A 49,797-nucleotide genomic window follows, 5' to 3' on the forward strand; every position below is an offset into this window, starting at 1 on the left:
TCGAAGGTCCTCGACAAGCTCCTCGGTGGCTGGCTGTTCCGTCCGTTCAACCGCTTTTTCGAAAAGTCCAGCCATGGCTACGTGAGTACCGTACGCCGGGTGATTCGCGGCACGGGCATTGCCCTGTTCGTGTACGCCGGCCTGATGGTGCTGACCTTCTTCGGGTTTGCCCACACCCCGACGGGCTTCGTACCGGCCCAGGACAAGCAATACCTGGTGGCCTTCGCCCAACTGCCCGACGCTGCGAGCCTGGACCGCACCGAAAACGTGATGAAGCGCATGTCGGAGATCGCCCTGAAACAGCCCGGCGTGGAAAGCGCGATCGCGTTCCCCGGCCTGTCGATCAACGGGTTCACCAACAGCCCGAACAGCGGCATCGTGTTCGTGACCTTGAAGCCGTTTGATGAGCGTAAAGACGCGAGCATGTCCGCCGGTGCGATTGCCGGTGCGCTGAACGGCCAGTACGCCAACATCGAAGAAGCCTACATGGCGATCTTCCCGCCGCCGCCGGTACAAGGCCTGGGCACCATCGGCGGGTTCCGCCTGCAGATCGAAGACCGTGGCAACCTGGGGTATGACGAGCTGTACAAAGAAGTGCAGAACGTCATCACCAAGAGCCGTGGCGTGCCCGAGTTGTTCGGCCTGTTCACCAGCTACACGGTCAACGTGCCCCAGGTCGATGCCGCCATCGACCGCGAAAAGGCCAAGACCCACGGCGTGGCGATCAGCGACATCTTCGACACCCTGCAGGTCTACCTGGGCTCGCTGTATGCCAACGACTTCAACCGCTTCGGGCGGACCTATCAGGTCAACGTGCAGGCTGAGCAACAGTTCCGCCAGGACTCCGACCAGATCGGCCAGCTGAAAGTGCGCAATAACAAGGGCGAGATGATCCCGCTGGCGACCTTTATCAAGGTCAGCGACACCTCGGGCCCGGACCGCGTGATGCACTACAACGGCTTTATCACCGCCGAAATCAACGGCAACGCGGCACCGGGCTACAGCTCCGGCCAGGCCCAGGCAGCGATTGAAAAACTGTTGAAGGATGAACTGCCCAACGGCATGACCTACGAGTGGACCGATTTGACCTATCAGCAAATCCTCTCGGGCAACACTGCGCTGTTCGTGTTCCCACTCTGCGTACTGCTGGCGTTCCTGGTACTGGCCGCCCAATACGAAAGCTGGAGCCTGCCACTGGCGGTGATCCTGATCGTACCGATGACGCTGCTGTCGGCCATCACCGGGGTGATCATCTCGGGCGGCGACAACAACATCTTCACCCAGATCGGCCTGATCGTACTGGTGGGCCTGGCATGTAAGAACGCGATTCTGATCGTCGAATTCGCCAAGGACAAACAGCAGGAAGGCCTCGACCCGCTCGCCGCGGTACTGGAAGCCTGCCGCCTGCGTCTGCGGCCGATCCTGATGACCTCGTTCGCTTTCATCATGGGTGTGGTGCCACTGGTGTTGTCCAGCGGTGCCGGTGCCGAGATGCGGCATGCCATGGGCGTGGCGGTGTTCTCCGGGATGATCGGGGTGACCTTCTTCGGTCTGTTGCTGACGCCAGTGTTCTACGTACTGATCCGTCGCTATGTGGAGCGCAGCGAAGCGCGCAAAGCGGCCAAGGCCTTGAAGCTGGAGACACAGCAATGAGTGTGAAAGTATTCCTGCCGAGCTTGCTGGTACTGGCGCTGAGCGCCTGTGCCGTGGGCCCGGACTACCAGACCCAGACCCCGGAGGCGGCGAATATCACCGCCGCCGCGGATGCCAAGCAGTATGACCACGCCAAGTTCGAAGGCATCTGGTGGCAGCAGTTCGACGACCCGACCCTCAACCAGTTGGTCACACAATCGCTGCAAGGCAACCGTGATTTGCGCGTGGCGTTTGCCCGTCTGCGCGCTGCTCGTGCAATCCGCGATGACGCCAGCAACGATGCCATGCCGACGATTACCAGCCGCGTCAGCAGCGACCAGGGCAAGGGCCAGATCCCGGGCCAGACCACCCGCCGCGTGAAGACCGAGCGTTACGACCTGGGCCTGGACATGGCCTGGGAACTGGACCTGTTCGGGCGCATCCAGCGCAACCTGGAAGCCACCGACGCCGACCAGCAGGCCGCCGAGGCCGACCTGTACCAACTGCAAGTCACCCTGATTGCCGAACTGGTGGACGCCTACGGTCAACTGCGCGGCGCGCAACTGCGTGAACGTATTGCCCTCGACAACCTGAAGAACCAGCAGGACTCGCGCACCATCACCGTCAGCCTGCGCGACGCCGGTGTGGGTGACCAACTCGATGTGGAGCGCGCCGACGCACGCCTCGCGGCCGTGGAAGCCAGCGTGCCGCAACTGCAAGCCGAACAGGTGCGTGAGCGTAACCGCATCGCCACCCTCCTCGGCCAGCGTCCCGACAAGCTGAGCGTGGACCTGGGCCCGAAAGACCTGCCGGCGATTGCCAAGGCGTTGCCGATCGGTGACCCAGGGCAACTGCTGCAACGGCGCCCGGACATCCTCAGCGCCGAACGCAAACTGGCCGCCGCCACCGCGCGTATCGGCGTGGCCAAGGCCGACCTGTTCCCACGGGTCAGCCTCAGCGGCTTCCTCGGCTTTACCGCCGGGCGCGGTTCGCAGATCGGTTCGTCTGCCGCAAATGCCTGGGCCCTTGGCCCTAGCATCACCTGGGCGGCATTCGACCTGGGCAGCGTACGTGCTCGCCTGCGTGGCGCAGACGCCGAAGCCGATGGCGCCCTGGCGAGCTACGAGCAACAAGTGCTGCTGGCGCTGGAAGAGTCCGAGAATGCCTTCAGTGATTACGGCAAGCGTCAGCAACGCCTGGTCTCGCTGATCCGTCAAAGCGAATCCAGCCGCGCCGCCGCCAACCTCGCCGCGATCCGCTACCGCGAAGGCACCGTGGACTTCCTCGTCCTGCTCGACGCCCAACGCGAACGCCTGGCCGCCGAAGACTCACAGGCCCAGGCCGAAGTGGACCTGTATCGCGGGATTGTGGCGATCTACAAGGCGCTGGGGGGTGGCTGGAAGCCAGACACCGTCGTGGCGACTGCCAAGTAACGTAAAGAGCTCCTTTGGTTGGTCGCATCCAGCCAATTTTTAGCCCCGTGATCCATTCGGTCATGGGGCTTTTTTTTGGTTTTTAATTACGCGCTTAGCCATTTGTACAAGGTGTCGGCTATGGCAACCGATATAAAAATTATTCCCCCAATAGTCATTCCCTGAAGTACACGCTTTAGACCGCGGGGGAAATCCTGCACTTGCTGCCGGTCCACGATACCGCGCTTTATATTCCACCACGGCATTGCAACCGTCGACATCACGACACACAGACGAACCATTCTTCCTCGAATCGAGTTGCCCCAGAACCCTTTACTAAAGGTGACAAGCTTGCATTTATTTAAACGTTCCTCCATTTCATCCAGTCGTCGATACATCAGAAAAATGCCTACGACATCGATAACAAGGACAACAAACATGATGCCCGCACTAAACCAGAACTTCAGAGGTAGATTAAGTAAGTAGTCAGTATTCATAAATTTTCTCCCCTAAGTACTCACCGAGCTCACTCCCATAACTGCCCCCCACCGCGCCTACGGCTCCACCGGTGATCAACAAACAACTCAATGCCACCGGCCCGGTTGTGGGCCCTAGTACGGCGAAACACAGTGCCGTCGCCAAAGCCCCGCCTGACATCCCACCCAAAACACTTCCGCCTAGCTTGCCCACCTCCACATACTTCGCCTTCGTACACTGCTCCTCCCTCCCCGTAGAACACGCCTCCTTGATCTCCAGCGCAGTGGACGCCGTGCTCAACGCAATCCCCAACGGCGTCCCTGCCTTAAGCACCTTCGCCGTCCTGGCAAAGCGCGAAATCCGCTCGGCATAGCGACTGATCTCCCCGGTATGCAGGTAGCTCCTAGTGGAAATCCCCAGCATCTTCTTGATCGATCCGTCATTACGCAAGCCGGTGCCATAACGGGCGAAGCCGCGCATCTGCGCTTCCAGCCTGGTAAACAAAACCTGACGACGTGCCAAAAAATCCTCCCGTGCAGCACCGCCGCCTCGGAGCAGGGACTGTTTGTGCAAGGCGTCAATTTCTTCCAGGGTCTTGGCGATGTCCTTCAAGTGCCGACTCCACGCATCGCCTGCCGTTCCGACGCCGAGCGAGGTGTAGCCCAGCAAGCTCTGCAACAGGTCATAGTTCTGCAAAGCGAAACCGGCTCCGCCTTCGGCCATCACGCTATGGCGAATGTCCCAGGCGGACTGCATCAACCGTGACTCTTGCGGCGTACACATGGCCGTCGATTCGTCTCCGATGATCACCAGTTGGCCCGGGAGAACCACTACGTTGCGGATATGGCTGTTGAGTAAGTCGAACTTCTTAGCGGCGGGTCCGCTCAGGTCAAGACGAGCCTTGAGCTCGGTCGACGTTTGTTGGCGTTCGTTGATGAACGCATAGGGCTGAGGCATCTGCAGCTCCATCGAATAGAAAGAACTGCAAAATCTAAGTAACGCTCAGCGGAGATGTCGTGGTTTTACCGGGCGAATTTTCCGGCTATTTTTCACTTTAGGAAATCGGCTACGCGGTGAATTCCAACATATGTCAGGTATTGCGCATTTTTTTGGACATTTATGGGAATGGTTTTGGCGGCCGACTTACGGATGCACTATCGGAATATTGTTAGCTCGGAGACGCGAAAACACATTCAGGAAGTGCCCGTCTCGTAAAGTCGAATTTTCCGACATTAATCGCAGATAACAAATCTTTACTCTTCGGGCTTTCGCGGCCAGGAGTGAAAGGGATGACTTCCAGCGTATTACCGAGCGTTTTTTTCGATCACAGCCGACACACACTATGGGGGCGCAACGTTGCTGCCTTGCTGGACGTCCCAGCCTTCGAAGGCCAGGAACGCCTCAGCGAACCCTTCGCCTATCACATCGAATTCACCAGCACCGAACGCGACCTCGCAGCCGAAACCCTGCTCGGTAAAGACGCCCATTTCAGCCTGCACGCCCCGCCAAAAAAGCGGCCCCTGTGAGGTTTGCCGCCGCCCCCCATCAACCCCCTGCGCACCCTGCACGGCGTGATCACCCGCTTCAAGCGCCAGTCCGGCTCCAACGACCAGGCCAGTTATGCAATCACCTTGCAACCACGCCTAGCCCTGCTCGCACGCGGTCGCCAGTTCCGCATCTACCAGCACCAATCGGTGCCGCAAATCGTCGAAAGCATCCTGCGCAGCCGCCACGACTTTGAAGGCCAGGACTTTCTCTTCAGCCTGAAACGCGACTACCCCCGGCGCGAACAGGTCATGCAATACGGCGAAAGCGACCTGGCCTTCATTACCCGACTGCTGGCCGAGGTGGGCATCTGGTACCGCTTCACCAGTGACGAGCGCCTGCGCATTGATGTGGTCGAATTTTGCGACGATCAACGCCTCGGCCGGTTTAAAACAGGACCCGGAAATGGCATATACAGACCAGCCATGACTTAAGCACCCCGTATCTCCCTGAAGACTTAGCCGGCATCGTTAAGAATCAAACTACGATAATGTCCAGGATTCGACCCGCTCCATTTACGAAACGCCTTATAAAACGAACTGGTATCGGCAAACCCCAACCGCGCCGCAATGTCGGCAAAGCTGATCTGCGGTTCAGCCAGCCACACGATCGCCAACTCCTTGCGCACGCTGTCCTTGAGCCCCTGATAGCTCTGACCTTCTTCCGCCAGGCGGCGGCGCAGCGTGGATGCGGAGATGCATAGCGTGGCTGCGAGGCCCTCGGTCTCCGGCCAAGTGTCGGGAGGCATTTGCCGCAGGTCGTGCTTGATGCGTGTAGCCAGGCTGTCGGGGTTGCGGTATTTGACCAGGATGTTGGCCGGCGCGTGGGCGAGGAAGCGCTTGAGTTCTTCGGGGCTGCGCTTGATCGGCAAGTCGAGGCAATCGGCGGAGAAGATCATGCGGGTGCGGGGCCGATCAAAACGCAGGTTGTCCGAAAACATCACCTGGTAGTCATCGCAAAAGTCCGGCTGCGAGCAGCGCAGTTCGATGGCCAGGATCGGAATGCGTCGCCCCGCCAGCCAGCAGGCGACGCCGTGGACGATCATCCAATAGGTGAAATAGGTGAACGCTCGATTGGGCTCAGCTTCTGGTTCGAGCAACACGATTTCCGCCAGGCTCTGTTGACGCACCAGCTGGGCTGGCATGTGTTCCAGCATCAGTGAGAGGAAACCCAGGGCGGTTTGCAGGCCCGCTGCCAGGCTGGGTTGGGCAATGGCGGCGCGGCAAAGGAACTCGAGGCTGCCGGACTTGAGCTTGCGCGGGTCCATGCCGAAGAACTCATCGTCCATGCGCCTTGCCAGCAAGCGCCACAAACGTGCGTAGGCAGTGGCCGGAACGCGAGCGTCGGGTTGCTCCAGCAATGCCGGATCGATACCGACCTTGCTCAAGATTTCGACGGTGCCCGGCCCCGGCGCGCAACTCTGCAATAAGGCCTCGCGCACGAGGTGGAGGGAGATGGTGTCTTTTTCCGACATGGGTGCAGTCCGTGCCCTGTGTGGCGTGAAGTGCGGCCATCTTAGGCAGTCACGCGGCAAAAGAGTAGGCACCGAAGTAGTGGTCTCGGGTATTCTGCGCCGGGATTTTTAGCGACAGGGAGTTGAATCAATGAGTTGCTGGGAAGTACTTGGGCTGCCGTCCGACGCCGATGCTCGCAGTATCAAGCGCCAATACGCGGTGTTGCTCAAGCAGCATCGTCCTGATGAAGACCCTGTCGGCTTCCAGCGCCTGCGCGAGGCCTATGAGCACGCGCTGCAGTGGAGCCGTTATGAAGCACCCGTCGAAGTGCCGCAAGCGCCGCCGGTCGACACGGTGCAGCCCGCTGCCGCTGAGCCCGACACGCGCTACGACCAGGCGCAAGCCCTGGTGGCCAATGCCACGCCGGCCAATCTCGCGCTTCTCTATCAACAAGCCCAGGACAATGAGTGCGCCGAGGCTTTTGAAGGCCTGTTGCTGCAACGCTGCCTGAGTGGCGCGGCCCCCGAAATTGCGGACTGGGCCGTGACACACCTGCACTGGCTCAGCCCCTGGCAACGGCAAACACCGGCGCGTTTGCCCGACTATCGTCTGGCCGCACTGCTGGAGCAGATGTTTGCCGACGTCGAACACCGGCTCACCGAGTTACTCGATCAGCAACAGGTCGAGGCCTTCTGCGCCGCCTTGGTCGACGTGCATAACGCCGAATGGCTCACGCCCCTGGCGCGCCATGCGCGGCTCAATGACGTACTCGCGCGTACGCTGCTGGCCAGCACCTTCTGGTCCGAGGCGCTGTTCGACACCTTGTGCAGTGAGCAGGCCTGGTCCGATCAGTACCTGGAAAACCGCTGCCCTGAGCCCGAATGGTCGGCATTAAAGGCACGCAATGCACTGGAGCGTTTCAAGGCGCAGGCGCACCACCAGGCCAGCCTGGACAGCCGTGATCCCAAGGCGCGTGCGGCCAGATTGCTGTTCGGCGACCTGACGCTGGAGCAACGGCAACGCTTTGCCCGGCGCTTTGGCGAATCCGATTGGAACGCTTGCCGCACCCTCAGTGAAACCCTGCTGAACCAATACCCGGCCCTGTGCGCACAGATGCCCGGTGGAGATCCCTACTTCTGGCGCGACTGGGAGCGCATCAGCCGCCCCTGGCCGATGTTTGTGGCGCTGCTGGGCATGGCCGCAGGCTGGGCGATCCACGACCAGCAACTGACCGACCATACCTTGATGGAATCCCTCGGCATGGCCCCGGCCTGGGCCTTCCTGATCGCCATACCGGCGCTGCTCATCCTGGCAATCTGGCGCCCGGCCACTGATGGTTACGGCGAGATTGACGAGAAGCTCGCCGCCCACCTATCGCCCTGGCTGAGTTTTCGCCGGCCGCCGCCGTTGGTGATCCGCGAGATTCTGCCGTGCTGGGTGCTTGGCCTGTTGATCTGGATCATCCTCGGCAATTACGCGTTCGCCGGCTATGTGTTGACACTGCAGGGCCTGGGGCTGGCGCAGCGCGTGCTCGGGCGACCGTCGATACGTGCAGCACTGACGTGGCGTTGGCCTGCGCGACCGTCGACACGCCAATGGGCCACCTGCCTGGGCCTCGGCGCCCTGTTGTTGAGCGCCGCGCTGATGTACGCAAACAACCAACGCATCCACCGTGACGAGGGCTTGCAACCGTTCCTGATGAGCCCTTGCAGTGGGCTCAAAGCCGGCGCGCCGGGGTGTACACCATGAACCGCCTCACCATTGCTGCCCTGTGCACCATCGTGCCCCTGACGCTCAGCGCCGTGGGCATGCTGACGAATACCGATCTGCTCGCCCCGCTGAAAACCTGGGCCAACCGCCCGGCAGCGCTTGAACACCAGCAAGCCCAGGCGCTGCGCCCGGTGATCGATTGCCTCAACCGAGTCGACAGCAATTGGCGGTTGGCCTACTTCAACTATCGCAGCCGCAGCGCCCGTGCCAACGACCCCAGCCTGGATGTCATCGAGCGTTTTCCCGAGCTGTATCAGCGCGCACAAGGCCCGCAATTGAGCCTGCTGGACTACGATGCCAAACGCCCGGACCTGTGCCTGCTGACGTCCTCGCAAAGAAGCGCGCTGCAACAGTACCTGCCGCAGATCGCCGCACTGCGCAAGGGCTATATGGATCATCTGCTGCGGGTCTATTCAGCGGTAAAAGAGTTCGACTTCTACCCCAACGCAACCGTCCCCGGCCTCGCCCCTGCGCAGCGCGCGATGAGCGATGCGCGGTTCTTCCCGGTGGCGGAAAATTTCCTCGCGGTCTCATCCGAACTGCGCGCCGCCGTGGACAAAGCCGACCGCCAGATACGCTTGCAACAACTGCAGCACTTGCAGGTCCGTGACGAACACCAAATGGCGCTTATCCCCGGCCTGATCCTGCAAACCCGTGACACGATGCACAGCCTTGACCCGCGATCCCCCAAGCAATTGGTGGATGCATTGAGCGACTTACAGCAGACCTGGGATTACGCCCAGCGGTACCTGCGCCCCAATCAACCGACCTCCGATGCCGAGGCCCAACAGCTGTGGCAGCGGATTAAACAACCCGGTTACGCCTACCTTGGCGCGCTGCAAACACTTGCCCGGCATTCAAGCGAAAACCCCGACCTAGAGCGGCTGGACGCTGATTACTTTGAAACTCAACGGCGCTTTGACTTGCTGGTGGACGCCTATAACCAAGCCGTCGGGCAGGACTACTGAACGGCCTTCTCCGGGCCGTTCAGCCACTGTTCAGCAAACGTCAAGATTGGCTGTTTAGTAATGAGTATCATTATGTTACAACTTAGGCTCCTATCTAGTTACGTTCTGGTGCCGAATGCTTGTCCCCTTTCTCATCATGCTGCGCGAAGGCATTGAAGCAGCATTGATCGTTGGCATCATCGCCAGTTACCTGCAACAGACCGGCCGTGGCCAGTGGATGCCCGCCGTGTGGATTGGCGTATTCCTCGCCGCTGCCCTGGCCTTGCTGGTGGGCGGCGGCCTGGAACTGGTCAGCGCCGAATTCCCGCAAAAACAACAGGAACTGTTCGAAGGCATCGTCGGCCTGGTCGCCGTGGGCATCCTCAGTTCCATGGTGTTCTGGATGCGCAAGGTCGCGCGCTCCATCAAGCATTCGTTGCACGCCTCGCTAGATCAGGCGCTGACCGGTTCCAAACACCAGGTCACGGCGTTGATCCTCATGGTGTTTTTTGCCGTGGCCCGTGAAGGCCTGGAAACCGTATTTTTCCTGCTGGCCGTGTTCCAGCAGAGCGAAGGTCCAGGCGCACCGATTGGCGCCCTGCTCGGCCTGGTCCTGGCGATCATCGTCGGTTTCCTCATCTACACCGGCAGCATGCGCCTGAACCTCGGTGCGTTTTTCCGCTGGACCGGCCTGTTCATCCTCGTGGTGGCCGCCGGCATCCTGGCCAACTCGGTGCAAGCCCTGCACGAAGCAGGCGTGTGGAACCACTGGCAGACCGTGCTGTTCGATTTCAGCGCCGTGCTGCCGATGGACAGCCCGCTCGGTTCGGTACTGGCCGGCATGTTCGGCTACCAGGAAGCGCCGACTATCAGCACCCTGGGCGCCTATCTGATCTACCTGGTCGTAGCGCTGGTGATGTTCTTCCTGCCCGCTGCACCGGCCAAGCAGGCCGTCGCATCCTCTTCCGTTTCCAGCCAGTAAGGACCGTCTCTTGCCCAACCCAACGCCTCAACCCGCCTCGCCTCCCCGCGCCCTGCGCTGGGCGGTGGCCGGCTCGGTAGTCGTGATGATCGCCGCCGGTGGCCTGTTCTATTACGCCTCGCAACTGGCGGCCAGCAAGCGCCAGACCAACCAAAATGAAATCGCCGTGACCATCCATGGCCACGCCTGCGAGCCCAACGCATTGACCGTTCCGGCCGGGCGCGCGAGCTTTCGCATCATCAACCGCTCCGACCGGGCGGTGGAATGGGAAATCCTCGACGGCGTGCTGGTGGTCGAAGAGCGCGAAAACATTGCCCCCGGCCTGAGCCAAGTGATCAATGCCAACCTGTTGCCTGGCGACTATGCGATCACCTGCGGCCTGCTGAGCAACCCGCGCGGCACCCTGCATGTGACGCCGACCGCTGAATCCGACGCCCAAGCCAAGGCCAAGCCGTCGATGGTGGCGTTTATCGGCCCGCTGTCGGAATTTCGCGTGTACCTGAGCAGCCAGGGCAGTGCCCTGGTCAAGGCCGTGACCGCCCTGCAACAAGCGATCAATGCCGGTGACCTGGCCCAGGCCCAAGCGCTGTACGTGCCGGCCCGCGAGGCCTACCAGCGCCTGGCCCCGGCTTCCAAGCGCCTGGCGGAGCTGGACAACGCCATCAATGCGCGTGCCGACTACTTTGAAAAACGTGAGCAAGACCCGGCCTTCAGCGGCTTCCATCGCCTCGAATACAGCCTGTTCCAGCAACGCAGCCTTAATGGCCTGGCCCCGGTGGCGCAGCGCCTGGTGACCGATGTCACCACCCTCAAACAGCAATTGCTGGCGCAGTCCCTGCCGCCGGAGCAGTTGGTCGGCATCGTGGTACGCAACCTCAACAGCCTCGCGGATGTGCGTGCCATCAGCGGTGAGGAAGAACGCTACAGCCACATCGACCTGAATGGTTTCGCCGCCAACCTGGAGGCCGCGCACAAGGTGGTCGACCTGATGCGTCCGCTGCTGACCAAGTCCGCCGCCGACCTGCTGCCGACAGTCGACAGCGCCCTCGCCGCCTTCGATACCGAGCTCCAGGGTTTCAAGCTCGACAAAGGCTACGCCACCTATGACAGCGTTACCGCCGATCAGCGCACGCAGATCGCCGACAAGGCCAAGGCACTGGCCGCCGCACTCGATGGAATCGACCCCGCCCTTGGCCTTTCCGGCCTGCAGTGAAGACGACCGCACACATGAGTGATTCAGAACAGTTTTGCGCACAACGCCGCCGTGTCCTCTTGGGCATGGCCGCCACCGGAGCCGCCATTGCCGGCAGTACCCTGACCTGCCCGGCCATGGCCGCCGCTGCCGAACAAGTCACCACCGCGCCGCGCAGTGACAAAACCCAGGACCACCACGATTTTTTCGGCCAGCACCAAAGCGGCATCGTCACCCCGCGCCCGGCCTGCGGCATGGTCGTGGCGTTCGACGTCTTGGCCAGCGACCGCGAAGACCTGGAGCGCCTGTTCCGCACCTTGAACGAGCGCATCCGTTTTCTGATGACCGGCGGCACCGTGGCCCAGGTCGACCCGAAGCTGCCGCCCACCGATTCCGGCATCCTCGGCCCTGTCGTCACACCGGACAACCTGACCATCACCGTGTCCGTCGGCGAATCGCTGTTCGATGAGCGTTTCGGCCTGGCCGCCGTCAAACCCAGGCGCCTGAGCCGCATGGTGGGCTTCCCCAACGATGCGCTGGAACCGGCGCAGTGCCACGGCGACCTGAGCCTGCAATTCAGCTCCAACACCCCGGACACCAATATCCACGCCCTGCGCGACATCGTGAAGAACCTGCCCGACCTGCTGCTGGTGCGCTGGAAGCAGGAAGGCAGTGTGCCGCCCCAGGCGCCGGCCAAGCCCGGCGAGCCGGCACAGAGCGCGCGCAACTTCCTGGGTTTCCGTGACGGATCGGCCAACCCGAACTCCAACGACAACAAGGCAATGGACCAGATTGTGTGGGTCCAGCCCGGCAGCGACGAACCAAGCTGGGCGGCCCATGGCAGCTATCAGGCGGTGCGCATCATCCGCAACTTCGTTGAACGCTGGGACCGCACGCCGCTGCAAGAGCAAGAAAGCATCATCGGCCGCGTCAAGACCAGCGGTGCGCCCATGGATGGCCAGAAAGAATCCCAGGTGCCCGACTACAGCAAGGACCCGCAAGGCAAGCTGACCAAGCTTGATGCCCATATCCGCCTGGCCAACCCGCGTACCCCGCAGACCCAGGCCAACCTGATCCTGCGTCGGCCGTTCAACTACTCCAACGGCGTCAATAAAAACGGTCAGTTGGACATGGGGCTGTTGTTCATCTGCTACCAGGCTGACCTGGAGAAAGGCTTTATCAGCGTGCAAACCCGGCTCAACGGCGAGCCCCTGGAGGAATACCTCAAGCCGGTCGGTGGCGGGTATTTCTTCACCTTGCCGGGGGTCACCGGGCCCAAGGATTTCATTGGGCGCACGCTGCTCGCTGCAACGCACCCTCAAACCACTGCCACCACCTAAAACACACCAGAGCGGAAAACGTCCCATGAAGAAGTCGACTATCGCGTTGTCGTTGTTAATGACCCTTTCGCCGCTGGCAGCCTTCGCCGCCACCGCGCCGCTGGACCTGGTAGGCCCGGTGTCGGACTACAAGATCTACGTTACCGAGGAAATCGGCGAGTTGGTCACCCAGACCCAGGCGTTCACCGACGCCATCAACCAAGGCGACCTGGCCACCGCCAAGAAGCTGTACGCGCCGACCCGTGTGCACTATGAGTCCATCGAGCCGATCGCCGAACTGTTCAGCGACCTGGATGCATCCATCGATTCCCGTGTCGACGACCACGAAAAAGGCGTGACCGCCGAAGACTTCACCGGTTTCCACCGCATCGAGTACGCGCTGTTCTCGCAGAACTCAACCAAGGGCCTGGAAGCGCTGACGGCCAAGCTCAACACCGACGTCAACGACCTCAAGACCCGCGTCGACGGCCTGACCTTCCCGCCTGAGAAAGTCGTCGGCGGTGCTGCGGCGCTGCTCGAAGAAGTCGCCGCCACCAAGATCTCCGGTGAAGAAGACCGCTACAGCCACACCGACCTGTATGACTTCCAGGGCAACATCGACGGCGCGAAGAAAATCGTCGACCTGTTCCGCGGCCAGATCGAGAAACAGGACAAGGCGTTCCTGGCCAAGGTCGACAAGAACTTCGCCGCCGTGAACAAGATCCTGGCCAAGTACAAGACCAAGGACGGCGGCTTTGAGACCTACGACAAGGTCAAGGAAAACGACCGTAAGGCCCTGGTAGGTCCGGTCAATACCCTGGCGGAAGACCTGTCGACTTTGCGGGGCAAGTTGGGTTTGAACTGATCACGGCTCCCGACCTCCCGCGCCCAGTACCAAAGGTCGTTCGCTTAGTCCTTGGGCAAGAACCCGCTCAGTGGCGTGCCGTACGCCTGGCCACTGCGCGGGTTAATCGAATACCAACGGTGGTTGTATTGCACCGCCTGAACGTCGACCCCCTGATAACGCCCTGCCCGTGCCACGGTTGACGAGACAGTCGGGGCGTCCGTGCCACTTGCCTGGCCGGCAGAGGCCAGCAGGTATGTGCGCAACTTCTCCTCCGCCGTCAACAGGTGCGGCGCCGCCTTACTCCATTTCGTACCCGCTCCGACCAGCAGCGCAGGTACTTTTACCAGGCCCTTGGTCGCGGCACTGAGCAACTGCGGAAAACCATCCAGCGGATTCAGCGCTGCGTTGGTGAACAGGGTGGACCGCTTGATGAAGTCAAACGCGCAGTCGCTGAAGGTCGCCATGGATTTTGCCGAGGCCAATGTGGCGGCGGACGGTTTGAACCGCGTGACGAGCCTGGACACCGGATTGGCCACCAACGCCTTTGCCGAGCGGATCAGCCCGCGAGCCTGACCGCCCGCCCCAATTGCCACCCCTACGGCATCCACCATCAAGTTGGTCATGCCCTGGCCGATATTGCCTTGCTTGAACTCCTGATAGGCGCCCACGAACGGCACGAAGCCCAGCAGAAAGGCATGCGTGCGCTCGCGGGCCTCGCGGCGCTCCTCCAGGGGCAACGGCTCGCGGGCACGTTGCTGCATCGCTTCGAGCGGTTCGTAAAAATTACCCTGTGAGATCCTGTCGGCAATGCTTGAGGTTCTCCGCGAGCCGTAGGTGTCCGGCACGAAGGTTTGCGGCGAAAGGTTGCCGGGAAGTTCGCGCGCGGAGAACACGGCGCCCAAGGGTTCGACGATCACTGCCGGCTCAATCACATTGGGCCGAGGGTTGGAGCCGGTGGCATAGGCGTCGAAATCGACGGCCATCTGCGCGCCACGCACCACCAGACAATAATCGGGGCCACGGTCACCTAGAACTTGCTCCCAGCGAGCGGTGCCATTGAGCTTGACCGCTTCGGGCAAATCCGTACGCCTAATGAGGCTGCCATTGGCAAACACTTCGTAATACACGACCTTCTTTGCATGCTCCAAGCGCATCAAGGTACCTTGGCGCGCGCGCTTCGCGTCTCTGTATTCGTCGGTTTCCTCGGCCTCGGTGACACCGGTCTCCAGTCGCAAGGTAAAGAGTTCGACCTTGCCCACTTCAAGCGCCTGGCGGTCGGCTAACGGTAATTGGGCGAACATCAGCTTGAGCTTAGTGGCATAGGCGCTCTGGAGATTTTTGTGGTGTTGGTTGACAGCGGTTTTCAACAAGCCGTCCAGCTCAGGAAGGTAGCGAATAGGCTTGTCCAGCCTGTCGCGAGCCTCGGCGGAAACTTCGGGTGAACGGGTTCGTTCAGAGGGTGTTTTCACCGGCAGGGATAATACGGGCATATCGTCGCTGAACACCCACTTGCCCGGTGTCAGGTCGCCGGTCATATAGGTTTCGACCAACGAGCGAAAGCGTGGCTCCGACACCGGCAGGTTGCGGCGATCCTCGGCGCTGGCCAGGGTCACGGTCATGCGTTCGAGTTCGGCCTGCGTGCTATTCGGGAATGCGCGCAGCAGTTCCTTGATGGCCAGCGTCTTGCGCGTCGGCAGTTCCAGGCTGGCGTTTGCAAAGGCGCTGCTGGCCTCTTGGCGTTGTTTGAAAAACGCCCGCGCAGCATCCTGGATATCGTACGCGGAGTACTCGCCATCGCTGCGCTGCCTGACGACGCCGTTCAGCACAGCCCAGTCGGCGATGATTTTCAGGGCACTGAGTTGCATCAACGTCGCCTGCCCTTCATTGGTGGGCATCAAGGTGGTCAGGGCAGTCACCTGCTGCTCGCTCATCATCCGTGATGTACCCGGTGTGTTGTGATCGGCCAATGCACAGCCCAGACGCAGCTCGACCCAGGCAGGCGTGCCGATGTGCACCGAAGCCGGCACGTCCCGCACCAGCAGTTCCGGCGCCGCCTGCGCCAGGCATACCTGGGCAGCCAACACCGCCAGCTTGGGGTCCAGGCCTTTGCTTTCCTGCAAGTGACGCTCGATATCACGACGCACCTCGCTGAAGCTGCGCCCCATGTTCGCCGGCTGGTAGATCGAATAGCCGGCGATTTCGCCGGGTTTGTCAGGCATGGACGGATTGACATGCAGCTTGATCGCAGCGATCACCAGCTGTTGGCGCAGCGCCTTGGGGAGGACCGCTGCATTACCCTGGCCGCCCTGCCAGCGTAGCGCGTAGGCCAAATGCTCACCGAATGCCAGGGCGTCCAGGCTATCGAGCAGTTTGTCCAAATGAGCCTGGGGATCGGCTTGCATCGCCTGCAACGTGAAGCCTGTCAGCGCGCCGAACAATCGCGGGTGAGCGCCGCCAAGCCGGATGCCAGCCAGCGCGGCCACGGCGTTTTTGTCGTCCGGGGTTAAACTGCCAGGCGCCCAATCTTGTTTTATCAACCCGTCGTAGTCGCCCAGCACCGGTGCCGGCGGCAAGGAGGTGCGCAGCCAGTCAATGACATTACGCGTTTGCGCGACGGTACGCGGCGAGCCCAGGCCCTTGAAGTCAAGAAGCTGGCGCATGTCGTAACGTGGCGTTGAGTACACGGCATTGCCCAGCGGCTCAGCGAGCGTCGTCAACGCCGTGAGTTCATCGTTCAGGGTGTCGACTGCCTCCACATAACGGCTCAGGTCTACCCATCCGCCCACCGGACTTTGGCGTTCAAGCCGGCCTTCGGACACCCGAAAGGGTTTACCCGGCCAGTCGAATCCTTCGCGCGCCAGCAGGCTGACCATCTCCGGGCGGGCGACCAACCGCTGCAAGCGCTCCATCGCAGCCTGGCTGTGCGCCGGCAACGGCGATGCGGGTGACAGCTCGGTGGGGGGAGTGGACCAGTCTGTACGCGCATTGTCCGGCAAGGGCTCAAGCTCTTTTTCAAGACGATCTGCCAGGTAATAGCGCTCCTCCAGGTCGCCAATCACCTGCCACACCGACTCAAGACGACTGACATCGACCTGTGCAACCCGTTGATGTGGCAGCCACAGCCCCTTGCCCTGCTCGACAAACGGCAAGCCCTGGTCGGCGGGGTCGAGCAACTCGCGGATCGGACTCAGGGTGCGCGAAACCTCGTTCCAGCCGGAGTTGTCGGTCAGGCTGAAGCTGGCGGCGCTGCGTACACCGTTGTGGTTGACGTAGCCCTCGATACGGTCACGGTGCACCGTGAGGGTCGCCGGTTCCAGGCCCTGGCCGGCAATCCACTGTTGCAACAAAGGCCGGTTCAGCAGGTGCTGGTACAGACGCATTGCGGGCCCCAGGCGGCTGTCGGGAGGCACCTCGACCAAGGTGTAACCCTCGTCTTCGGCGGCCGCAATGCGTTCGGCCAACTGGGCTTCGGCTGCAAGCACACGGTCACGCTCCCGATTCGGTAATCGCGTCCATGGCAAGCCTGCTGCGGGCGGATCGCCAGCAATCTCGCGCCGTGTACGCGAGGCAGGGGTTTGAATGTTGGTAGCGGGTAGTTTGTTTGCATGCAGCGCGGCATAGGGGATGGGCGCGCGGGTGCTCGACAATGACATCGACATGTTCATTTCTCTCTCGGATGGATCCCTTTAGGGCAGCTTCGTCCATCCGTGAACGATGAGAGGCAATGTATAAACAGTCATTCCAACCTGAATGTCAGCCTTATCCGACTCCCTTGACTGGTGTGTCGCGGATTTATGACAGGCGACGACCTACAGGATCCGATAGAGCAGCCGCTCGATTCGCACGCGGCTGACCCGGCGCAGAAACTTGCCGACGGCGGGCGGGTAGTCCACCAGGGTCTGCAATTGCGCGTAACCGTCGATCCGCGTGGTGTGCTGGAAAATCTGCGCCAGCTCGGTACGCCGCGGCTCCAGCCACTGGCCCTGTGGATCGTCGATCAACAAGGCGTTTTCCAGATCGAGGCGGAATGCCCGGGGGTTGAGGTTGTTGCCGGTGAGCAAGGTGTAGCGCTGGTCGACCCACATGCCCTTGAGGTGGTAAGTGTTGTCGCCGTCGCGCCACAGGTGCAGGTTCAACTGGCCGCTGTCGATCATCGACTGATGGCGCTTGGCAAAACGACGCAGGCTGATTTCGTACAGGTACGGCAGTGCCGCGATGACCTTGAACGGCTCGCTGGGCGGGATGTAGAAGTCGTTGGCGGTCTTGTCGCCGACAATGATGTCGATCTTTACCCCGCGCGCCAGGGCACGGTTGATTTCACGGGTCACCGGCAACGGCAGGTTGAAGTACGGCGTGCAGATGGTCAGTTGCTGCTGGGCACTGGCGATCAGTTCCAGGATTACGCGGTTCAACGGGTTGTTCTTGCCCACCCCGAGCAATGGGCTGACCGACAGGTTGCCGTTGGGCAACTGCCCCGTCGTGGTGTCATAGGCCGCGTGTTTCAGGCGGCTGCGCAAGTCGCCGATATCGTTGCGCAAGCTGCGCGTGGTCGGTGGGTTGGGCAAGTCCAGGCGATTGACCGCCTTGGAGGCAATCAGGCCGTGCTCCACCAGGTGCTGCATCGAATCGGCCAGGGCTTTGCTGTGGATCAGGTGGTAACGGTCGAAGCGGTATTTGTCGAACTTGTGCAGGTACACGTTATTCAGGCTGGCACCGCTGTACAGCACGCTGTCATCAATCACGAAGCCCTTCAGGTGCAGCACGCCGAACAGCTCGCGGGTTTGCACCGGTACGCCATACACCGGCACTTCGCTGGCATGGCTCTGCGTCATGGCTTGGTACCAGGCGCTGTTGCCCGGTTGCTTGCCGGCGCCGATCAAGCCGCGCTGGGCGCGCAGCCAGTCGACCACCACCACGATGTCCAGTTCCGGTCGTGCGGCCTTGGCGGCGTGCAGGGCGGCATAGATCTCCTGCCCTGCTTCGTCCTGCTGCAAGTACAGCGCAACGATGTAGATGCGCCGGGTGGCCTGGGAGATTTTTTCCAGCAGGCAACGGCGATACGCATCAGCACCGGACAACACGTCGAGGGCGTCGGGAGTGAGGGGGAAGCCACGCAGTTTGGGCAACAGGGAGCGTTTGAAGAACGACGGCATAGGGCTCGCAATGGGTCGAATCCGAAGAGGCCCGAAGCTTACACCATGGGCTTGCTCAGGTCTCGTTACCTGGCGCGGAAAAGTTTGTTGACCAAGGAGAATGATCGTTCTACTTTAGGCGGCATGAACGATATCCCTGGCAATGAAACCCGCGACATTATCCTCGACGTCACCGAGAAGTTGATCTATCGCCACGGCATCGCCGCCACCGGCATGGACTTTCTGGTGAAAACCGCCGGCGTGTCGCGAAAAAGTATTTACCGTTACTTCGCCAATAAAGATGAACTGGTGATCGCCGCCCTGCAGCGCCGCGATGCGCGCTGGATGCAATGGCTGCGCGGTGAAGTGGAACGCGTCGATGGCAGCGGCGACCGCTTGCTCGCGCTGTTCGACGCACTCAGGACCTGGTTCGGCTCGGCGGATTTTCGCGGCTGCGCCTTTATCAACACCAGCGGTGAAACCGGCGATCCGCACGACCCGGTACGCCTGCTGGCCAAGGCACATAAACAGAAACTGTTCGAGTATGCCCTCGAACTGTGTCAAGCCCATGGCACCCCCGACCCCGAACGGCAGGCCGCGCACCTGCTGATCCTGATCGATGGCGCCATTACCGTTGCCCTGGTCATGGGTGATTCAACGGCTGCTGATAATGCGCAATGCATGGCGCGAACGTTATTGGGGCTTTGAATACACCGGCCGAGCAACTTTGTCTTAACAGGAGCCCTGAAATGCCATCCTCCCCGCAAACACGTCCACCGCTGCCGCCGTTTACCCGTGAGTCGGCCATCGAGAAAGTCCGCCTGGCCGAAGACGGCTGGAACGGCCGTGACCCACAACGGGTATCCCTGGCCTACACCGTGGACACACAGTGGCGCAACCGCGCCGAATTCGCCCATAACCGCGAGGAGGCCAAGGGCTTTCTTACCCGCAAATGGGCCAGGGAACTGGATTACCGGCTGATCAAGGAGTTGTGGGCCTTCACCGATAACCGCATCGCCGTGCGTTATGCCTACGAATGGCACGACGACTCCGGCAACTGGTTCCGCTCTTATGGCAATGAAAACTGGGAGTTCGACGAGAACGGCCTGATGGCCAAGCGTTTTGCCTGCATCAATGACCTGCCGATCAAGGAAAGCGAGCGCAAGTTCCACTGGCCGCTGGGTCGACGCCCGGATGAGCATCCGGGGCTGTCGGAGCTGGGGCTGTAGCTTGAAGCCGCAAGCTTGAAGCTTCAAGCTTGCGGCTTATCGCTTAATCCTGATTCAGCCCGACCCGATACAACACGCCATCATCCTCATCCGTCAGCACATACAGATAGCCATCCGGGCCCTGGCGCACATCGCGGATACGCGCCTTCAACCCACCCAGCAAACGCTCTTCATGGATCACCTTGTCGCCGTCGAACTGCAAGCGAATCAGTTCCTGGCTGGCCAGCGCACCGATGAATACGTTGTGTTGCCACGCCTTGAACCGGTCACCGTCATAAAACGCCATGCCACTGATGCCCGGTGATTTTTCCCACACATGATGGGGCGCCACAGTGCCCTCTACGGTCTTGCCCTTGGCCTCTGGAATCGGCGTCAGGGAATAGTTGATGCCGTGGGTCGCCAATGGCCAACCGTAGTTTTTGCCACGTTCGATGATATTGATCTCGTCACCACCACGGGGCCCGTGCTCGTTTTCCCAGATCGTGCCGCTCCAGGGGTTCAGCGCCAGGCCCTGTGGGTTACGCTGGCCGTAGGACCAGATTTCGGGGCGTACACCCTGCTGGCCTACAAAGGGGTTGTCATCGGGCACACGGCCATCCGGGAAGATTCGTACGACCTTGCCTTGCAACTTGTCCAAGTCCTGGGCGGTGGGTCGGTCGTTATTTTCGCCCAAGGTCACGAACAGGTAGCCATCGCGGTCGAAGGCCAGGCGCGAGCCGAAGTGATTGCCGGTGGACAGCTTCGGTTCCTGGCGCAGGATTACCTTGAAATCGGTCAGCCCGCTGAGGTCCGCCGCCAGCCGCCCACGGCCCACCACAGTCCCGGCCGTGCCGCCTTTGCCGCCGCCTTCGGCGTAGGACAGGTAGACCATGCGGTCCTGTTTGAAGTCGGGCGACAGCACCACATCCAGCAAACCGCCCTGCCCCTTGGCCCAGACCTCGGGTACACCGCTCAACGGCGCCGAGAGTTTGCCATCCGGGCTGACCACGCGCAGGCGACCGGGGCGCTCGGTGACGAGGAAGCCCTGCTGGTCCGGCAGAAAAGCCACCGCCCACGGGTGGTCCAGGCCTTTGGCAATCGGGGTGGCGGTGATGCTGCCTTGTTCGCTGGGGAACTGCTGGGCATCGGCTGCGTAAACCGTCGTCAGAGTGGTTGCGCATATAACGGCTAACAGGGTTTTGCGTAGAAACATAAGACAAGTCCTTACCGGCGATTGCCGTTGGCATCATAAGTGGGGGCTTTGGTGTCGGTGGCCGGGCGGCTGGGAGCGGCTTCGCGCTGGGGATAGCGGTTACCGATGCCACCGTTTTCCAGGGTCGGCGTGCGCGTGGTGGGACCGGTCTGGATACCGCGAATCGCCGGCGCCGTGGGCTGGGTGCCCTGCATGCTGTTGGGGTTGGCCCGGTGGATGGGGCCGTTGTTGGCGTTGTTGTTGCCAGGCAGGTTCTGTGCCTGGGCTGTGGCTGCTAGTGCCAAGCCAAACGCCAACGCTGCAAGATGATGCACACGGGTGATCATGACAAAGCCTCTCTGGGGCGAGGAGTACGTGCTTTCGATAACACGCTACGCCCGGGGTTCGGCTTTCGTAACTAAATACTTTCTGATCAGGTGTAACACGATCTGTCCGCGCATCTGCCCAGGGAAACTTTTCGCGCCCCCTTCGAGTCACCCGAACACAGCCTCTTGTTAAGGAATCGCACGTATGCCACGGGCAATCTGGAAAGGCGCCATCAGTTTCGGCCTGGTTCATATTCCGGTATCGCTGGTCTCGGCCACGTCCGCCCAGGGCGTGGATTTCGACTGGCTGGACAAGCGCAGCATGGACCCGGTGGGCTACAAGCGCGTCAACAAGACCACCGGCAAGGAGGTCACCAAGGACAACATCGTCAAGGGTGTAGCGTTTGAGAAAGGTCGTTATGTGGTGCTCAGTGAAGAGGAGATCCGCTCGGCCCACCCCAAGTCCACCCAGACCATCGAAATCATTGCCTTTGTCGCCGGTGACCAGATCCCGCTGCAGAACATCGACACGCCCTACTTCCTGGCCCCGGACAAACGCGGCGGTAAGGTGTACGCGCTGCTACGGGAAACCCTCAGGAAGACCCGCAAGGTCGCCCTGGCCAACGTGGTGCTGCACACCAAGCAGCACCTGGCGGCGCTGATGCCCCTGGAGTCGGCGCTGGTGCTGGTGATGCTGCGCTGGCCGGCCGAGGTGCGCAGCCTGGATGAACTGGAACTGCCCAGCGACGTGACCAAACCCAGCCTGGCCAAGGGTGAACTGGACATGGCCAAGTGCCTGGTGGAAGACATGAGCGCCGACTGGCAGCCCGAGGACTATCGCGACAGTTTCCAGGAAAAAATCATGGCGCTGGTGGCGAAGAAGGCCAAGGCCGGCAAGATCGAAGACGTGGAATCCCAGGAAGGCAGCGAAGAGCGCAAATCGGCCGACGTCATCGACCTGACCGAACTGCTCAAGCGCAGCCTGGCCGGCAAGCCGGCGGCAAAAAAAACCGCGAAGAAAAAGGCCTCTTGAGCCTGCCATCATCAGGAGAACCCCATGGCAAAGCCCCTGAGTGAATACAACCGCAAGCGCGATTTCGAGATTACCGCAGAACCTTCCGGCGCCGCGCCCGCAGGTAAACGCAAGGCGTCGGCGCTGTCGTTCGTGATCCAGAAGCACGCTGCACGTAACCTGCACTATGACTTTCGGCTGGAGCTCGATGGTGTGCTCAAAAGCTGGGCCGTGCCCAAGGGCCCAAGCCTGGACCCCAGCCAAAAGCGCCTGGCCGTGCATGTGGAGGACCACCCACTGGGCTACGGCAGTTTCGAAGGCAACATCCCGGCCGGCCAATACGGCGCCGGGAAGGTGATCGTTTGGGACCGTGGCGTATGGCAACCCCATGATGACCCGCGCAAGGCCTACGCCGCCGGCAAGCTCAAATTTACGTTGGTGGGCGAAAAACTTGCGGGGGATTGGGCGCTGGTACGCACACGGTTGAAAGGCAGCGGTGACAAGGAACAATGGTTGCTGATCAAGGAAAACGACCCACAAGCCCGCCCCGCAGTCGACTACGACATCGTTCAGGCCAAGCCGAAAAGCGTGCTTAGCGATGCCTCCATCGACCAACCCAAGCCCAAGGCAAAAGCCAGCAAGGCTGCCACCACCGTCCCGACGCAATTCACCCCGCAACTGGCAACCCTGGTAGACCGCGCGCCCGAAGGCGAGTGGCAGTATGAAATCAAGTTCGATGGCTACCGAATGCTGGCGCGCATTCGCGAGGGCGAGGTCCGGCTGTTTACCCGTAACGGCCATGACTGGACCGAGCGTCTGCCTCGCCAAGTCAAGGCCCTGCAAGCCCTCAAGCTCAGGGACAGCTGGCTCGATGGCGAAGTGGTCAGCCTCGACAGTGACGGGTTACCGGATTTCCAGGCCCTGCAAAATGCCTTTGACAGCGGGCGCAGTCTGGACATCGTCTACTACCTGTTTGACGCGCCGTTCCTCGACGGCCAGGACCAGCGCACAGTGCCTCTCGAAGCGCGCCGCGCGGCACTCAAGGCCGCGCTGTCCGGCAGCAAAAGCAAGCTGCTGCGGTTTTCCGAAGCCTTCACCGCCCCTCATCAGGACATTTTACAGAGTGCCTGCAACCTGGCCCTGGAGGGTGTGATAGGCAAACGCATCGGCAGTCCGTACACCTCCACGCGAAATACCGACTGGATCAAGCTCAAGTGCCGCCTGCGCCAGGAGTTCGTGATTGTCGGTCATACCCGCCCCGAGGGTTCACGCACAGGTTTTGGCGCATTGCTGCTGGCGGTGAATGACGATACGGGGCTGAGGTACGCCGGTCGCGTGGGCACCGGTTTTGACCAGGCCGCGCTGAAGGCTATCCATGAGCAACTCAAACCGTTGGCGCGCAAGACTTCGCCCTTGCACCACACCCTGACCAGTGCCCAGGCGCGAGGCGTGCATTGGGTCGAGCCAACGCTGGTCGCCGAGGTGCAATTTGCGCAGTGGACCCGCGAAGGCTTGGTCCGCCAAGCGGCCTTTGTGGGCTTGCGCAGCGACAAGCCCGCTGCGCAAATCGTGCACGAGCGGCCGCGCGAGGCTGAGTCCGTAAAAACACCGAACGCCAAGGGCACGCTGAACATCACGCATCCCGAGCGGGTGATTGACCCGCAAAGCGGCACGCAAAAACAGCAATTGGCGCAGTTCTACGAAGGCATCAGCGAATGGATCCTGCCCTTCCTGCGCCATCGCCCCGTGTCCCTGCTCAGGGCCCCGGAAGGTATCAAGGGCGAGCAGTTCTTCCAGAAACACTCGGAGCGCCTGGCGATTCCAGGCATCAAGCACCTGAACGCAACGCTGGACCCAGGCCACGCGCGCCTGATGGAGATCAACAGCGTCGAGGCGCTGATCGGCGCCGTCCAAATGGGCACCGTTGAGTTGCATACCTGGGGCGCCACCTCGGACAAGATCGAAACCCCGGACCTGTTTGTGCTCGACCTCGACCCGGACCCGGCGCTGCCCTGGAAAAGCATGCTGGAAGCCGCGCAACTCACCTTGTCGGTACTGGACGAGCTGGGACTCGACGCTTTCGTCAAGACCAGCGGCGGCAAAGGCTTGCACCTGGTCATACCGCTGGCGCGCCGGGATGGTTGGGACAGCGTGAAAGCCTTTGCCAAGGCCATTGCCCAGTTCATGACCGCGCAACTACCGGAGCGTTTTACCGCCACCTCCGGGCCGAAAAACCGTGTGGGCAAGATCTTTATCGACTACCTGCGCAATGCACGCGGCGCCAGTACGGTAGCCGCCTATTCGGTGCGGGCACGCCCAGGGCTGCCGGTGTCGGTGCCGGTCAGTCGCGAGGAGTTGAAGGGGTTGCGCGGCGCCCGGCAGTGGACGGTGGCTAATCTGCACCAGCGGTTGCAGGGGTTGAAGGAAGATCCGTGGGCGGGCTATGCCCATCGGCAGAAGATCAGCAAGAAGATGTGGGACAAGCTGGGCGCCCATCCACCCCAGTGAATGGCGCCCCCGCCGGGTTTCAGATGAGCACGAAGATCAGCGCCAACGCGGCGAAAATCGCCCATTTTTCCAGGTAGTAGCGCGTGCGATTGCGTTTTTTCAACGCTTTGCCACGCAAGCGAATCTTGTACAGCCGGTTAAAGGCACGGTTGAGCCCACCGGTCTTGTCGCCAGCATCGTTGGGCGAGCCCGCAGCAGCCATTACATTGCGGCTGAACCAACGGTTGAACGCGGCGGCCCAGCGGTATTTCATCGGTCGCTCAATATCGCAGAACAGAATGATACGGTTCTGCTGCGTGGTGTTTTCGGCATAGTGGATGTAGGTCTCATCGAACATCACCGGCTCACCGTCACGCCAGTAATAGTGCTCGCCATCCACATTGATATAGCAGCCCGGATCATTCGGGGTAACCAGCCCCAAGTGATAACGGTACGAACCGGCATAGGGGTCACGGTGGCGCACCAGCTTGGAGCCCGGTGGCAACTCGGCGAACATCGCCGCCTTGATCGAGCCAATGCTCTGCAACAGCTCAGTGGTACGCGGGCACAGTTTCATCGCCGATGGGTGGCTTTCGCCGTACCATTTCAGGTAAAAGCGCTTCCAGCCTGACTTGAAGAACGAGTTGAAGCCCACATCGTTGTACTGGTCGGAACGCTTGATTTCACCGGCGCGCATCAGGTTCAGGCCCTCCTCGCGAATCTCCTTCCAATGCGCTTGCAGCGGGCTCAAATCGGGAAAATCGCTGGGTGACAGGTAGGGACGGCCGGGTAGCTTGGAGCACAGGTAAAGCAAGCAGTTGATCGGGGCCAGGAAGGTCGAATGATCACTGAGTTGTCGGCCCAGCGTGTGTCGCACCCGACCACGCAGGTGTACATACGCAATGGAGGCAACGTAGAGAACAACAATGATGAGTTTCAAGGGGGTTCGTCACATGTCAGAAGAAAACAGGCTGCTCCTGCGCGCCCACAACGGCCGAGGATAGATAGCAGCATCTGAAATCACAATTCACACAATTGGCACGACCGGCTGAGTGAGTACCCGGTACGCAGTCCGTGGCAGTTATTTAGCCACAGTTAGTAACCAAAAGTTAACCAAGAATTGTGAAAACCTGTCTACTGAATGTGCTGGTCGACTACCTCGACGGGCAGGCCGCGCAACGGCCCGCCAGGTAGTCGCCCGACCTATTGACGCGGCAACCGGCGCTCGTCGAATACCGAAAACGGCCCGATTGCACGCCGTAACTGCATGAAATGCCGAATCAATGCCACGAGCATTCCCAGCATCAGCCCGGCTACTACGCTCAGTGCGATGATAATGCCCACCCTTGGCTTTATCGGGCTCAGCGGCTCCTGTGCCTGACGATCCACAGTGACCAGTTTCAGCGCACTCATGTCGATATTCAGGCCGCGCAGCCGCGCCTCTTCTGCCCACAGCGGTTCAACGTCCGTCAGGAACAGATCTTCATTTTTACGGCTGCTGAGAACCTCGACTTCACGGTTAGCGTCGAGCATGCGCAGTTCCTTGGAGATTTCGGCCACCCTGCTGTTGGTGAAGTCGTCGCTGGTGCGCTGTTGCAGCGCTGCCCGCTCCGCCTCCAGCACTTGGGTACCCATGAAGTACAAAGGCGTCTTCTGATTAGTCACCACGGTGCGCATCATCTGGCTCGAATCATTCTGCGCGTCCCCGCCCATGAATGAGGGGGTGGTGGGGTTCTTGATGCCAACGGACTTGGCAATCGAGATCGCCTCTGCCAGTTCTGACAGGCGGCTGGCGCGCTCCATCTTCATCTGCAAGCGCAAACCCGTGAGTTCATCCTGCAAACGCGCGCGTTTGACTTTATCGGCCTCCAGCAACATGGCTATTTTCGACGCCTTGCCCGTCTCGTAGTTGGCGCGCGCCGCATCGATCTTACCCTTGAGCTCGTTGAGGCGGTTATTGACGATCACCTTGAGGTCGGCCCCTACCTGGTTGCGTTCCTGCGCAATGGCGTAGTCGACGAATCCGTTGAGAATGGCCGCGCCATCAATCCCCTTGGGGTACTGCATTTCCAGGCGAAGGTAAGAACTGACTCCGTCGGACTTCTTCGAATCAGGCATCACCAGGTTGATGGCATTGCGGTTAAATGCTTCAAAGCTCTGCTCCAGGCTTTGCCCCGGGCGCTGGAAGGCTTCGAACAATGCGGGGTTGGCCCTGAAAAAGCCCAGCCGGGCCTCATAGGAGTCCAGTTGTGCGCCGACCTTGGCCAACGCTTCGGCCGGCGGCAACTTGTAGACCTCGGAACGATTGAGGGCATCCAGCTCGTTGATCGCCGCTGGCCGCAGCACACTGCTGACCTGGTAAACCCTGGGTGCAAAAAAATGCGTAACCTACTCCCAGAAGGCCTGCCAGGATCGTGCAACCGATGACCAGTTTTTTTTGCTTCCATATCGCGTGAAACAGTTCAAAGAGATCAATTTCATCCGATGGCAAATGTTGTTGAAGCTGGGGAGTGTTGTTCAAAGTTCGTACACCCTGATGAGTTGAAATCCAGCGTCCAAAAACACAGCCCTGAATAACAACTGAATAAACAGGGGGCAACGTCGACCACCCGATTGAATGAATCCTCACACCTAAGCAGCGATAGGTTTCATTTCAGTTACACGGGTGTCTTATCTGATAGACGCCACGAGCATAGACGATCTGTTACGAGACGTTACCCGGCGGGCAGGCAAAGTAACGCTAATCACCTGTCGTTAAAGGAAAAATTACAAAAAAACCAAAAAATAGGATAGTTCCTACACGCGGTTTCACTTCAGATGATAAAAACGCCGCATAGTTCGTAACGATCGGCAATTAACCCTTCAGCAAAAAGGATTTTGTATGTCATCCATTTCAGATCCGGACTTTCAAGCGCTCCAAGGTGCCTGGGAACAAACGTCACTGGAGGACAGTGGCGTACTCAACCCCGTCGATGCGCACAGCGCTCCGGGGGCAATTACCACGATTGCCGGCGACCGTTTCGAGGTGAAGACCGTCAGTGGCGAGGTGTTGCTGGAGGGCCGGTTTTTCCTCGACGGCACTACCGTTCCCAAGAGCATTACCTGGGTGGACGCCATCGGCGATGACGCCGGCAAACACTTGCCTGCCAGCTATCGCCTCGAAGGGGATACATTTGTGTTCATTGCGGCGGATGAAGGTATGCCCAGGCCCATGTCATTCAAGACGGGGGCAGGCCAGACCATGCGCAGTTTCATACGGCGCTCCTGAGCCGTACGCCATCCGGACCTGCGACAGCGTTTTCACAAGGCCTTCACTTTCAGCGCTATAGGGTGAGACCTACTCCAGTGAATCCCTTGGCCCGCCTCCCCTCGCGGGCTTTTTTTTGCCGACAGCATTCCACTTAAACGCAAGGTTTGGTGGCGGCCAAGGTAAAGCACAAGGGCAACTGAGCAGGCTGGTGCTCGTACTGGTCGTACAGTTCTTCGCGGTTGGAGTGCGCATACTCCTGCAAGTGGCTGATCTGCAAGTCTGCGCAAATCGCTGAGCTCACCACATCCCCCAACGTGTGCACATACCAATAGGAGGTCGGCCCGGCCACGTCGCCCTGGCCTTCGTAGACAATCGACTCCTGCAACACAAAGGGCTCACGCTGGAAATACGAACTGGCAGGCAGCAGCGGGTTTGGCGCCTTGGGATCGAACACCTCCAGGAATGGATGGGTTTCATACATCACCAGCGTACCGCCGGGCTTCAACGTGCTGGCGACATGGCGCATGAACAGCGCCACATCCGGCATCCAGCCGAGTACACCGATGGTCACCAGGGCGATATCGAATCGCGCGTGCAAGCGTTGCGGCAGATGATGGATGTCGCTCTCGATAAATTCGGGATCATGGGGCGACACATCGGCCAGCTCACGCGCCTGCTGGAGAAACGCCCGGGACTGGTCCACTCCCACTACCGAACGCGCGCCCAGGGCGAACAGCGACAGGCTTTCGCGACCGTTGTTGCAACACAGTTGCACCACATCCTTGCCAGCGACACCGATGTCCTGCAACAAGCCGGTAATGGTGGGGTCCAGGCACGAAAAATCAGGTTTGCGGACTCCGCTAAGCAGTGCGCTCCAAGTCTCGGTGGTTTTGTGCAAGTCGGCGGATTGGTCCCAGGCGTCCTTGTTGCAGGCAATCGCCTGTTGAGCTGAGGGCATGTCCATTGCGTCTCCAGATAAGTCATACGGCGGAGCAGCGAAAATAAGCCACCTATCCGCAGAATAAAACCCCAAGCAGCAGGCGAAACTAAATGCAATGCGCGCAGGTCATTAGCGCAATGAGTGTTCAGCCCTTGAATGCCCCCTTCGAAGTCCTGATCGTGGCCAGACACGCCGACCTGCGTAATACCTTGTCCCTGGACAGCCTGAATTTCTTCCTGGCGGATGTGCGCGACGGCCTCGGCCCGTACCTGGCCATCTACCTGCTGGCCGTACACAAGTGGGACCCGGCCAGTATCGGCGTGGTCATGACCCTGGCGGGCATTGCCGCGCTGATCACTCAGGGCCCGGCGGGCGCACTGATCGATCGCACGCGCAGCAAGCGCGCCGTGATTGCGATCGCTGCCCTGCTGGTGACCGGCAGTTGCCTGCTGCTGCCCTTCGTCAGCTCATTCAGCCTGGTCGCCTTGACCCAGGCCGCCAGTGCCGTCGCCGCGTCCGTGTTTGCCCCGGCGATTTCCGCGATTTCCCTGGGGATCACCGGGCCGCGGGCCTTTACCCGCCGCACCGGGCGCAATGAAACCTTCAATCACGCCGGCAACGCCGTGGCTGCGCTGCTGGCCGGTGGCCTGGCGTATCTGTTTGGTCCGGTGGTGGTGTTCTACCTGATGGCCTTTATGGCGGTGGCCAGTGTCGTGGCGGTCAGTTGCGTGTCGGCCAAGGCTATCGACCACGAAGTCGCCCGCGGCTTCGACCCGGCCCACATCACCGACCACGAACCACCGTCCGGTATGAAGGTGCTGCTGGGTAACCGACCACTGCTGCTGTTCGCCATTTGCTGCGCGCTGTTCCACCTGGCCAATGCTGCGATGCTGCCACTGGTCAGCCAGAAGCTCTCGCAGATCAACCTGCAGATGGCCACCCCACTGACCTCGGCCTGCATCGTCGCCGCGCAATTGGTGATGGTGCCGATGGCCTGGCTGGTCGGCAGCAAGGCCGACGTGTGGGGGCGCAAGCCGCTGTTGCTGTTCGGCTTCTTGATTCTGCCACTGCGTGGCGTGCTCTATACCTTGTCCAGTGACCCCTATTGGCTGGTGGCGGTGCAAATGCTCGACGGTATCGGCGCGGGGATCTTCGGTGCGCTGTTCCCGGTGATCGTCAAGGACCTGACCCAGGGCACCGGGCGTTTCAATGTCAGCCTGGGCGCGCTGTCCACGGTGTTTGGCTTGGGCGCGGCACTGAGCAACAGCCTGGCCGGCTTCGTGGTGCAACAGGCGGGCTACAACGCAGCGTTCCTCACCCTGGCCGGTGTGGCTGGCGTCGCGTTGGCGCTGTTATGGCTGGCGATGCCGGAGACGCTGGCGAAGCCCATCTTCGCGCCCCATGCCTCTGCCGCCTGATATAAGCGACACAACCAGCGCTCAACCGCCGCTGAGCTGCGCCTGTTCGGGCGGCTCTACCCGTCTAATAGCGATCTTCGGTGAGCTGACCCAGCGTTTGATTGCCGGGCCAGAGGGCTAAGTTAAAGCAGTACAGTGGACAGCATTCCCAAGGCGCCCAAGACGAACCCGATAAGTGCGCCTCGTCCTGGTGCCTCATGAAACAGCGACCAGACCACCACCGGCTCAAGCAGCAACAACGAGGTGACGGAGACCACGGTGACGATCCAGATATCACCGACAGCCACGTACCCCAACCAATACGCACCCAGCAGACAAAGCCCTGCAAAACACATCAGCACAACGGGAATCACGAACCCTTCCCATGAACCATTTCCTGTGTGGGCAAGCTTGGCGGTCACCACCTCACTGTAGATCGCACAAAACTCGCCGAGCACCATCAACCCTAGAGCAGAAACTCCGAGTAGTTCTTTGGACATATCAAAAACTCCTTCGTATTCAACGCAATATTTTTCAGCTCCCAGCCAGCGATGCCGCGGCCCAGGAGTTCGTTGCAGTGATACGAAGCAGCCTTGAACAGGCCTGAATTACCGAAGTGCTTTTCCATGCTCATGTCCTTCAAGGGGTGTGAGTCTCGGCGCCCACATAGGGGGCGCGTTGCGATCATACGGTCCGCTCTCCATTCTGAACAACCCGCCACCTTGGGGTGACCATGCGCCACTCGAGGTTGAAGGCTCTGAACATCCGTCGTCGGCTGCCATACAACTGTCGCCTGACATATGCGACAATGCGCGCCAAATTCCAACACACATCCCCCATTTTTTGCTCAGCGACCGGGTTTCGCGCCTTGATGTCGCTGTTGATGCATGCCTGAAGGCTCCTGCCGCCACGCTCGCAACCCATTGATAGGTAAAGTAATTGATCTCCACAGCTAACATCACCATGCAGTTCGGCGCCAAGCCGCTCTTTGAGAACGTCTCGGTCAAGTTCGGCGCCGGCAACCGGTATGGTCTGATCGGTGCCAACGGTTGCGGCAAGTCGACCTTCATGAAAATCCTCGGCGGCGACCTCGATCCGTCCGGCGGCCAGGTCATGCTGGAGCCGAATGTGCGCCTGGGTAAACTGCGCCAGGACCAGTTCGCCTACGAAGAATTCACCGTGCTCGACACCGTGATCATGGGTCACGAGGAGCTGTGGAAGGTCAAGGCCGAGCGCGACCGTATCTACTCGCTGCCGGAAATGAGCGAAGACGACGGCATGGCCGTGGCCGAGCTGGAAACCGAGTTCGCCGAGATGGACGGCTACACCGCCGAATCCCGCGCCGGTGAACTGCTGCTGGGCCTGGGTATTCCCCTGGAACAGCACTTCGGCCCGATGAGCGAAGTGTCCCCAGGCTGGAAGCTGCGTGTGTTGCTGGCCCAGGCGCTGTTCTCGGATCCGGAAGTGCTGTTGCTCGACGAACCGACCAACCACCTGGACATCAACACCATCCGCTGGCTGGAAAACATCCTGACCCAGCGCTCCAGCCTGATGATCATCATCTCTCACGACCGTCACTTCCTGAACAGCGTGTGCACCCACATGGCTGACCTGGACTACGGCGAGCTGCGCCTGTTCCCGGGCAACTACGACGAGTACATGACCGTGGCGACCCAGTCCCGCGAGCAACTGCTGTCGGACAACGCCAAGAAGAAAGCGCAGATCTCCGAGCTGCAATCCTTCGTCAGTCGCTTCTCGGCCAACGCCTCGAAAGCCAAGCAGGCGACTTCCCGTGCCAAGGCGATCGACAAGATCCAGCTGGCCGAGGTCAAGCCTTCGAGCCGCGTGAGCCCGTTCATCCGTTTCGAACAAACCAAAAAGCTGCACCGCCAGGCGGTCATCGTCGAGCGCATGGCCAAAGGCTTCGACGGCAAGCCGCTGTTCAAGGACTTCAGCTTCCAGGTTGAAGCCGGCGAGCGCGTGGCGATCATCGGCCCGAACGGTATCGGCAAGACCACCCTGCTGCGCACCCTGGTCAACGAACTGACCCCGGATGCCGGCAGCATCAAGTGGACCGACGCCGCTGAACTGGGCTACTACGCCCAGGATCACGCGAGTGACTTCGAAAACGACATGAGCCTGTTCGACTGGATGGGCCAGTGGACCCAAGGCGAGCAAGTGATCCGTGGCACCCTGGGCCGCATGCTGTTCTCCAACGACGAGATCCTCAAGTCAGTCAAGGTGATCTCCGGTGGTGAGCAAGGCCGCATGCTGTTCGGCAAGCTGATCCTGCAAAAGCCGAACGTGCTGATCATGGACGAACCGACCAACCACTTGGACATGGAATCCATCGAGGCACTGAACCTGGCGCTGGAGAACTACCCGGGCACGCTGATCTTCGTCAGCCATGACCGTGAGTTCGTATCGTCCCTGGCCACCCGCATCATCGAGTTGAGCGCCAACGGCGTGATCGACTTCAGCGGCACCTACGACGACTACCTGCGCAGCCAAGGCGTGGTGTTCTAACAATAGCGACCTGAAACCCTGGGAGCATGCTTGTTGTGGCGGGCATGCTTGTTGTGGTGAGCGGGCTTGTTGTGGCGAGCGGGCTTGCCCCGCGCTGGGCTGCGCAGCGGCCCCAATAAAAAACACCGCATTCTGCCAGGCAAAACGCGGTGTTCGTTTTCAGGGCTGCTGCGCAGCCCAGCGCGGGGCAAGCCCGCTCGCCACAACAAGCCCGCTCGCCACAAAAGTGCGCTCGCCACAGTAAGCCGGTTTCTCAGCCAAAATAGTTAGGCTGCTTCCTTTTCCCCCAAGCCCTTGCCATGATGCGTTCACCGCCCGCCCGCGAACGAGTGCCCATGTCCAACGCCGCCCCCTCCTCCCTGTCGATCACCCTGCAGATCGTCTCCATCGTCTTCTACACCTTCATCGCCTTTATCTGCATCGGCCTGCCGATTGCGGTAATCCCAGGCTATGTACATGAGCAACTGGGCTTCAGCGCGGTAGTGGCCGGGGTCACCATCGGTTCGCAGTACCTCGCAACCCTGCTCAGCCGTCCCATGGCCGGGCGCATGTCCGACAACGTCGGCACCAAGCGCGCGATTGTGCTGGGGCTGGCCGGCATCCTGATCAGCGGTGTGTTGACGTTCTTCGCCACCCTGGTGGACAGCCTGCCCAGCCTGAGCCTGGGGATCCTGATCGTCGGCCGGCTGTTGCTGGGCGTAGCCCAAGGCCTGATCGGCGTGGGCACCATCAGTTGGTGCATGGGCCAGGTCGGGGCGGAGCACACGGCGCGGTCGATTTCGTGGAATGGCATTGCCTCCTACGGCGCCATCGCGATTGGCGCGCCGCTGGGGGTGGTGATGGTCGCCGAATATGGCTACACCAGCCTGGGTATCGCGCTGTCGGTATTGGCGGCGCTGGGCCTGGTGCTGATCCGCAATAAGCCCTCGGTGCCGGTGGTGCGCGGCGAGCGCCTGCCGTTCTGGGCGGTGTTCGGGCGCATCGCACCGTTTGGTGCCAGCCTGTGTCTGGCGTCCATCGGCTACGGCACCCTGACCACCTTTATCACCCTGTATTACCTCAATCGCGGCTGGGTCGGCGCGGCGTACTGCCTCACGGTGTTTGGCGTGTGTTTTATCGTCTCGCGACTGGTGTTCATCTCGGCGATCAGCCGCTTTGGCGGCTTCAGGGCGGCGATTGCGTGCATGATCATCGAAACCCTGGGCCTGACGCTGCTGTGGCTGGCGCCGTCCACCGGCGTGGCCTTGATCGGTGCAGGGCTGACCGGCTTTGGTTTGTCGCTGGTGTACCCGGCGCTGGGCGTGGAAGCCATCAAGCAGGTGCCCAACAGCAGCCGCGGTGCAGGCCTGAGTGCGTATGCGGTGTTTTTCGACCTCGCGCTGGCGATTGCAGGGCCGTTGATGGGTGCCGTGGCGTTGAACCTGGGTTACAGCTGGATTTTCTTCTGTGCGGCGCTGTTGTCGGTCACTGCGTTGGGCGTGACCTTGCTGCTCAAGCGCCGCGCTTACTGATCAGCGGTCTGCAAGCCGGCGCGGGTAGATTGGCCGAGGGTGTGGGTGAAAAAACGCCCGGCCTCGGAGATCAGGTCGCGGTGGATGCCCTCACGGTCGACACCGTCGGCATCGGTGCAGATGGCCGGCATCGCGGCCAGTTGGTCGCTGTCACACGGCGCCATGAACACGAAGTGCCCTGCCCCCGCCAGCAGCTTGAAGTCCGGCGGCTCCGGCAGCTTGCGCGCCAGGGCGGCAGCGTTCTTGTCTACCGCCACCAGCTTGTCGCCGTCGCCGCTGTAGAGCAGCACCGGCACATGCACGTCGGCGAGGGTGTGGCGACCGAACATCAGGCTCAATGGCGCCATCAACATCAAGGAATGAATACGCGGGTCGGATTGCGGCTGCAGGTCGTCACGGTCCACCACCAGTTCGCCGTTGGTGGTGCAGGCATCGCGATCTTCGGGGCGTTCCTGGCAATAGCGGCGCAGGCGGTCGAAGTCCGGCTTGGCACCCGCCAGGATCAACGCGGTTTCACCACCGGCCGAATAGCCGATAACCCCTACCTGATTGACGTTGACGAACGGCGATAGCATCGGGTCGGCCAGGGTGGCGGTGATCGCTTCGGAAATCTGGATCGGCCGGCCGTACAGGTTACTTACCGTGCCCAGGCGGCTATGGTCCTTGTAGTTATCGCCGGGATGCAGCACCGCGACCACTACAAAGCCTTTGCGCGCCAGCGACGTGGCCAGGTCATGCAGCGCCAACGGCGTACCGGTGTTGCCGTGGGACAGCATCAGCATCGGGAAGCGGCCAATGGCGATCTTGGAATCTTCGGTAGCGGCGACGTGATAGGGACCCAGTTGCGTGCTGTGTTCATCGTCGGTGGAGGGGTAGAACGCCACCGCTTTCATCGGCTGCAGGTCCAGCGGGTCGAGAAAGGTCATGCGATGGAAGCCCACACTCCAATGGGGGTGCGGCGCCGGCGCGGCGTGCACTGAAATCAGGCCGCCGAGCAGGGAAAGAACCATAACAGCACAAAGACGCATCATGAGGATGTCCACCTTTGCTGCGCGACCACGTTGAATACCCGCGGCATATCGATCTGAGAAGTCCATGGTTCAAGTTACTCACACTGGGTGATAAACCCATGTGTGCATAACCTGGGCCAAAGTAATGACAGCGGATAAACGGAAAAACTCCGTACGCCGGTCGTTTCAAGGCGACCAGAATACGGAGTTTAGGCGCCCGGCTTCAGATTGAAACCGAGCAGAGGCGAAATTTACACACGCCTTACGCAGCAGCGAACAATTGTTCGTTGATGAGTACGTTCGCGTCGCTCAGGGATTTGCTGCGCACTTCATCACCGTAGGCCAGGCCGTGGGCGCGCACGAATTCGATGTCGGTAATGCCGAGGAAGCCCAGCATCACTTTCAGGTATTCCTCGTGGGCAACACCCGTCGCCTGGCCAACGTGCAAGCCGCCGGAGGTGGAAACAATGATGACTTTCTTGTTGCCGCACAGACCTTCAGGGCCGGCTTCGGTGTAGCGGAAGGTCTGGCCGGCGACGGCGATGCGGTCGATCCAGGCTTTCAATTGGGTTGGAATGGTGAAGTTGTACATCGGCGCAGCCAATACCACGGCATCGGCGGCGAGGAATTCAGCCAGGGTCTTGGCGCTCAGGTCGGCCTCGTGCTGTTGTGCGGCGTCACGCAGCTCGGCGGCGGTGCCCAGGGCACCCAGGGTCGCGCCGGAGAAGTGGTTGATGCCTTCGCTGGCGAGGTCACGGTAGGTCACTTCCACACCCGGCTCGGCCGCTTGCCAGGCCTTGACTACGCCAGCGCTGAGCTGACGGGACGCCGAGTTGTCGCCGAGGATGCTGGAATCGATGTGCAATAGTTTCATGGTGGATCTCCGAGGTGGGATCGACAGTGGCGATCAGATGGTGGTGATGCTACGCATGAAATCAATAGTCGATAAGACGCCTGAAATGCGATAGTTTGTCCCACTGACAGGACAATAGGCTGACCATGCAAGACCTCAACGACCTCTACTATTTCGCCAAAGTCGTCGAAGCCGGCGGCTTCGCGGCGGCCGGACGGCTTTTGGGCATTCCCAAGTCACGTCTGTCGCGGCGCATTGCCGAGCTGGAAGAACGCCTCGGCGCGCGCCTGCTGCAACGCACCACGCGGCAACTGACCCTCACCGCCGTCGGCGAACGCTACCTGCGCCACTGCCAGGCGATGCTGTTGGAGGCGGAAATGGCCGACGAGGCCGTCGCCAGCATGTCCAGCGAACCCCGCGGGCGGCTGCGGGTCACATGCCCGGTGGGGCTGGCGCAGCACTTCCTACCGGAACTGGTCGCCGGTTTTCTCGCCGCCAACCCCCAGGTACAGCTGGAGATGACCCTGGTCAACCGCCGCGTCGACCTGGTCGCCGAGGGCATCGATGTGGCACTGCGAGTGCGCGATCTCGGTGATGAAGACCCGCTGCTGGTCACCAAGCGCCTGCGCCAGGCCCAGACCGTGCTGGTCGCCAGCCCCGCATTCATGCTCGGTCGCCAGGTGAACACCCTCGACGATCTCAAGCAACTGCCGATACTCGGTGCGCTGGAGGCGGATCGCCTGGTGCATCAGCGCATCCTCGACCCCCAGGGCAACCCACACAATCTGGCGATGGAAGCCCGCCTGGGCATCGACGACTTCATCGTGCGCAAGGCCAGCGCCGTCATGGGCCTGGGCTTTACCGTGCTGCCGATGATGTACTGCGAAGAGGAGCTGGCCAACGGTCGGTTGGTGCAACTGCTGCCGCAATGGTCGTTGCCGGGCGGCTGGCTGCAAGCCGTCTACCCGCATCGCCGTGGCGTACTGCCGGCGATTCGCGCCTGGATCGATTACCTGGAAGAAGGCTTTAAGAGCTGCGGAGACCGCTCGCTATGAAGATGACCGAAGCACAAGTCGCGACGTTCTGCCTGAGCCTGCCCGGCGCGCGGGAAGACTACAAATGGGGCGGCGTGCGGGTGTTCTCGATAGCCGGCAACAAGATGTTCGCCCTGCAAAACCTGCGCGGTGATTCGCTGGCGTTCAAGGTCGACAAGGAATTGTTCCTCGGCCATGTCGACCGTCCCGGCATCCACCCGGCGCCGTACCTGGCACGCGCGCAGTGGATCATCATGAACACGCCCTACCCGCTGGGCGCCGAGGAACTGCGCGGCTTGTTGCAGCGCTCCCACCAGTTGGTGGTGAGCAAACTGCCCAAGCGCACGCAGGTCGGCTTGCTGCTAGAGAACTGACAGTAGCGTGCCGCCGAGGAACAACTGGTCCAGCCAGAACACCTGGTGCAACAGCACAATCACCCAGAACAGCACCTGATAAGAGACCTTGCGCGTCTTATGCCGGAACACCTGCTGGGCAATCAACGCTCCCGGCCAGCCGCCCGCCAGTTCCACGGCGTGGAGGATGTTCTCCGGGGTGCGCCAGCTGTCGGTGCGGGCCTTGCGCTTGTCGCTCCAATACAGGAAGAACGCCAGCACGCTGACCACGCCGTAGGCCGCCAACGGAAGCACGGTTTCGCCGCGCAGCCACACCAACACCGAACCCACCAGTGGCGCGGCGCACAACAGCACAAAAATCGCCGCTTTCAGGCGCAGGTGCTGAACCATCATGCCTTGGCCGCAGCCCAGTCGATCCAGCCGAATTGCCACGTCGCCAGGATCAGCAGGCCGAACGCAATGCGGTACCAGGCAAACGCCGCATAACTGTGGCTGGCAATGAACTTGAGCAGGCCCTTGACCGCAATCATCGCGAAGATGAACGAGGTGACGAAACCGATGGCAAACACCGGCAGGTCCGCCGGCTGGAACAGGTCGCGGTATTTGTAGCCCGAGTACACCGCCGCACCGACCATGGTCGGCATGGCCAGGAAGAACGAAAACTCGGTGGCGGTCTTGCGCGACAGGCCGAACAGCAGGCCGCCGATGATGGTCGAGCCGGAGCGCGACGTACCCGGGATCATTGCCAGGCACTGGGCAAAACCGACTTTGAGCGCATCTTTCCAGGTGATGTCATCGACGCTTTCGGCGTGCACTTCATGCTCGCGGCGCTCGGCCCACAGCATGACGATGCCGCCGATCACCAACGCGGTGGCCACGGTGATCGGGTTGAACAGGTAGTGGTGGATCAGGTCGGCAAAAATCACCCCCAGCACGACAGCCGGCAGGAACGCGATCAGCAGGTTGATCGTGAAGCGCTGGGCGTTGCGCTGGGTCGGCAACCCGGTGACCACATCGAGGATCTTGCGCCGGAACTCCCATACCACCGCCAGGATGGCGCCCAGCTGGATGATGATGTTGAACGCCATGGCGCGCTCGCCGCCGAAGTCGAGCAAGTCGGCGACGATAATCTGGTGGCCGGTACTGGAGATCGGCAGGAACTCCGTAAGCCCCTCCACTACGCCAAGAATCAATGCCTGAATGGCGGTCCAAAAATCCATGTTTCCCCCAAAGGTCATGCGCCGTGGCATGCCTTGTTAGTCTTTTTTAATGGTTCACTGACGACGAGCACACTGAAGGCCCAGTGTTGATAATGGTCAACGCCGGACTGCAAAAATTCTGTGAAAATCAAGCAGCACTCAGGTTTTGCGATTTCAGGCCGAAAGCCTATCAGACAAGGCGTAAAAGTCGATGCGACGCCCACAATTATAAAAAGCCCGGAGTGACAGGACGATGAACAGTTTGCGCAATATGTCGATCAGCCGACGCCTCTGGCTGATCCTGATAGTCGCCGTGCTGATGCTGCTGGCCTTGGGTTTATTGATGCTCAAGCAGATCCATGACGACCTCTACCAGGCCAAGCGCCAACAGACCCAGCACGTGGTCCAGACCGCCAGCGGGATCCTGACGTTTTATCACAGCCTCGAAACCACTGGCGTGATGACCCGCGACGCCGCGCAAAAACAAGCCCTGAGCGCGGTGCGCGGCTTGCGCTATGACCACGACGACTATTTCTGGATCAACGACCTCACGCCCGTGATGATCATGCACCCGGCCAACCCCAAGCTGGACGGCCAGAACCTCTCGGCCATCCGCGACCCCGACGGGTTTGCCGTGTTCAACGAGTTCGTGAGCCTGGCCAAGGCCAAGGGCGCCGGCATCATCAATTACCGTTGGCCGAAACCGGGTGCCGAGGCGCCGGTGGCGAAAACCTCGTATATCCAACTGTTCGAACCCTGGGGCTGGATCATCGGCTCCGGCGTGTACGTGGACGATGTGCAGGCCGAGTTCAACGGCCAGGTATGGAAAACCTCATTTATCGGCCTGGGCATTGCGCTGGTGATGGCCTTGCTGGTGTCGCTGATTGCCCGCAGTATCGTGCGCCCCTTGCAGGATGCGGTAAACGCCATGGGCAATATCGCCAGCGGCGAAAGCGACCTGACCCGCAGCCTCGACACCCATGGCCGCGACGAAGTCACCCAGCTGGCCCAACACTTCAATACCTTCACCGCCAAGCTGCGCCAGGTGGTGAGCCAGTTGCAGGCGTGCGCCAACGCCTTGGGCCAGTCGTCCACGGAGCTGGGCAACAACGCCAGCCAGGCCCATGACCGCAGCCAGCAGCAGTCGCAGCAGATGGAACTGGTGGCCACCGCCATCAACGAGGTCACCTACGGCGTGCAGGACGTGGCCAAGAACGCCGAACACGCCGCCAGCGAAATGCGCGACGCCCAGGCCCAGGCGCAGCAAGGCCAGGTCAATATCGACGGCAGCCTGCAGCGGATCGATCAGCTCTCCACCACCATCAGCCAGGCGGTGGAAGTGATCCGCACCCTGTCCAGCGAAAGCACGCAAATCGGTGGCGTGTTGGAAGTGATCCGCTCCATCGCCGACCAGACCAACCTGCTGGCCCTGAACGCCGCCATCGAAGCCGCGCGCGCCGGGGAACAAGGCCGTGGTTTTGCCGTGGTGGCCGACGAGGTGCGCCTGCTGGCCCAGCGCACGCAAAAATCCACCGCCGAGATCCAGGCGATGATCGAGCGCCTACAAGGCCACTCGGAAGCGGCGGTGAAGGTGATCAGCGACAGCCACAGCGCCTCGCAACTGACCATCGAACAAGCCGGCCAGGCCGGTGCCAGCCTGACAGCCATCGGCCAGGCCCTGCACAACCTCAACGGCCTGAACGCGTCGATTGCCAGCGCCACCCTGCAACAGGCCCATGTGGTGGAAGACATCAACCAGAACGTCACCCAGGCCGCCGGCTTGTCCCACAGCACCGCATTGGCAGCGGAACAATCCAGCGTCGCCAGCGTGCATTTGCGCGGGCTGAGCGAACAGCTCGACGGCCTGCTACGCCAATTCAAGGTCTAGCGCAGTCCAACCTGTGGGAGGGGGCTAGCCCTTCCCACATTTACCCTCCAGTGTTTTGAAGATTGCTTACCTCTGGTTACAATCCCCGCCCTCTCTCATTTCCCAAGGAACCGCCATGTCCGGGCTTGAACTGTTCGCCGCCGCCCTGGGGGTGATCGCTGTCTGGCTGACGGTCAAACAAAACCCCTGGTGCTGGCCCATCGGCCTGGTGATGGTGTTGCTGTACACCTGGGTGTTCTATGACGTGAAACTCTATTCCGACATGCTGCTGCAGGTGGTCTACGCCGCCTTGCAAGTCTATGGCTGGTGGCAGTGGACCCGCGCCGGCGAGGTCAAGCAAGGCCGCCAGGTCACCAGCCTGGGAGTGCCGGCGATCATGACCAGCCTGGCGGTCGGCGCGGTCGGCAGCCTGCTGCTGGGCGCTGCGATGGCGCACTGGACCGACGCCGCGCAACCCTGGCTCGATGCCGCCCTCACCGGTTTCAGCCTGGTGGCGCAACTGTGGATGGCGCAGAAACGCGTGCAATGCTGGCCGCTGTGGATTGCCGTGGACGTGATTTTCGTCGGGCTGTTCCTCTACAAAGGCCTCTATCTCACCGCCGTCCTTTATGCACTGTTCACCGTGATCGCTGTGCAAGGCTGGCGTGAATGGCGCGCCGACCCGGCGTTGCAACCATGAAGGTGGTGGTACTGGCCGGCCCCGAATCCAGCGGTAAAAGCTGGCTGGCCGCCGAGTTGCACGCGCATTTCGGCGGGCTGATGGTGCGTGAATACGTGCGCGATTTCATGGACCACCACCAGCGCGACACCAGTCTGGCGGATATTCCGGCCATCGCCCACGGCCAACTGGCCTGGGAAGATGCCGCCCGCGCCCAGCAGCCGCACCTGCTGGTCCTCGACACGCACCTGCTGACCAACAAACTGTGGAGCCAGACCCTGTTCGGTGACTACCCGGCGTGGCTGGACGACGAACTGCTGGCGCGGCACTACGACCTGCACCTGCTGCTATCGCCGGACGATGTGGAATGGACTGCCGATGGCCAACGCTGCCAGCCGGAACTGGCCGACCGCCAGGCGTTTTTCCAGGGCAGCCTGGCGTGGATGCAGCAGCATCGACAGGCGGTTGTGGTGATTCGGGGGGATTGGGAAGCGCGCAAACAGGCGGCGTTTTCAGCAGTGGAACACCTGCTTCAACCATAACACTGTCCTCACTGTGGGAGGGGGCTTGCCCGAATGCCAGTCAGTTAAGAGATAGAACGGGCAAACAGTAACCTGTGGCGAGCGGGCTTGTCGAATCGTCGCACCGCCCGCGTTGGGCTGCGCAGCAGCGCCCCGGACCTGCCTGGCACACTGCAGCGCTCTTATTGGGGCTGCTTCGCAGCCCAACGCGGGGCAAGCCCGCTCGCCACAGTTACAGTGTTCCTCCTTAACTGACTGGCATTAGGGCAAGCCCCCTCCCACATTTTTGACCGTGTCAGGCTTTAGTAGCCCAGCGACAGGCCGGTATTACGACGCGGGTCATTCGCGCCATAGAAGCGGTTGCTGCCCACCGGTTTACCGTCCAGGGAGGGGGCGCCCACCAGGATCGCCGCCAAGTGGTTGGCGTCCTGCGGCCCGGCAAACTTATGACCCCAGCTTTCCAGAATCTTCTGGGTGTCCGGGCTGACGGCGAAGGTCTCAAGGTTGGTGGTTTCCGGCATCCACTGCTGGTGGAAACGCGGCGCGTCCACGGCTTCCTGGATGTTCATCTTGTAGTCGATGACATTCAGGATGGTCAGCAAGGTGGCGGTAATAATGCGGCTGCCGCCCGGCGTACCCACGACCATCACGGCCTTGCCGTCCTTGGTCACGATGGTCGGGCTCATCGACGACAGCGGCGCCTTGCCCGGTGCGATGGCGTTGGCTTCACCCTGGACCAGGCCGTACATGTTCGGCACGCCGACCTTGACGGTGAAGTCGTCCATTTCATCGTTGAGAATCACCCCGGTCTTGCTGGCCATCACCCCTGCACCGAACCAGTCGTTGAGGGTGTAGGTCACCGAGACCGCGTTGCCCCACTTGTCGACGATGGAATAGTGAGTGGTGTTGTTGCCCTCGTGGGGCGACACGCCCGGCTTGATCGCCTGGGAATCCCCGGCCTTGTGCGGCTCGATGGCGTCACGCAGTTTGGCCGCGTAGTTCTTGTCCAGCAGATGCTCGATCGGGTTCTTGACGAAATCCGGATCGCCCAGGTAGCTGTTACGGTCCACGTAGGCGTGGCGCATGGCTTCGATCTGGTAGTGCAGGCCCTGGGCCGAGTGATAGCCCAGGTCGGCCATCGGGTAGCCTTCGAGGATGTTCATGATCTGGCAGATCACCACACCGCCCGAGCTTGGCGGCGGTGCCGAGACCACGTGGTAGCCACGGTAATCGCACTCGATGGGCGCCAGTTCGCGGGTCTTGTATTTGTCGAGGTCGGCCTGGGTGATGATGCCCTTGCCGGCTTGGCTGGAGTCCACCAGGGCCTTGGCGACCCAACCTTTATAGAAACCGTCGGTGCCCTTGGCGGAGATTTCCTTCAGGGTCTTGGCCAGGTCTTTCTGCACCAGCTTCTGGCCGACCTGCATCGGCTGGCCGTTGTGCAGGAAAATCCCGCGCATGTCCTTGTCTTTTTCGAACTCGCCGGTGGCGGTGTGCAGCAGGTCGATATCCCCCTGCTCCAGGGCAAAGCCGTTTTCCGCCAGCTTGATCGCCGGGGCAATCACCTGGGCGCGCTTGAGGGTGCCGTACTTGCTCAGGGCCAGCTCCATGCCGGACACGGTGCCGGGCACGCCGACGGCCAGGTGGCCCTTGGCACTCAGGCCTTCGACAACATTGCCGGCCTTGTCCAGGTACATGTCAGCGGTGGCTGCCAACGGGGCTTTTTCGCGGAAGTCGAGGAAGGTCTTGCGCCCGTCCGCCAGTTGCACGGTCATGAACCCGCCGCCGCCCAGGTTCCCTGCCGCCGGGTACACCACTGCCAGCGCGTAGCCGACCGCCACCGCGGCATCGACCGCATTACCGCCGGCCTTGAGTACATCCACGCCGACATGCGTGGCCAAATGCTGGGCGGTCACCACCATGCCATTTTCACCGGCCACCGGCGCCTGGGAAGCGGCTTGCACGCCGCTGACCGTCAGCACCAAGGCGGTGGCAATTAATGTGTGGCTGAAGGGTTGGTATTTCATCCATGGCTACTCTAGTTATTGAGATGCACCAAAATAGCCCGGCCTAAATTTAATCCCCAGCGCAATGGCGTTTTTATTACAGAACCTGTCGGTCATAGAACGGAGCGGAAAAAGCCCATGCTATATTTCGCGCCCAAACTGTCCTGCAAGGCGTTTTGACATGGCGATCAAGAAGACCGGAATTCGTGCCCAACAGGCCGACCAGACGCGTTCGCGCATCTTGCAGGCGGCGGTCAAGGTGTTCACCCGCGACGGCTATTCCGGGGGGCGCGTCGACACCATTTCCAAGGAGGCCGACTCCAACGACCGTATGCTCTATTACTATTTCGGCAGCAAGGAACACCTGTTCGTCTGCGTGCTGGAACACACCTACGAGCAGTTCAACAGGGCCGAAAGCAAACTCAAACTGGACCTGGCTGCGCCGGTGCAGGCCCTGCGCGAGCTGGTCGCGTTTATCTGGACCTACTACGTCAAGCACCCGGAGTTCGTGGCGATCCTGAGCATCGAGAACCTGCACCAGGGCAAGCACGCCAAGCAGTCCGGCGAACTGCGCAGGCTGTCGGGGGAAGCGGTCGGCGTGCTGCGCCCGATCATCGAAGCCGGCCAGGCCCAAGGCGTGTTCCGCGAGGATGTCGACCTCAAGCACGTGTACTTGATGATCGCCTCGCTGTGCTACTTCTATAACTCCAACCGCCACACCCTCAGCTCATTCCTCGGGGAAGACCTGTCGAACAAGACCCCGCAGCAGGACTGGCTGGCCTTTATCAGCGACCTGGTGGTACGCGGCGTCACCCCCCTCCCACACTAATGAGTGCCAGGGTTGGCGCGCAGGTGCGCAACCTTCTGTTCCAACCCATTCCACGTCGGCGCATTCGGCGCAAACCGCCCGCGCAGGTACGCCACCAGATCCGCCACCTGGCTATTCGACAAACTGTCCTTGAAGCCCGGCATGTAGCCCAGATCCTCGGTCGCCGGATTGCTGATGCCTTGCAGGATTACCTTGATCAAATTGTCCGGCTGGTCGCTGTGCACGTTGGTATTGGTCGCCAGCGACGGGCTCACCCCGAACAACGTCGGCCCCAGCCCGTCGGCGTGGCAGGCCTTGCACGCCCCTTCGAACACGCGCCGGCCATTGGGATTTGGCAGCGTGGTCGCCACCTGTACTTGCGCAACGGCTTCGCCCTTCAGCGACGCCAGGTACACCGCCATGGCGCGGATATCCGCCTTGGGCAGTTTCGACAACTCACTCACCACCGGCCCCATCGGGCCTGCCGCTACGCCGTGTGCATCGGAATAGCCGGTGCTCAGGTAAGTGAATAGCTGGTCCTCGGTCCACGGCGTCGGCGCCTTGGACAACCCTGTCAACGCCGGCGCTTCCCAACCATCGACCGTACCGCCGGCCAGGAACGCCTTGCCGCCCTTCTCGGCCCCCATCAGGTTGCGTGGCGAATGGCACGCGGCGCAGTGGCCCAAGCCGTTCACCAGATAATTGCCGCGATTCCACTGCTCACCACGTTCAGGCTGCAAAGTGATTTCACCGCGCCGCAGATTCAGGGCATTCCACCCCGCCATCAGCGGCCGGAGATTGAACGGAAAAACCATGGCATTCGGCGTCGGCGCCTGGCTGACCGGCGCCTGGGACATCAGGTAGGCGTACAGCGCCTGCATATCCGCATCGTTGATATTGCGAAACGCCGTGTAGGGAAACGCCGGGTACAGGTTGCGCCCGTCGCGGCCAATGCCATCGCGCATCGCCCGCTCAAAGGCCGGGTACGACCAGGCGCCGATGCCGGTGTTTACATCCGGGGTGATATTGCTGCTGTACAGCGTGCCGAACGGTGTCTCCATCGCCAGCCCGCCCGCGTTGGTCGCACCACCCGGCGCCGTATGGCACACCGCGCAATCACCCACCGCCGCCAGCAGGCGTCCACGTTCCAGGGTGGCCTTGGACCAGGTGCCGGCGCTGGGCGGCGCGATGGGCGCGATTTCATTGTGAAATGGCCAGGCCGTGGCCAGCAGCGCGCCCAACGTCGCGAACAGCGCACCGAACCACCACTTGCGGCGTTTTTCCGGCGATTTGGCCGGCTCACCCGAGGCCCCGGCATTCAGCGCCGCCAGCACCCGCTCCGGGGTGATCGGCAGTTCGCGAAAACGAATCCCGGTGGCGTCGTAGATCGCATTGGCAATCGCCGCCGCGCTGGGCACCGACGCCGACTCACCCGCGCCCATGGGCGGCTGGTCCTGGCGCGGCATCATCAGCACATCGATCTGCGGCACCTCAGGGAAGGTCAGGATCGGGTACCCGCCCCACTCCTTGCTCGCTACCGTCGACTCTTCGAAGGTCACACGCTCTTTGAGCACGCGGCTGGTGGACTGGATCACATTGCCGTGGATCTGATGCTGCACGCCCGCCGGGTTGATCATCATCCCCGAGTCATGCCCGATCACCACCCGCGTCACCGACACATCGCCGGTGTGTTTGTCGATCGCCACATCCGCCACCCAGGCGGCCCACGCCGCGCCGAAGCCGGGGAACTTGCTGTGGATGTAACGCGCGTAGGCAAAGCCGCGACCGCGCAACAGGTGATCGTCACTGGCGGTTTGCATCGGCGCGGTGCGCGGTGACCAGTTGGCGCGTTCGGCGGTGGATTTCACCAGGTCGATGGCGCGCTCGTCCTTGAGATAGCGCAGGCGGTATTCCACCGGGTCGACGCCGGCAGCGAAGGCCAGTTCATCGATATAGGATTCGTGGGCAAAGGTGTTGGGCAACGCCGACACGCCGCGCATCCACGAAGCGCGCACGATGGGCGCCATGTCGTTGATGGTCACGCGCAGGTTGTCGATGTCGTAGGGCGGAATCGAAGTGCGGTCGCCCATCTCGAACATCGCCGCCACCGGTTCGACGCGGCCGGTGAGCAGGAGTGCCAGGGTCGGTGCCCCGTTGGAGGGGTAGCTGGTTTCGAAGTCGTAGGCGGCGATGCTGCCGTCGGCATTGAGGCCGCCGTCCACCTCCATCAACTGCGCGGTGCCCTTGGGCTCCCACAGATGCTCCTGTTCGCGGCTCAGCTGTACGCGCACCGGCTTGCCCACCGCGCGGGACAGCAGCAAGGCGTCGGCGCACACATCGTCAGCGCAATTGCGGCCATAACAGCCGGAAGCCTCCATGCGGATGACGTCGATCAGCGCCTCATCGCACTCCAGCAACCACGCCAGGTCGGCGCGCAGCAGGTGCGGGTTCTGGCTGCCGGACCACACGCGACTGCCTGTCGGCGCGTAGTCGGCCAGCCCGCAGGAGGGGCCGATGGAGCCATGCATCTGGTACGGCCACAGGTACGTGCGCGGCATGCGTTGGCTGGCATTGGCCAGGGCTGCGGCGACATTGCCTTGGTCGAGCACCGTGCGGCGTACCCGTGGGTTGTCGCGGATGGCCTGCTCCACATCGCTCATGTCCGGCAGCGCGGTGTTCCAGGGTTTCCAATGCACCTGCAACGTCTGCGCGGCCTTGATCGCCTGCTCTTCGCGCAGCGCCACCACGCCGACAAAATCACCGATCACCACCACCGCGACGATACCGGGGATATGCGCGATGGAGTCTTCATCCACGCGCAGCAGGCTGTTGCCGACAAAGTCACCGCAATCGAGCCCGGCATACGGCGGGCGAATCACCCGGCCGTGGAGCATGCCGGGCACGCGCATATCGTGCACATAAGTCAGTTCGCCGGTGGCCTTGCCCGGGATGTCCACCCGCGCGGCGCCCTTGCCCACCAGGCGGTAATCCGGGGTGGCCTTGAGAGGCGCATCGCCGCTGATGCGCAACTGATGATGCTGGCCGCTGACCAGTTCCGCGTAGGTGCTGGTACGCCCGTCGGCGCTGTGAATCACGCCACCTTCCACCTTGAGGCTGGCCGTGCTCACGCCCCAGCGCCCCGCCGCCCGCGCCAGTAAGCAGCGCCGCGCTTGCGCCGCCGCGTTACGCAGTGGGATCGCGGAAATCTGCAACGTGGCACTGGCAATGGTCGCGCCCTGGTTCGGCACACGCTCGGTGTCGCCGAGCACCATCTTCACCTGCTCCATGCTCAGGTCGAGTTCCTCGGCGACGATCTGCGCCAGCGCGGTACGGATGCCGGTGCCCAGGTCGACATGGCCGTTGAACGCATACACCAGGCCGTCATCGTTGACGGCGATAAACAGCCCCAGTTCCTTGGGCTTCACGCTCGGCGTACCGCCCTTGGCCACCGGCCCCGAAGGCGGTAGCACGTCATCGACGATCAACAAAACGCCAGTTTTGGCCAGCCACTGGTCACGGGAAAGCGGGGTGTCGGTCATGGTCATCAATCCACGTTCATCAGGCGCGCGGCACGCAGCACCGCGCGAAGGATTTCGATATGGGTGCCGCAGCGGCAAAGGTTGCCCGACAGCTCAAGGCGCACCTGGGCTTCGCTGGGGCTGGGGTTGCGGTCGAGCAAGGCCTTGGTGGTCATGATCATGCCGTTGAGGCAGTAGCCGCATTGCGCGGCCTGTTCATCGATAAACGCTTGCTGCACCGGGTGCAGCGCCTGGCGGGTGCCGAGGCCTTCGAGGGTGACGATCTCACGCCCCACCGCGCCCGACAGCGGAAACACACACGAGCGCGCAGCGACGCCGTCGATGATCACGGTGCACGCACCGCATTCGCCCAGGCCGCAGCCGTACTTGGGGCCGTTGAGTTGCAGGTCATTGCGCAGTACCAGCAACAGCGGCGTATCCGCCATGGCGCTGACTTCGCTGGTTTGCCCGTTGACCTCAAGCGCTACCGTGATGTGCTGGCTGATCATTTGCTTCGCCCAAGCCCATTGATGAAGTAGACACTACATTAAACAGTCAAAAAAAAGCGTCGCGGACCTGGGGTCTCGCGACACACTTGACTGATGAAGTGCCCGCTACATCAACAGAGAGCAAAAACGATGCCAAAAGGCTCGGCACATCCACTGTGGCGAGCGGGCTTGCCACAATAGGTACGACTCCAGGCGGCTATCAGTCCTGGGGATCGTCGATCATCTTGCGCAACAGAAACAGCACCGCCACCCGTTCGGCGGGGTTGAGGTTGCTCATGGTCAGTTCGCTGATCTGTGCGGCGCGGGGGGTGGTTTGCGCGACCAACTCGGCACCGGCGGCGGACAGGTCGACCACTACCTTGCGCTTGTCCTGCGGGTCGGGCTCCAGGGTGATCAGTTCCTTGGCCTTGAGCCGCTCGACGATACCGCGAATGGTCGCCTGGTCCACGGCCGTGGCCTTGACCAGCTCGGTGAGAGAACTTGCACCGTGATCGCGCAACGCACACAGGGTGACGAACTGCACGGCGGTGAGCTGGGAGTCGCCGACATTCTGCTGAAAGATCGCCAGGTGGCGCTGGTAGGCCTTGCGCAACAGGTGGCCAACTTGCTCAGAAAAAACGTAGGAATCAGGCACGGCGGGCTCGGTGGGTGGTTGGCGATGGGGAGGCATGATGGCGGGGATGCCGAAATGACTCAAGGATCTCATTGCCTGAATGCGGTCAAAATGTGGGAAGGAGCTTGCCCAAATGCCGGTCAGTTAAGGAGGAACACTGTAACTGTGGCGAGCGGGCTTGCCCCGCGTTGGGCTGCGAAGCAGCCCCAAAACACAGCCCCGGACCTGCCTGGCACACTGCAGCGCTCTTATTGGGGCTGCTGCGCAAG

The 49,797-nt window shown here is 61.4% G+C and carries 41 protein-coding genes and 2 pseudogenes (1 of these 43 cut by a window edge); 23 read left to right on the plus strand and 20 right to left on the minus strand.

Translation table 11 applies throughout. From position 1 onward, the window contains the following. Positions 1-1,653: the 3' portion of an efflux RND transporter permease subunit gene (locus FIV39_RS20665; RefSeq protein ID WP_090404755.1), read on the plus strand. It extends 1,527 nt beyond the left edge of the window; 1,653 of the gene's 3,180 nt are visible here — the last part of the coding sequence; the start codon falls outside the window, past its left edge; its stop codon occupies positions 1,651-1,653. Continuing rightward, positions 1,650-3,065, plus strand: coding sequence for an efflux transporter outer membrane subunit (locus FIV39_RS20670; RefSeq protein WP_090404758.1), 1,416 nt, complete (start codon positions 1,650-1,652; stop codon positions 3,063-3,065). Before FIV39_RS20665 ends, FIV39_RS20670 begins: the two co-directional genes overlap by 4 nt. 86 nt (positions 3,066-3,151) lie before the next feature. On the opposite strand, the gene FIV39_RS20675 is transcribed toward FIV39_RS20670, so the two are convergent. Both FIV39_RS20675 and FIV39_RS20680 read right to left on the minus strand, forming a co-directional pair. Next, positions 3,152-3,541 carry a hypothetical protein gene (locus tag FIV39_RS20675; RefSeq protein WP_090404761.1) on the minus strand — a complete coding sequence of 130 codons (390 nt, stop codon included), beginning with the start codon at positions 3,539-3,541 and terminating at the stop codon, positions 3,152-3,154. Further along, entirely contained in the window at positions 3,531-4,478 is a 948-nt protein-coding gene (locus FIV39_RS20680) for a hypothetical protein (RefSeq protein ID WP_090404763.1), read from the minus strand. The genes FIV39_RS20675 and FIV39_RS20680 overlap by 11 nt, the downstream gene beginning before the upstream one ends. Positions 4,479-4,810: 332 nt before the next feature. On the opposite strand from FIV39_RS20680, the pseudogene FIV39_RS20685 reads away from it, so the two are divergent. Continuing rightward, positions 4,811-5,455: pseudogene (locus FIV39_RS20685) on the plus strand (type VI secretion system Vgr family protein); the annotation flags it as partial. 68 nt (positions 5,456-5,523) lie between these two features. On the opposite strand, the gene FIV39_RS20690 reads toward FIV39_RS20685, so the two are convergent. Further along, the gene (locus FIV39_RS20690) at positions 5,524-6,540 is read right to left on the minus strand and encodes an AraC family transcriptional regulator (RefSeq protein ID WP_090404766.1); all 1,017 of its coding nucleotides are present in this window, start codon (positions 6,538-6,540) and stop codon (positions 5,524-5,526) included. A 130-nt stretch (positions 6,541-6,670) separates the two neighbouring features. Between FIV39_RS20690 and FIV39_RS20695 the strand changes: the two genes are divergently transcribed. The 6 genes from FIV39_RS20695 (at position 6,671) to efeO (FIV39_RS20720) (ending at position 13,595) form a co-directional block, all read left to right on the plus strand. Next, positions 6,671-8,269: a J domain-containing protein gene (locus FIV39_RS20695; RefSeq protein WP_090404769.1), complete on the plus strand. Its 1,599-nt coding sequence runs from the start codon at positions 6,671-6,673 to the stop codon at positions 8,267-8,269. Next, a complete protein-coding gene (locus FIV39_RS20700; protein WP_090404773.1) occupies positions 8,266-9,258 on the plus strand; it encodes a DUF3829 domain-containing protein in 993 nt (330 codons plus the stop codon). Before FIV39_RS20695 ends, FIV39_RS20700 begins: the two co-directional genes overlap by 4 nt. Positions 9,259-9,373: 115 nt before the next feature. Beyond that, complete coding sequence (gene efeU, locus FIV39_RS20705) at positions 9,374-10,219, plus strand: iron uptake transporter permease EfeU (RefSeq protein ID WP_090404777.1); 846 nt, start codon at positions 9,374-9,376, stop codon at positions 10,217-10,219. 10 nt (positions 10,220-10,229) lie between these two features. After that, complete coding sequence (gene efeO / locus FIV39_RS20710; protein WP_090404781.1) at positions 10,230-11,432, plus strand: iron uptake system protein EfeO; 1,203 nt, start codon at positions 10,230-10,232, stop codon at positions 11,430-11,432. Positions 11,433-11,446: 14 nt separating this feature from the next. Beyond that, positions 11,447-12,751, plus strand: coding sequence for an iron uptake transporter deferrochelatase/peroxidase subunit (efeB, locus tag FIV39_RS20715; protein WP_090410007.1), 1,305 nt, complete (start codon positions 11,447-11,449; stop codon positions 12,749-12,751). A gap of 25 nt (positions 12,752-12,776) precedes the next feature. Then, positions 12,777-13,595, plus strand: coding sequence for an iron uptake system protein EfeO (gene efeO, locus FIV39_RS20720; protein WP_090404784.1), 819 nt, complete (start codon positions 12,777-12,779; stop codon positions 13,593-13,595). 44 nt (positions 13,596-13,639) lie between these two features. Here efeO (FIV39_RS20720) and FIV39_RS20725 read toward each other — a convergent pair whose 3' ends face one another. Together FIV39_RS20725 and pssA are read right to left on the minus strand one after the other, a co-directional pair. Further along, entirely contained in the window at positions 13,640-17,236 is a 3,597-nt protein-coding gene (locus tag FIV39_RS20725; protein ID WP_143513879.1) for a hypothetical protein, read from the minus strand. A gap of 150 nt (positions 17,237-17,386) precedes the next feature. Then, positions 17,387-18,730, minus strand: a complete 1,344-nt coding sequence (gene pssA / locus FIV39_RS20730; protein ID WP_090404790.1) for a CDP-diacylglycerol--serine O-phosphatidyltransferase — start codon at positions 18,728-18,730, stop codon at positions 17,387-17,389. A gap of 123 nt (positions 18,731-18,853) precedes the next feature. On the opposite strand from pssA, the gene FIV39_RS20735 reads away from it, so the two are divergent. Both FIV39_RS20735 and FIV39_RS20740 read left to right on the plus strand, forming a co-directional pair. After that, entirely contained in the window at positions 18,854-19,417 is a 564-nt protein-coding gene (locus FIV39_RS20735) for a TetR/AcrR family transcriptional regulator (protein WP_090404793.1), read from the plus strand. A gap of 41 nt (positions 19,418-19,458) precedes the next feature. Beyond that, positions 19,459-19,938: a nuclear transport factor 2 family protein gene (locus tag FIV39_RS20740; protein ID WP_090404796.1), complete on the plus strand. Its 480-nt coding sequence runs from the start codon at positions 19,459-19,461 to the stop codon at positions 19,936-19,938. Positions 19,939-19,981: 43 nt separating this feature from the next. Here the strand turns inward: FIV39_RS20740 and FIV39_RS20745 are convergent, their stop codons facing one another. Together FIV39_RS20745 and FIV39_RS20750 are read right to left on the minus strand one after the other, a co-directional pair. Continuing rightward, complete coding sequence (locus tag FIV39_RS20745; protein ID WP_090404800.1) at positions 19,982-21,130, minus strand: PQQ-dependent sugar dehydrogenase; 1,149 nt, start codon at positions 21,128-21,130, stop codon at positions 19,982-19,984. A gap of 11 nt (positions 21,131-21,141) precedes the next feature. After that, a complete protein-coding gene (locus FIV39_RS20750) occupies positions 21,142-21,456 on the minus strand; it encodes a hypothetical protein (RefSeq protein ID WP_090404803.1) in 315 nt (104 codons plus the stop codon). Between the two features lie 184 nt (positions 21,457-21,640). Here FIV39_RS20750 and ku point away from each other — a divergent pair, with 184 nt between their 5' ends. Together ku and ligD are read left to right on the plus strand one after the other, a co-directional pair. Continuing rightward, positions 21,641-22,468 carry a non-homologous end joining protein Ku gene (ku, locus tag FIV39_RS20755; protein ID WP_090404806.1) on the plus strand — a complete coding sequence of 276 codons (828 nt, stop codon included), beginning with the start codon at positions 21,641-21,643 and terminating at the stop codon, positions 22,466-22,468. 24 nt (positions 22,469-22,492) lie between these two features. Then, the gene (ligD, locus tag FIV39_RS20760) at positions 22,493-24,955 is read left to right on the plus strand and encodes a DNA ligase D (protein WP_090404808.1); all 2,463 of its coding nucleotides are present in this window, start codon (positions 22,493-22,495) and stop codon (positions 24,953-24,955) included. Positions 24,956-24,974: 19 nt separating this feature from the next. Here the strand turns inward: ligD and lpxO are convergent, their stop codons facing one another. Together lpxO and FIV39_RS20770 are read right to left on the minus strand one after the other, a co-directional pair. Next, entirely contained in the window at positions 24,975-25,874 is a 900-nt protein-coding gene (gene lpxO, locus FIV39_RS20765) for a lipid A hydroxylase LpxO (RefSeq protein ID WP_090404811.1), read from the minus strand. Between the two features lie 263 nt (positions 25,875-26,137). After that, positions 26,138-27,455 (minus strand): annotated as a pseudogene (locus tag FIV39_RS20770) (Wzz/FepE/Etk N-terminal domain-containing protein). Between the two features lie 360 nt (positions 27,456-27,815). Between FIV39_RS20770 and FIV39_RS20775 the strand changes: the two are divergent. Beyond that, on the plus strand, positions 27,816-28,202 hold the full coding sequence (locus FIV39_RS20775) for a TIGR03067 domain-containing protein (protein WP_090404815.1): 387 nt from the start codon (positions 27,816-27,818) through the stop codon (positions 28,200-28,202). A 133-nt stretch (positions 28,203-28,335) separates the two neighbouring features. On the opposite strand, the gene FIV39_RS20780 is transcribed toward FIV39_RS20775, so the two are convergent. Continuing rightward, positions 28,336-29,148: a class I SAM-dependent methyltransferase gene (locus tag FIV39_RS20780; protein WP_090404818.1), complete on the minus strand. Its 813-nt coding sequence runs from the start codon at positions 29,146-29,148 to the stop codon at positions 28,336-28,338. Positions 29,149-29,303: 155 nt separating this feature from the next. On the opposite strand from FIV39_RS20780, the gene FIV39_RS20785 reads away from it, so the two are divergent. After that, positions 29,304-30,542: an MFS transporter gene (locus FIV39_RS20785; protein ID WP_090410008.1), complete on the plus strand. Its 1,239-nt coding sequence runs from the start codon at positions 29,304-29,306 to the stop codon at positions 30,540-30,542. 122 nt (positions 30,543-30,664) lie between these two features. Here FIV39_RS20785 and FIV39_RS20790 read toward each other — a convergent pair whose 3' ends face one another. Further along, on the minus strand, positions 30,665-30,982 hold the full coding sequence (locus FIV39_RS20790; protein ID WP_167361150.1) for a hypothetical protein: 318 nt from the start codon (positions 30,980-30,982) through the stop codon (positions 30,665-30,667). Positions 30,983-30,987: 5 nt separating this feature from the next. After that, positions 30,988-31,149: a hypothetical protein gene (locus tag FIV39_RS33065; RefSeq protein ID WP_167361116.1), complete on the minus strand. Its 162-nt coding sequence runs from the start codon at positions 31,147-31,149 to the stop codon at positions 30,988-30,990. Positions 31,150-31,460: 311 nt separating this feature from the next. Here FIV39_RS33065 and FIV39_RS20795 point away from each other — a divergent pair, with 311 nt between their 5' ends. After that, positions 31,461-33,047, plus strand: coding sequence for an ABC-F family ATPase (locus tag FIV39_RS20795; RefSeq protein ID WP_074846575.1), 1,587 nt, complete (start codon positions 31,461-31,463; stop codon positions 33,045-33,047). Between the two features lie 335 nt (positions 33,048-33,382). Then, positions 33,383-34,558 (plus strand): MFS transporter, encoded by a 1,176-nt coding sequence (locus FIV39_RS20800; protein WP_090404829.1) that lies wholly within the window; start codon positions 33,383-33,385, stop codon positions 34,556-34,558. Here FIV39_RS20800 and FIV39_RS20805 read toward each other — a convergent pair. Both FIV39_RS20805 and FIV39_RS20810 read right to left on the minus strand, forming a co-directional pair. Further along, entirely contained in the window at positions 34,552-35,589 is a 1,038-nt protein-coding gene (locus FIV39_RS20805) for an alpha/beta hydrolase family protein (RefSeq protein ID WP_090404832.1), read from the minus strand. The two genes, FIV39_RS20800 and FIV39_RS20805, sit on opposite strands and share 7 nt — an antisense overlap. Before the next feature lie 241 nt (positions 35,590-35,830). Then, positions 35,831-36,442, minus strand: coding sequence for an FMN-dependent NADH-azoreductase (locus tag FIV39_RS20810; protein WP_090404835.1), 612 nt, complete (start codon positions 36,440-36,442; stop codon positions 35,831-35,833). A gap of 125 nt (positions 36,443-36,567) precedes the next feature. On the opposite strand from FIV39_RS20810, the gene FIV39_RS20815 reads away from it, so the two are divergent. Together FIV39_RS20815 and FIV39_RS20820 are read left to right on the plus strand one after the other, a co-directional pair. Next, a complete protein-coding gene (locus FIV39_RS20815; RefSeq protein ID WP_090404840.1) occupies positions 36,568-37,476 on the plus strand; it encodes a LysR substrate-binding domain-containing protein in 909 nt (302 codons plus the stop codon). Then, positions 37,473-37,829: an MmcQ/YjbR family DNA-binding protein gene (locus FIV39_RS20820; protein WP_090404843.1), complete on the plus strand. Its 357-nt coding sequence runs from the start codon at positions 37,473-37,475 to the stop codon at positions 37,827-37,829. The genes FIV39_RS20815 and FIV39_RS20820 overlap by 4 nt, the downstream gene beginning before the upstream one ends. On the opposite strand, the gene FIV39_RS20825 is transcribed toward FIV39_RS20820, so the two are convergent. Further along, positions 37,818-38,201 carry a DUF1294 domain-containing protein gene (locus FIV39_RS20825; protein WP_090404848.1) on the minus strand — a complete coding sequence of 128 codons (384 nt, stop codon included), beginning with the start codon at positions 38,199-38,201 and terminating at the stop codon, positions 37,818-37,820. The genes FIV39_RS20820 and FIV39_RS20825 overlap by 12 nt on opposite strands. After that, positions 38,198-39,028, minus strand: a complete 831-nt coding sequence (locus tag FIV39_RS20830) for an undecaprenyl-diphosphate phosphatase (protein WP_090404851.1) — start codon at positions 39,026-39,028, stop codon at positions 38,198-38,200. The genes FIV39_RS20825 and FIV39_RS20830 overlap by 4 nt, the downstream gene beginning before the upstream one ends. A 232-nt stretch (positions 39,029-39,260) precedes the next feature. Here FIV39_RS20830 and FIV39_RS20835 point away from each other — a divergent pair, with 232 nt between their 5' ends. From FIV39_RS20835 to FIV39_RS20845, 3 genes are all read left to right on the plus strand, one after another. After that, complete coding sequence (locus tag FIV39_RS20835; protein WP_090404854.1) at positions 39,261-40,895, plus strand: methyl-accepting chemotaxis protein; 1,635 nt, start codon at positions 39,261-39,263, stop codon at positions 40,893-40,895. 115 nt (positions 40,896-41,010) lie between these two features. Then, positions 41,011-41,574: a nicotinamide riboside transporter PnuC gene (pnuC, locus tag FIV39_RS20840; protein ID WP_090404858.1), complete on the plus strand. Its 564-nt coding sequence runs from the start codon at positions 41,011-41,013 to the stop codon at positions 41,572-41,574. Further along, positions 41,571-42,095, plus strand: coding sequence for an AAA family ATPase (locus FIV39_RS20845; protein ID WP_090404860.1), 525 nt, complete (start codon positions 41,571-41,573; stop codon positions 42,093-42,095). The genes pnuC and FIV39_RS20845 overlap by 4 nt, the downstream gene beginning before the upstream one ends. A 281-nt stretch (positions 42,096-42,376) precedes the next feature. Here the strand turns inward: FIV39_RS20845 and ggt are convergent, their stop codons facing one another. Then, positions 42,377-44,101 carry a gamma-glutamyltransferase gene (gene ggt / locus FIV39_RS20850; RefSeq protein WP_090404864.1) on the minus strand — a complete coding sequence of 575 codons (1,725 nt, stop codon included), beginning with the start codon at positions 44,099-44,101 and terminating at the stop codon, positions 42,377-42,379. Between the two features lie 160 nt (positions 44,102-44,261). On the opposite strand from ggt, the gene FIV39_RS20855 reads away from it, so the two are divergent. Then, complete coding sequence (locus FIV39_RS20855; RefSeq protein WP_090404867.1) at positions 44,262-44,909, plus strand: TetR/AcrR family transcriptional regulator; 648 nt, start codon at positions 44,262-44,264, stop codon at positions 44,907-44,909. Here FIV39_RS20855 and FIV39_RS20860 read toward each other — a convergent pair. The 3 genes from FIV39_RS20860 to FIV39_RS20870 all read right to left on the minus strand — a co-directional run bounded on the left by FIV39_RS20860 (position 44,906) and on the right by FIV39_RS20870 (position 49,549). Further along, positions 44,906-48,427, minus strand: coding sequence for a molybdopterin cofactor-binding domain-containing protein (locus FIV39_RS20860; protein WP_090410010.1), 3,522 nt, complete (start codon positions 48,425-48,427; stop codon positions 44,906-44,908). The genes FIV39_RS20855 and FIV39_RS20860 overlap by 4 nt on opposite strands. A gap of 5 nt (positions 48,428-48,432) precedes the next feature. Next, the gene (locus FIV39_RS20865; protein ID WP_090404870.1) at positions 48,433-48,915 is read right to left on the minus strand and encodes a (2Fe-2S)-binding protein; all 483 of its coding nucleotides are present in this window, start codon (positions 48,913-48,915) and stop codon (positions 48,433-48,435) included. A gap of 199 nt (positions 48,916-49,114) precedes the next feature. Further along, on the minus strand, positions 49,115-49,549 hold the full coding sequence (locus tag FIV39_RS20870) for a MarR family winged helix-turn-helix transcriptional regulator (protein ID WP_090410013.1): 435 nt from the start codon (positions 49,547-49,549) through the stop codon (positions 49,115-49,117). Between the last annotated feature and the right edge of the window lie 248 nt (positions 49,550-49,797).

The sequence above is a fragment of the Pseudomonas grimontii genome, assembly GCF_007858185.1.
Lineage (GTDB): Bacteria > Pseudomonadota > Gammaproteobacteria > Pseudomonadales > Pseudomonadaceae > Aquipseudomonas > Aquipseudomonas grimontii.

Bases quoted from the DNA above. Each gene is read 5' to 3' on its own strand.
- FIV39_RS20670 (WP_090404758.1), top strand. From the start codon at position 1,650: ATGAGTGTGAAAGTATTCCTGCCGAGCTTGCTGGTACTGGCGCTGAGC.
- FIV39_RS20675 (WP_090404761.1), bottom strand. From the start codon at position 3,541: ATGAATACTGACTACTTACTTAATCTACCTCTGAAGTTCTGGTTTAGT.
- FIV39_RS20680 (WP_090404763.1), bottom strand. From the start codon at position 4,478: ATGCCTCAGCCCTATGCGTTCATCAACGAACGCCAACAAACGTCGACC.
- FIV39_RS20690 (WP_090404766.1), bottom strand. From the start codon at position 6,540: ATGTCGGAAAAAGACACCATCTCCCTCCACCTCGTGCGCGAGGCCTTA.
- FIV39_RS20695 (WP_090404769.1), top strand. From the start codon at position 6,671: ATGAGTTGCTGGGAAGTACTTGGGCTGCCGTCCGACGCCGATGCTCGC.
- FIV39_RS20700 (WP_090404773.1), top strand. From the start codon at position 8,266: ATGAACCGCCTCACCATTGCTGCCCTGTGCACCATCGTGCCCCTGACG.
- efeU (WP_090404777.1), top strand. From the start codon at position 9,374: ATGCTTGTCCCCTTTCTCATCATGCTGCGCGAAGGCATTGAAGCAGCA.
- efeB (WP_090410007.1), top strand. From the start codon at position 11,447: ATGAGTGATTCAGAACAGTTTTGCGCACAACGCCGCCGTGTCCTCTTG.
- efeO (WP_090404784.1), top strand. From the start codon at position 12,777: ATGAAGAAGTCGACTATCGCGTTGTCGTTGTTAATGACCCTTTCGCCG.
- FIV39_RS20725 (WP_143513879.1), bottom strand. From the start codon at position 17,236: ATGTCGATGTCATTGTCGAGCACCCGCGCGCCCATCCCCTATGCCGCG.
- pssA (WP_090404790.1), bottom strand. From the start codon at position 18,730: ATGCCGTCGTTCTTCAAACGCTCCCTGTTGCCCAAACTGCGTGGCTTC.
- FIV39_RS20735 (WP_090404793.1), top strand. From the start codon at position 18,854: ATGAACGATATCCCTGGCAATGAAACCCGCGACATTATCCTCGACGTC.
- FIV39_RS20740 (WP_090404796.1), top strand. From the start codon at position 19,459: ATGCCATCCTCCCCGCAAACACGTCCACCGCTGCCGCCGTTTACCCGT.
- FIV39_RS20745 (WP_090404800.1), bottom strand. From the start codon at position 21,130: ATGTTTCTACGCAAAACCCTGTTAGCCGTTATATGCGCAACCACTCTG.
- FIV39_RS20750 (WP_090404803.1), bottom strand. From the start codon at position 21,456: ATGATCACCCGTGTGCATCATCTTGCAGCGTTGGCGTTTGGCTTGGCA.
- ku (WP_090404806.1), top strand. From the start codon at position 21,641: ATGCCACGGGCAATCTGGAAAGGCGCCATCAGTTTCGGCCTGGTTCAT.
- ligD (WP_090404808.1), top strand. From the start codon at position 22,493: ATGGCAAAGCCCCTGAGTGAATACAACCGCAAGCGCGATTTCGAGATT.
- FIV39_RS20775 (WP_090404815.1), top strand. From the start codon at position 27,816: ATGTCATCCATTTCAGATCCGGACTTTCAAGCGCTCCAAGGTGCCTGG.
- FIV39_RS20780 (WP_090404818.1), bottom strand. From the start codon at position 29,148: ATGGACATGCCCTCAGCTCAACAGGCGATTGCCTGCAACAAGGACGCC.
- FIV39_RS20790 (WP_167361150.1), bottom strand. From the start codon at position 30,982: ATGGTGCTCGGCGAGTTTTGTGCGATCTACAGTGAGGTGGTGACCGCC.
- FIV39_RS33065 (WP_167361116.1), bottom strand. From the start codon at position 31,149: ATGGAAAAGCACTTCGGTAATTCAGGCCTGTTCAAGGCTGCTTCGTAT.
- FIV39_RS20800 (WP_090404829.1), top strand. From the start codon at position 33,383: ATGTCCAACGCCGCCCCCTCCTCCCTGTCGATCACCCTGCAGATCGTC.
- FIV39_RS20805 (WP_090404832.1), bottom strand. From the start codon at position 35,589: ATGATGCGTCTTTGTGCTGTTATGGTTCTTTCCCTGCTCGGCGGCCTG.
- FIV39_RS20810 (WP_090404835.1), bottom strand. From the start codon at position 36,442: ATGAAACTATTGCACATCGATTCCAGCATCCTCGGCGACAACTCGGCG.
- FIV39_RS20815 (WP_090404840.1), top strand. From the start codon at position 36,568: ATGCAAGACCTCAACGACCTCTACTATTTCGCCAAAGTCGTCGAAGCC.
- FIV39_RS20820 (WP_090404843.1), top strand. From the start codon at position 37,473: ATGAAGATGACCGAAGCACAAGTCGCGACGTTCTGCCTGAGCCTGCCC.
- FIV39_RS20825 (WP_090404848.1), bottom strand. From the start codon at position 38,201: ATGATGGTTCAGCACCTGCGCCTGAAAGCGGCGATTTTTGTGCTGTTG.
- FIV39_RS20830 (WP_090404851.1), bottom strand. From the start codon at position 39,028: ATGGATTTTTGGACCGCCATTCAGGCATTGATTCTTGGCGTAGTGGAG.
- FIV39_RS20835 (WP_090404854.1), top strand. From the start codon at position 39,261: ATGAACAGTTTGCGCAATATGTCGATCAGCCGACGCCTCTGGCTGATC.
- pnuC (WP_090404858.1), top strand. From the start codon at position 41,011: ATGTCCGGGCTTGAACTGTTCGCCGCCGCCCTGGGGGTGATCGCTGTC.
- FIV39_RS20845 (WP_090404860.1), top strand. From the start codon at position 41,571: ATGAAGGTGGTGGTACTGGCCGGCCCCGAATCCAGCGGTAAAAGCTGG.
- ggt (WP_090404864.1), bottom strand. From the start codon at position 44,101: ATGAAATACCAACCCTTCAGCCACACATTAATTGCCACCGCCTTGGTG.
- FIV39_RS20855 (WP_090404867.1), top strand. From the start codon at position 44,262: ATGGCGATCAAGAAGACCGGAATTCGTGCCCAACAGGCCGACCAGACG.
- FIV39_RS20860 (WP_090410010.1), bottom strand. From the start codon at position 48,427: ATGACCGACACCCCGCTTTCCCGTGACCAGTGGCTGGCCAAAACTGGC.
- FIV39_RS20865 (WP_090404870.1), bottom strand. From the start codon at position 48,915: ATGATCAGCCAGCACATCACGGTAGCGCTTGAGGTCAACGGGCAAACC.